Genomic DNA, 57,671 nt, shown 5'->3' with positions numbered 1-57,671 from the left:
CGCCTCGGATTTTCCGATCGTCCGGCACGTGCTGCTGGCGCTGCTGCTCGGCTGGGTGCTCGGCTACGAGCGCTATTCGCACGGCCGCGCAGCCGGCACCCAGGTCTACTGCCTGGTGTGCATCGCCGCGTGCGCGCTGACTTCCGTTTCCGCGCAGATGCCGAACTTCGTCGGCAGCATCCTGACCGGCATCGGCTTTCTCGGCGCCGGCATCATCGTCAAGAGCGGCACCAGCATCCGCGGACTCACCACCGCCGCCTCGGTCTGGTCTTCGGCCGCGGTCGGCATCCTGGTCGGCCTGTGCCACTACTTCGCGGCCGTCTGCGTCACCGCGCTGCTGATCGCCTGCATGGTGGTCGTGCCGCGGCTGGAAAGCCGCTTCCGCGTGCAGATCGCGCTGGAGGTCGCGCTGCGCTACCGCCAGGGGCACCGGCCCGAGGAAAGCGCGGTGCACGCGTTCCTGCACGGCCACAGCCTGTCGATGCTCACCGACAGCCTGTCGGTGACCTACGAAGACAGCGCCTACCAGTTCCGCTTCCTGGTGATCACCAATTCGATGACGCGTGCGCAGTTCATTTCGCGCGTGGCGGGAGACCTGCCCGGCATTCCGCACGTCGAGAGCTTCTCGATCGACCAGACCAGCCGTGCCTGAGGCCGCGACGAGGCTCGCGCGGGCGCCGGGCGCTCCCGTCACGCCGCTGAATTCCCGTTCGAAACCACACCCTCCGGCAGAGGGTCACCAGGAGATCCGAGCATGTCCTTCGCCTCATCGGTCAAACGCATCGCGGTCGTCGGCACCGGCGTCATCGGTTCGAGCTGGGCCGCGTTCTACCTCGCGCGCGGTTTCGACGTGATCGCGATCGATCCCGCTCCGAACGCGGAAGACGCGCTGCGCCGGTACGTCGAACGGGAATGGCCTCTCCTGCAGCAGATCGGCCTGTCCGCCGGCGCCAGCCGCGATCGACTCGCGTTCACCGCCGACCTGAAGCAAGGGCTCGACGGTGTCGACTTCGTGCAGGAGAACGGTCCGGAGCGGCCCGACTTCAAGGCCCGATTCTTCGCCCAGATCGACGCGTACACGCCGAAGACGGCGATCCTCGCGTCGAGCTCGTCGGGCCTGACGATGGACGTGATCCAGGCCGAGTGCGCCAACCCGGAGCGCTGCGTGATCGGCCATCCGTTCAATCCGCCGCACGTCATTCCGCTGGTCGAAGTAGTCGGCGGCGCGAAGACCTCCGGGCAGACCATCGAGAACGCCATGCAGTTCTACGACGCGATCGGCAAGAAGGCGATCCGCCTGCACAAGGCGCTGCCCGGACACGTCGCCAACCGGCTGCAGGCGGCGCTCTACAAGGAAATGCTCTACCTGGTGCAGCAGGGCGTGCTCAGCGTCGAGGACTGCGACGCCGCGGTCAGCTACGGCCCCGGCATGCGCTGGGGCTGCATGGGCCAGAGCCTGCAATGGCACCTCGGCGGCGGCACCGGCGGCATCCACCACTTCATGGAACACCTGATGGACCCGCTGGCGGGAATGATGCAGGCGCTCGGCACGCCGGACGTCGACGACGCACTCAAGCGGGCCATCGTCGACGGCGTGCTGAAGCAGGCCGGCGACCGTCCGGTCGCCGAGCTGGCCGACGAAGAGAACCGCGTGCTGATCGGCCTGCTGGCGCTGCGCAAAGCGCACGGGCTGGCCTGATCCGAACCGAACGCAGGAGGACGAAGAGATGAATTCGCAACTCGGCGACGAATCGACGGCGCGCACGACGCAGCGTCTGTTCTTCCTGGACCTGGGCGGCGGCCGGATCCTGTCGGCGAACACCGATGGCTCGGATCTGCAGACCCTGGTCAGCGAGGGCCGCAAGCTGCCCGACGGACTGACCGTCGACGCGGCCAGGGGCCATCTGTACTGGACCAACATGGGCGCCGACCCGAAGGCCAACGACGGCTCCATCTACCGCGCCGATTTCGACGGCGGCAACGTCACGGTCGTCGTTGCGCAGGGCGGCACGTTCACGCCGAAGCAGGTGGTCTTCGAACCGGCGAGCCGCAAGCTGTACTGGTCGGACCGCGAAGGCATGCGCGTGATGCGCTGCAATGCCGACGGCTCGCAGCTCGAGACGCTGGTGCAGACCGGCTCCGGCGACAGCGACCGGCTCGACGCGCGCAACTGGTGCGTCGGCATCGCCGTCGACCCGGAAGGCGGCAAGTTCTACTGGACGCAGAAGGGCGACGACGACGCCGGCCAGGGGCGCATCTTCCGCGCCGGCATCCAGATGCCGTCGGGACGGACGGCCGTCGCGCGCGACGACGTCGAACTGCTGTTCGACGACCTGCCCGAACCGATCGACCTGGACCTCGATCCGGCCAGCCGGATGCTGTACTGGACCGACCGCGGCGACCCGCCGCGCGGCAATACGGTCAACCGTGCGCCGATGGATCCGGTTCCCGGCAGGAAGATCGAGCCGGAGATCCTCGTCACGCACCTGATGGAAGCGATCGGGCTGGCGCTGGACCTCAAGCACGGGCGGATGTTCATCACCGATCTCGCCGGCTCGCTCTACGTCGCCAATCTCGACGGCTCCGGCCGCAAGACCCTGCTCGCCGCGCAGGGAAACCTGACCGGCATCGTGTACGTGGAAACGCCGCTTCGCGCGTAGGCGCGGCTCCCGCTGCGCCGCCGCGTCTGGCTCCTCTGCGTCGACCGAAGGACTTCATCCATGAACTCGCCCGCCTCTTCCGCAAACCCGCCCACCGACCGGCTGTCGGAAACGCTGCGCACGAAACTGTCCCGGCCGGCGACGGATCCGGCCTTCGACCTGCACCGCGGCGTCGACGACGTGCTCGCCGACGTCGGCATGCGCGTGGCCGACCTCGGCGGCAAGCTCAGCTTCTACGGCGCCGATCCGATCCTGCCCAGTCCGATCCGCTTCGGCACGATGTCGGCGATCGGCCTGGCGGCGAAGACCGTCGCTGCCGCCACGCTGTTCAAGGAGCGCACCGGAATCGAGCAGGACGTGCACGTCGACGTGCGCAAGGCGCTGCGCCGCTTCTGCTGCTTCTTCGAGGGCAAATGGGAGTTGATCAACGACCGTCCGCCGGCGATGGGTGCGGACGAATACAACCCGTTCATGAAGCTGCCGCTGTTCCACGAAACCCGTGACGGCCGCCACGTGCTGCCGCTGAACTTCTATCCGGCGCTGCGCCATCGCGCGCTGAACTTCCTGCGCTGCAGCGACAGTACCGAGTCGGTGCGCAACGCCATCCTGCAATGGAACGCGCTGGAACTGGAAAACGCCGCCGCCGAGCAGGGGCTCGTGCTCGGCATGGTGCGCACCAACGAGGAATTCCGGCGCGAGCGGCAGTACACCGAGGTGCTGTCGACGCTGCCGCTGATCCAGGTCGAGAAGATCGGCGACTCCGAGCCGATGCCGTTCTCCAAGGACGCAAAGAAACCGCTCGACGGCATCCGCGCGATGGGCTTCGGCCACGTCATCGCCGGCGCCGCGATCGGCCGCGACCTCGCCCTGTACGGCGCCGACGTGCTCAACCTCTGGCGCCCCAACGACACCGAGATCGAGGGCTTCTTCTGGACCACCCAGGTCGGCATGCGCTCGACGGTGCTCGGCGACGCGCCGGAGGACCGCCAGCGCTTCGGCGAACTGCTGCAGGGCGCCGACGTGTTCTTCGCCAACAAGCGCCCCGGCTTCCTGCGCCGCCACGGCATGGATGCCGAATCGCTCGCCGCCGAACGTCCCGGCCTGGTGCACGTCAGCGTGGTGCTGCATGGTGAACACGGCCCGTGGTCGAACCGGCCCGGCTTCGACGAGATCGGCGCCGCCGTCGCCGGCCTGTTCGCGCACGAAGGCTCGCCGGGTCAGCCCAGGCAGCCGCCGATCGTGCCGATCTGCGACTACGTGGTCGGCTGGCTCGGCACCGTCGGCGTGCTGTCCGCGCTGCGCCGCCGCGCCGTGGAGGGCGGCAGCTGGCGCGTGGTGGTGTCGCTGACGCGCACCGTGCTGTGGCAGCTCGCGCTCGGCGTGTTCGACAAGCGCTACGCCGCTGAAACGGCCGGCTCCGGCGACGAGCACACCTACGCCGCGCCGGACACCTTCGTCGCGCAGACGCCGCTCGGCACCTACCAGGGCATCACCGACCAGGTCGTGCTGTCCAGGACGCCCTGGCATTTCGACCGCACCGTGCTGGTTCCGCGCGGTTCGTCCAGGCCGGAATGGCTGGCGCGATGAGGATGGCACACGCCTGCGCCCCCGCGGCGACGCCGGCACGACGCCACGCGCCGCGACGCACGCGGTCGCTTAGCATAGGGAACGCGACGACGGGGAGGGGCGGGAGCGATGAAGCGTCCTGAGCGGGAACCGTGCGGCGGCCGCCGCCGGCACGCGCGCACCTTCGCCACGGCAGCACTGCTGCTCGCCGCGCTGTGTCTTTCCGGCTGCCGCATGGCGCCGTCGATCGTGCTGTTCGGCGCCGGCTTTCCCGACTGGCTGTTCTGCATGGCCGGCGGCGTGATCGCCACCGTGCTGGTGCACCTCGTGCTCGGCGCGAGCCGGCGCGTCGCCGTGCTGGAGCCGTTGCCGCTGAGCTACCCCGCGCTGACGGCGATCTTCGCCGTGCTGATCTGGCTGCTCGTCTTCCATCAATGACCGGAACGGCCCCATGAATACGCCCGCTTCCAAGAAGAGCAAGCTCCCCGCGCTGCTGATCGCGCTGGTCGCGCTCGTGCTGCTGATCGCGGCCTTGTGGATGGTCGACCGCTCGCCGAAGACCGACGACGCCTACGCCTTCGCCGACACGATCAACGTGGTGCCGGAAGTCGCCGGCCGCATCGTCGAGATGCCGGTGCGCGACAACCAGAAGGTGCGCAAGGGCGACCTGCTGTTCCGCCTCGATCCGCGCCCGTTCGAGGCGACGCTGGCGCAGGCCAGGGCGCAGCTTGACGCGCTCGACAAGCAGATCGAGCTGACCCAGCGCACGGTCGATGCGCAGCAGTACAACGCGCAGTCGGTGGCGGCCTCGGTCGCCGCGGCGCGCGCCAACGCCAGACAGGCCGCCGACACGCTGCGCCGCCTCGAACCGCTGCTCGGCCAGGGCTACGCCTCGCCGGAGGACATCGACAAGGCGCGTACCGCGCAGCGCGCCACGCAGGCGCAGCTCGACGCGGTGCTGCTGCAGTCGCGACAGGCCGCCGCCGCGGTCAGCGGCGTCGACGCGCTGGTGGCGCAGAAGGCGGCCGCGCAGGCGCAGGTCACCGAAGCGGAACTGCGCCTGGAGTACGCCACGGTGCGCGCGCCGTTCAACGGCCGCATCGTCGCGCTCGACACGCAGGCCGGACAGTACGCCTCGCCGGCCAAGCCGGTGTTCACCCTGATCGCCACCGACGAATGGTTCGTCGTTGCCAACTTCCGCGAGACCGATCTGAAAAACGTCCAACCCGGCACGCGCTGCACCGTGTACCTGATGAGCGACAGCGGCCGGCGCTTCGAGGGCGAGGTCGAGTCGGTCGGCTACGGCGTCACCCCGACCGACGGCGGCACCTGGCTGGACGGCCTGCCGCGCGTGGCGAGGACGATCAACTGGGTACACGTGTCGCAGCGCTTCCCGGTCAAGATCCGGGTGGAAAAGCCGGACGAATCGCTGTTCCGCGTCGGCGCCTCGGCGGTGGCGATCGTGCATCGCGGCGAAACGCGTTCGACCGGACCGGCGGCGCAGGGCGGGCGCTGAGGTGAGCGAAGCAGCCGCAAGCGGCTGGGCGGCGGCGATGCCGTCGCTGGTAGCGGAGCTGCGCGCCTATCCCGGGCGCTGGAACGTCGCGCTGCGCTGCCTGCTGTCGTGCGCGATCGTGATCGTGGTGTCGCAGGCGCTGCAGGTGCCGTTCCTGGCGGTGTCGCTGTTCATCGTCTTCTTCGCCACGCAGGCGAACCTCGTGCTGACGCGACTGGTCGGGCTGCTGATGTTCCTCGGCATCACGCTGGCGGTCGCCGCCGCCATCGTGCTGGCGAAGTTCACCTTCGGCGATCCGGCCTGGCGCATCGTGGCGGTGGCCGCGCTGCTGTTCGGCTGCCTGTTCCTGATGCGCGCTTCCCGGCTCGGCCCGGTGTTCTACATCGTGGCGGTGGTGATCACCGCGGTGCAGGGCTATTTCGACCTGATCGACAGCCCCGAACTGGTGGTGCGCGCGATCCTGTGGGCGTGGATCGCCGCGATCTATCCGCTGACGGTCTGCGTGCTGATCAACGCGCTGCTGCTGCCGGCCGAGCCGCTGCAGCAGCTGAAAGCCGAGGTGCAGCGCCAGCTGGCGCAGGTCGACGCGGCGCTCGCGTACGCCGCCGGCGAGCGCAGCGACGCGCCCGCGCTCGCCGCGGAAGAGCTGTCGCACGGCGTGCTCGCCGTGCAGAAGCTGCTGCGCTTCGCCTGGATGCGCGACAAGGCGTTCCAGGGCGGGCAGGCACGCCACCTCGTGCTCGCCGCGGCGTTGGCGTCGCTGCGCGAGCAGGCGCTGCATCTGCAGCCGGCCGGCAACGCGGCGGCCGGCTCGATCGCCGCGCTGCGCGCCGCCGTACACCGGCTCGACGCGTGCATCCGGACCGAAACGCCGTTCGACCTGCACGGCCTCGCCATCCCGGACGACGACGACGCATCGCACGCGCCGCCGGCGCAGATGTGGCGCACGCTGCGTGCCCTGTCCGAGCGCGGCGAGCAGCCCGCTGACGCAGCAGCCGCGACGAAGGGCGGCCTGCTCGCCGCGGACGCGCGCAGCAATCGGGTCTACGTGCAGTTCGCGCTGAAGACCCTCCTGGCGATGATGGCGTGCTACGTCTTCTACGTCGGCGCGGACTGGACCGGCATCCACACCGTGATGATGACCTGCCTGATCGTCGCGCAGCCCTCGCTCGGCGCCTCCAGCCGCAAGATCCGGCTGCGCGTGATCGGCGCGCTGATCGGCGGCGGACTGGCGCTGTTCCTCACCGTGTTCGTGATCCCGCAGCTGGACACCCTCGTCGGCCTGCTGCTGATCACGCTGCCGGTGCTGGCGGCATCGGCCTATCTGTCGGCCGGCTCCGAACGCGTCAGCTACGCCGGCATGCAGATCATGTTCACCTTCTCGCTGGCGATCCTCGGCGACTTCTCCGCCAGCACCGACCTCACCGGCATCCGCGACCGCCTGGTCGGCATCGGCCTCGGCATCACGGCGTCCTACCTCGTCCACACCCTGCTCTGGCCGGAATCGGAAGGCAAACCGCTGGTGCAGCAGATCGGCGCGCTGCTCAGGAGCATCGCCGCGCTGATCGGCGAGCGCGCCGGCGCCGGCACACTGGCCGCATCGGCCTCCTCGTCCCGCGCCTGGGCCGCGCTCGGTGCCTGCGAGGAAACGCTGTCGCGCGTGGCGTTCGAGCCGGACTGGCAGCAGGCCGAAGGCGAACGCGAGGGGACCACCTTGCGCCTGCAGAACCTCCTCGCGCAGGCGCGGGAGATCCTGCTCGACGCCGGTGCGCTGCGCCGCGCGCTCGACGCCCACGTCGACCGCTTCGACGCCTCGCGCCGCGACGCGCTGGCCGATGCGCAGGCCGGCGTCGCCGCTCGCCTGCAGCGCTACGCCGACGAACTGATCGCCAGCGGCGACATGTTCCCCGCGTTGCCGCCGGACGCGGCCCTGCCGGTGCCGCCGGCCGCCGGCGCAGACGACGCCTACGCCGCCGCGCGGCGCCAGCTGTATCGGCTCGCCGCGCGCGTGCAGTACCTCACGACCTCGTCCGCGCGGGCGGACGAGTCCTTCTCCCACCGGGAAGCTGCGTACACATGACCGGCCGCACAGCCCCGTTCGACCCTTCGCGGCGAAGCCGCATGCGCTGGATGCGCAGCGGCTTCCTCGTCCTGCTCGGCGCGCTGTCGTCGTGCGCGCTGATCCGCGAAGACAGCGCGCCGAAGCCGATGATCGCGCCGGAACGCATCGACCTGGCCACGGACATCCGCCTCGCCCGCGACGGCTGGCCGCCGGCGCGCTGGTGGACGCGCTACGACGACGCACAGCTGAACACGCTGATCGAACGCGGCCTGGCCGATTCGCCCGGCGTGCGCGTCGCGCGCGAGCGCGTCGAGCAGGCACGCGCGGACGTACGCCGTGCGCGCGCGGCGACGCAGTTCAAGGCCGCCGCGTTCACCCGCGTGTACCGGCAATGGTCCGATGCCGACGGCCGCGTCGGGCCGTTCTCGATCACCGACCCGGTGCCCGGCCTGGACGACGGCGGCTACAACTCCGGCGCGCGCGACGGCACCGTGTCCTCGGCCGGCATCGCCGGCAGCTACGTGTTCGACCTGTGGGGCCTGCAGCGCTCGGCGGTCGACGCCACCATCGGCGCGCAGAACGCGCAGCTGGCCGAAGCGGCCGCGGTGGAACTGGAAATCGCCACCACCGTCGCGCAGACCTATTTCAGCCTGCAGACGACCCTGCGCAAGATCGCGCTGCTCGAGCGGACGCGCGACATCCTCGCCGAGTCCGTCGCCGCGATGAAGGCGCGCAAGGAACGCGGCCTGATCACGCAGACCGTGGTCGCCAAGGCCAACGAACAGCTACTGCAGACCGAACAGCTGCTGTCGCTGGCGCACACGCAGGTGATCGGATTGCGCGAAGTGCTGCGCGCCCTGGTCGGCGCCGGCGCGGACGACTTCGCCGCGATCCAGGCGGTGCCCCTGCCGCAGCCACAGCCCCAGCTGCCGGCGACGCTGTCCTACGCGTTGCTCTCGCACCGGCCCGATCTCGTCGTGCTGCGCTGGTACGTGCAGTCCTCGTTCGACCAGATCGACGCGGCCAGGGCCGCGTTCTATCCGAGCTTCGACATCAAGGCCCTGCTCGGCTTCAACGCGATCCGCATCGATGACGTGCTGCACATCAACAGCCGCCAGTTCCGCCTGGTGCCGGGCCTGACCCTGCCGTTGTTCGACGGCGGCCAGCTCAACGCCAACCTGCGCAAGGCGCGCACCGCCAGCAACACGCTGATCGAGCAGTACAACCAGGCGGTGCTGAACGCGGTACGTGACGTCGCCGTCGCCGCCACCCAGATGCAGGGCATGGAGGAGCAGGCGCGGCTCGAGCAGGAGAAGTACCTGCAGGTACGCCAGGGCGCCGACGACGCCCAGGCGCACCGGGACCGCGGCCTGGTTTCGCGCGTCGCCGCGCTGGAGGCGCAGATTCCGCTGCTGAGCGAGGAAGCCCAGCTCGCCGACACGCAGGGCAAGCGCCTGGCTGCGGAAATTTCGCTGATCAAGGCGCTCGGCGGCGGTTACGACCTGCCCGATTCGCCGCACGGCGACTCCGCCGGGCAACGCGGCCGGCGTTGACCGCGCGCGCCGCGCGAACGGCTTGCGCTACTTCCTGCCCAGCGCCTGCGCCGCCATCTTGCGATAGAACGGATCAGCTGCGGCGATCTGCAGGATCTGCGTGGCATAGGTCCGGACCGGCACGTCGTTGCGCGGATCGGCCGCCGCGCGGCCCAGCAGCTGCCGCCGGCACAGGTTCGCCATCAGCGCGGCGCCGGCGATCGCGCCCGTCGCCTTCGGCGTATCGCGCTCGAGACGGGCGCGGAACGCTTCCAGATCCGCCAGCGCCGGCCCGGCGCAACGCTCCTGCAGGTAATCCAGCTGCGCGAGCAGTGCGCGCACCTGCACCATCCTGACGTCGTCGACCGGCAGCGTACCGGGCGCGAACGCCGCCGCCGCGCGGGCGCGTTCGCGCGCGATCTCGACGTGGCCCACGTCGCGCTCGGCCTTCGTCAGCTCGAGCAGGGAGGTGAGCGAATCGAGGTTGCGCTCGCCGCGGCTCGCATCGAGGGTATCGATGGCGCGGCGAAGATGCGGCACCGCTTCCGCGGGACGGCCGGCGCCGCGCAGGACCTGGCCGAGCCGGATCGAGGCGAACGACACCATCAGCGGCATGCTCAGGCGCTTGGTGCGGGCGAGGACGTCGCGCGCCATCGCTTCGGCTTTGGCGTATTCGCCGATGCGCAGCTGGATGTCGACGAGGGTCAGGCCCGCGTCGAGCGTGCGCACGTTGTCCTCGCCGTACTTGGCCATGCCCGTCTCGAGCGCGCGCTCGGCGTAGGGCAGCGCCGCCGCCGGGTCGCCCTGCTGCTGCTTCACGAACGCCAGGCGGCGCAGGCACAGCACGACCACGTCGCCCGTCTTGTCGACGCCTTCGGCGATCGCCAGCGCCTGCGCGAACAGCGCTTCGGCTTCGTCGAACTTCTGCTCGCGCGACAGCACGTCCGCCAGCGTGACCAGGCTCACGACGTACTGCGGATGCCGCTCTCCGAGAACGCGCTTCTGCGTTTCGACGACCTCGCGCAGGATCGCCTCGCCTTCGCCGAGCCGGCCGTTGACGGCGAGCGCGGCGGCCAGGTTCAGTTGCAGGTTGGCGCGATCCGGATCGTCCGCCGGCAGCGTGCGGCTGGCGATCGCCAGTGCTTCGCGCAGCAGGTCGACCGAGCTGGACGATTGCCGGCCCAGGCTCACCGCGTTGGACAGCGCCAGCAGGGCCTCCCTCAACGGGCGTTGCCCGGCCTCGCCCTCGGCACGCGCCAGATCGACCGCCTCGCGCAGCACTTTCTCGGCGCGCGCGTACTGGCTGCGGTCGACTTCGAGCAGACCCAGCTTCGTCAATGCCGGCACCAGCAGCGTGCGCTGCGCCGCGGGCAGCTCCCGCTGCGTGGCGACGATGCGCTCGAGCAGCGGCCGTACCTGATCGGAATTGCGGTGCGCCATGTAGGTCGCGTACGCGATGTCCACGTCCAGCTGCATCGTCGCCACGGAGGTGTCGCCGGACTCGATCCCGGAAATGCCGCGCGCCTGGCCGAGCGTGGACAGCGCCGAGTCGTACCTGCCCAGGTTGACGTAGATGTTGCCGACCGTGCGCAGCAGCTGGGCCTGCAGCTCCGGCTGCGCGTCGAGCTGGCTTTGCGCGCTCTTCTTGCCGATCTCGACGAGTTCGACCGCACTGGGAACGTTGCCGAGCGTGCGTTCGGGCGAGGCCGCCTTGAACAGGTCGAGCAGGAAGTCGCGCGTGGCCACGGCGGTGCGCGATTGCCGGTCCGCGCGCTCGGCCTGCGTGCGCAGCCGGGCACCCAGCCAGGCCATGCCGACCAGGGCGGCGAGCAGGAGCAGCAGGGCGGTCGAGGCGAGGCCGACCGCGAGCCGGTGCTGCGCGACGAACTTGCGCAGGCGGTAGGCGCGCGCGCCGTCGACGGCGAGCACCGGTTCACCGGCGAGATGGCGGCGCAGGTCGTCACTGAACCCGGCGACGGTGCGGTAGCGCGCCTGCGGCTCCTTGCGCAGCGCCTTGGCGACGATGTAGTGCAGGTCGCCGCGCAGCAGGCGCTGCAGCGCGCGTTCGCCGAGGCCGCGTTCGGCGGCGATGTCGCGCGCGGCGGGAACCTCCGACGACATCAGCCGCGCGCTCATCGACGGCGCGTCGCGCTCGAGTATCTCGCGCAGCAGGTCGAACTGCGCGACCGTCTCGCCGCCGTATGCGCGCCGCCCGCAGAGCAGCTCGTACAGAAGCAGGCCGAGCGCGTGCACGTCCGTCGCCGTCGTCACCTTCTCGCCGCGGATCTGCTCGGGCGCGGCATACACGGGCGTGAGCAGGCGCGCCTTCGTGTCCGTCGCGGGCACCTCGGAGTCGTCCTCGTCGAGCTGCTTGGCGATGCCGAAGTCGAACAGCTTGGCGATACCGTGGCGATCGACGAGCACGTTGCTCGACTTGATGTCGCGATGGACGATCGAGTTCCGATGCGCGTACTCGACGGCGTCGCACAGGTCCAGCAGCAGGCGCAGGCGCTCGGCGATGCCGAGCCGGCGCGCATCGCACCAGCCGATGAGCGGCTCGCCGTCGATGTATTCCATCGCGATCCACGGATGGCCGTGCTCGTCCAGGCCGCCGTCGATCAGGCGTGCGATGTTCGGATGGGACAGGCGCTCGAGAATGCGGCGTTCGCGCGCGAACCGCACCTGCGCATCGCCGTGCAGCTTCTCGTGGCGCAGCAGCTTCAGCGCGACCGGCCGCTCCGGCGCCGCGTCCGCGCGTTCGGCCAGATAGACCACGCCCATGCCGCCGCTGCCGAGCAGCGCCGTGAGACGGAACGGCCCGACACGCTGGCCGACCAGGTCCTGTGATCCTTCGCTCTCGTCGCTGCGCAGCTGCAGACCCCGGGCGAGCGCGCCCAGAGGCCGGTCGAGGATGCCGCCTCGCTGCGCATCGCGGCGCAGCAGTTCGCGCACTTCGGCGGCGAGCCGGGAATCGCCCGCACAGGCCGCGTCGATCCATGCTTCGCGCACCGCCTCGGGCAGGCCCAGCGCCTCGCGCAGCAACGCCGCGACGGCGGGATCCAAGGCCTACTCCGCCATGTCGCGGTACAGCAGCGCGCGGGCGGCGCGCCACTCCCGCTCGATCGTGCTCAGCGACACGCGGCGCAACGCGGCGATTTCGGAGAAGCCCAGGCCGGCGAAGAAGTGCAGGTCCACGACCTGCGCCAGCGACGCATCGTGCGTGCGCAGCGCCTCGAGCGCGTCGTCCAGCCGTATCGTCTCGCCGGCGGTCACGACGCTTTCCTCGTTGACGTGGTCGCCCAGGGTCACGACGACTTCGGCGCTGCGCTTGCGTGCATTCAGATAGCGCGCGTGGTCGACGATGACCTGGCGCATCGCCATCGAGGCGGCGTTGAAGAAATGCAGGGTGTTGCCGGCGGCTCGGGGCGACCGGCCGAACTTCAGATAGGCCTCGTGGACCAGCGCGGTGGTGTTCAGCGAACTGGTCTGGTGGCTGGCCAGCAGCTTGCGCGCCCGCCGGCGCAGGTCCGCATAGACCTGGTTGAACGTCGTCTGCGTGACCGCATCGGGGGACAGCGCGACATCGGGCTGGATCTGAGTCATAGGCTCACGCCGGAAGCAGCATCGATCGGACCCGGCGTCTGGAGGCATGCCCCGCAATGCCTTCAGGCGCGCATCAATCCTACGTGGATTCGCCCCTCGGGAATCGAACGGTGAAGGGTATTACGAATTTTCACGTATGCGCACGACGTGCAATGCGATCCGCCGGCCGGGACCGGTGAACGTTGTTCAACGCTCCCTTGAATCGCGTCGAAGGGACGATCGGTGCGTTCGTGAGGGAGGGCCTTTCGCGACGGCGTGATCACGCCCCGCCGCACCGGCGGAGGCCGGGGACGCAGAAACGCCGGCACCGTGCGGAATACGCCGACGGCGGCCACCCTGGCGAAGTCGCGCGGCGCGGAGGGCGGCAGTCCACGCCGCCCGCCGGACACGCAATGCCTCGGCGGTGGCCCCCGGGGCGTGACGCTCCCGGGGGCTTCCTCGCGGCGGACTAGCGCCGCCTGCGCACGTACGGAACGCCGGCCAGCATCAGCAGCACACTCATCAGCATCAGCATCCAGCGCGCGTCGACCGGCACCGGCCTGGCTTCGGGCGTGCCGCCCACCGGCGTCGACACCGTGCTGGTGTTGTTCTCCGGCACCGGGTCCGGCACCGTCGGCGACTGCGCAGTGGCGACATTGGCGATCGTGCCGCTGTAGCCCGGCTGCACGGTGTAGGTGACCGTGAAGCTCACGCTCGCACCGTTCGCCAGCGGCGGCAGGGCGCACGGGAACCCGCCGGCGCACGGCGCGTTGGACGAGACGTACGTCAGGCCCGCCGGGGTCGGATCGTCGAGCACCGCGTCGGCCACGGCGTCGGGACCGTGATTGACGACCTGGATCGCGTAGCTGATCGTCTGCCCCGCGGTCGCGCTGCCCGGACCGGTCTTGGTCACGACGAGGTCCGCTCCCGGCGTGCCGGCCAGCGGCGTCGTGGCCGTGTCGCTGTTGTTGGACGCGTCCGGATCCGGCGTATCGCTGGTCGCGTTCGCCGTGTTCACGATCGGATCCGGACCGGCGTAGGCGGCGGGCACCGCATAGGTCGTCGTGATGGTCGCGCTGGCGCCGCTGGCCAGGCTGCCGATCGCGCACGGGTACGCCGTCGTGCAGGCGCCCGCGTTCGACACGAACACCAGTCCGCTCGGCGTCGGATCGCCCACCACCACGTTGACGGCCGGATCGGGACCGTGGTTGGTCACCACGATCGTGTAGATCGCATCGCTTCCCGCGGCGACGTTCGCCGGACCGGTCTTGACGACGGCGAGGTCGGCGGCGGTCGCCGTCTCGACCACGTCGGTGTCGACCGAGTCCTCGTTGTCGCTGGGATCGGGATCCGTCGTGCCCGGCGGCGGCTCCACGCCGGCCGTGTTGGTCAGCCCGGTCGCGTTCGCCGGCGCCGTGCCGCCGAGGGTGAAGGTCACCGATCCGCCGGCCGGCAGCGTGGTGATCGTGCTCGTCACCGTGTTGCCGACGACGTCGACCGGACCGCAGGCGGCGCCGCCGGTCGGGCTGCCGCACGCCGCGGTCACGCCGGTGATGCCGGCCGGAACCGGATCGCTGAACAGCGCGCCGTCGGCGTCACCCGGCCCCGCGTTGCTGACGACGACCGTGTAGCCGATCGCACCGCCCGTGCCGACGACCGCCGGACCGGTCTTCACCGCCGCCAGGTTCGCCTGCGGCGCGAGCGGCGTCGTCACGCTGTCGTCGTTGTTGCTCGGGTCCGGATCGGGCGTGTCGCTGCCGGCATTGGCGGTGTTCACGATATCGCCGGTGACACCCGCGTCGACGGCGAACGTGACCGTGATGGTCGTGATCGCACCGTCGGCGAGCGTGCCCAGATCGCAGGGGAAGCCGGCCGCGCACGGCGGCGTCGCCGAGACGAAGCTCAGGCCCGGCGGCGTCGGGTCGTCCAGCGTCGCGTTGATCGCATCGTCCGGGCCGTTGTTGGTCACCGTCAGCGTGTAGGTCACCTCGGTGCCCGGTGTCGCGCTGGCCGGACCGGTCTTCTGCACGGCCAGGTCCGCCGTCGGTGCACCCACCGCGGTGTCGACGTCGTCCTGGTTGTCGCTCGGATCCGGATCGTTGACGCCCGGCGGCGGCGTCACCGTCGCCGCATTGCTGAGCGTCAGCGGCCCCTGCGGCGCGGTGCCGTTGATCGTGACGAGCACGCTGCCGCTCGACGGCAGGGTGCCGACGGTGCCGGCCACCGTGTTGCCGGTGACGGTCGGCTGCGTCACGCAGGCCGCGCCGCCGAGTTCACCGCCGCAGCTCGCCGTGATGCCGGTGATGCCGGCCGGCACCGCGTCGCTGTAGCTGGCGCCGTTGGCGGGGCTCGGGCCGTTGTTGGTGATCAGCAGCGTGTAGCTGATCGCAGCGTTCGAGGCGACCGCGGCCGGACCGGTCTTGACGATCGAGAGATCGGCGTTGCCCGGCCCCACGCCCGTCTGTGCCGAACCCTGGTTGTTGGTCGGGTCCGGATCGGGCGTGTCGCTGCTCACCGTGGCCGTGTTCACGATCGGGTTGGCGCCGCTGTAGTTCGCCGGCACGCTGTACGTCGTCGTGATCGTCGCGCTGGCGCCGTTCGCCAGCGTGCCGATCGAGCACGGGTAGGCCGTCGTGCAGGCACCGGCGTTGCTCACGAAGACCAGCCCCGCCGGGGTCGCATCGGCGACGACGACGTTGGTCGCCTCGCTCGGGCCCTGGTTGGTGACCACGATCGTGTAGACGACGTCGTCGCCCGGCGTCACCGTGGCCGGACCGCTCTTGGTCACGAGCAGGTCGGCCAGCGGATTGCCGTTCAACGAGGCGCTGTCGCTGTTGTTGGCCGGGTTCGGATCGGGCTGGTCCGCTCCCGTCACCGTGGCCGTGTTGGTCGTCGCGCCGGCATCGACGACGGTCGCCGTGATCGTCAGCGTGGCGGTCGAGGTCGGTCCGGCCGCGGTCAGCGTGCCGATCGTCCACAGGCCGCCGGCCGGGTCGTAGCTGCCCTGCGACGGCGCGGCCGAGACGAACGACAACGTCGCCGGCAGCTGGTCGGTCAGCACGACATTGGTTGCATCCGACGGCCCGTTGTTGTGGATCGTGATCGTGAAGGTGACCTGCTCGCCGACGGTGGGCGCCGCGTTGTCGACCGTCTTGGTCACCGCCAGGTCGGCCGACTGTCCGTTGATCGTCGTGCCGGAGCTGTTGTTGGTCGGGTTCGGATCGAACTGATCCTGGTGCGTGACCGTCGCGGTATTGGTGATCGGGCCGGCCTGGTCGACGTGGACCGTGATCGTCAGCGTCGCACTGGCGCCGTTGGCGAGAGCGCCGACGATCCACACGCCGCTGCCGCTGTCGTACGAACCCTGCGACGGCACCGCGCTGGCGAAGCTCACGCCGGCCGGCAGGTTGTCGGTGATCTCCACGCCGGTCGCGTCATTCGGGCCGTGGTTGGTCACCGTCAGCGTGTAGGTCACGTCGCTGCCGACGTTCGGCGCCGCGTCGTCCACCGTCTTCAGGATGCCGATGTCCGCACTGGGCTCCGCGTTGACGGCCGCCGCCGCACTGTTGTTGCTGGTGTCGGGATCCGTCTGGTCGGAGGCGCTGACCACCGCATGGTTGGTCAGCGTGCCGGCCACGTCGATGGAGACCGTCAGGGTCAGCGTCTGGCTGGCGCCGTCGGGCAGGTTGCCGATCGTCCACAGTCCGCTGGCCGCGTCGAACGTGCCGGCCGACGGCGTGGCCGACACCAGGGTCATGCCGAACGGCAGGCTGTCGGTGATGGCCACGCCCGTCGCGTCGTTGGGCCCGAGGTTGGTGGCCGTGATCGTGAAGGTGACCTGCTCGCCGACGTTCGGCGTCGCGTTGTCGACCGTCTTGAGCACCGCGATGTCGGCCACCGGCGTCACCGGCACCACGACGGTGCCGACGCAGCGCGTCGCCGCGGGACAGCCCGGATCGCCGCCGCCGCTCGCGGTCGCCGTGTTGTCGCCGTTCGCGGCGCTCGCGGCGACGTCGACGTTCAAGGTCAAGGTCGTGCTCGCGCCCGCCGCCAGCGTGCCGCTGAAGGTGCAGCTCAGCGCCGTCGTGCCGGTGCACGTCCAGCCCGCGCCGCCGGAGGTCGTCAGCGTGATGCCGGCCGGCAACGTGTCGGCGATGGTGATCGGCGCACTGGTCGGCGCGCCGCCGGAGTTCGTCACGACGATCGCGTAGCTCGCCGGCTGGCCGACCACGAACGGATTGGGCGTCGCGCTCTTGGCCACGGTCAGCTGCGGACCCTGCGCATCGGTGTCCGTCGCGCTGTTGTTGCCGGGCACCGGATCGGGCGTGTCGGCCGGCGACGCCACCGTCGCGGTGTTGGTCAGGGGCCCGGTCGCGTTCGCGTCGACCGTGCCGGTCAGCGTGAACGTCGCCGTGCCGCCCGCGGGGATGGTCACCGTCGCGTTGATGCTGCCGGTTCCGCCCGGCGGCCCCGAGGCGCCGGCCGAGTAGACCGCGGTCCACGTCGCGCCGGTGATTCCCGGCGGGATCGTGTCGACCACGGTCGCGCCGACCGCGATGCTCGGTCCCGCGTTGCTGGCCACGATCGTGTACGTGATCGGGCTGCCGGGCGTGTAGATCGTGCTGCCGTCGGTCTTGGTGATGCCGAGGTCGGCGATCGCCGAAACCGGCACGACCACCGTACCGGTGCAGCGCCCGGCGGCCGGACAGCCCGGATCGCCGCCGCCGCTTGCGGTCGCGCTGTTGTCCGCGTTGGTCGCACCGGCATTGACCGTGACGTCGATCGTCAGTGTCGTGGTGGCGCCCGCGGCGAGGGTCCCTGCGAAGGTGCAGCTCAGTGCTGGCGCACCCGTGCAGCTCCAGCCGGCGCCCGCCGCGCTGACGAAGGTGACGCCCGACGGCAGCGTGTCGGCAACCGTGATCGGTGCCGTGGTCGGGCCCGTACCCGCGTTCTGCACGGTGATGACGTAGCTGCCCGATTGACCGACGACGAACGGATTGGGCGTGGCGGTCTTGGAAACGGTCAACTGCGGCGGCTGGGGCGCGACGGTGGCGTCGGCCGTGTCGTTGGCAGGATTGGGATCCTGTTCGTTGCCCGTGACCGTCGCGGTATTGGTGAGGGCGGCGGTGAACGGGTTGGGCGCGTTGCCGGTGATCGTGATCGTGAACGTGTCGCCGCTGGCGAGAGCGCCTCCCACGCAGGTGACGGTGTTGCCCGCGACGGTGCACCCCGGGGTCGGCGAGGCGACACCGGTGACGCCCGCCGGCACGACGTCGCTGACCGTGAAGCCGGAACTCGCGCCGGGACCGTGGTTGGTGACGAGGAGATTCCACGACAGCGCGCCTCCGGGCGCCGCTGTGGCAGGACCGGTCTTGACGATGCCCAGGTCGACCGGCGGTGCGATGCAGGCGGTTCCGTCGTTGTTGCTCGACGAAGGGCCGGGCGAGGCGGACACCAGCGTCAGCGTCGGCGTGCCCGCGGGATTGGTCACGGCGATCTGGTAGATCACGCCGCTGACGTTGTTGCTGAGGCCGAGGTTGCCGTTGCCGAAGGTCCAGATCGCGCCGTACGTGCCCGCCGGAATGAACGGCACCGGGAACTGCGCGATGTTGCCGGTGGCCGGATCGATGCGCACCAGCGTCTGCACGCTGTTGGTCACGCCCCACAGGAAGCCGTCGGCGTAGGTGAAATCGCTGACGTTGATCGCCTGCGACGGCACCAGGTTGACCGGCGTCGCCACACGGGTGGTGAGATCGAGGCGGTAGATGGCGGTGCCGGCGCTGATGGCGATCCAGTAGTTGTCGGACGCGTCGAACGCTCCGATGTTCGCGCCGCTGGTCGCCAGCGGGCCGGTGATCGCGCCCAGATCCGCGGCCAGGCCGGTGGTCGGGTCGATTCTCAGCAGGTGCCCGGCCGGGTTCGCGGCGTTCCTGGCCTGGGTGATCGCGTAGATGAAGCGATCGGCGTCACGGTAGGCCACGGCGTTGTAGATCCAGTCGGATGCAGGCCCGATCGGATTGAACGTGGCGGTGCCGCCGGAGCCGTAGACCGCCGCATTCAGCTGGGTGGGACTGCCCTGGCCGACGAAGATCGTCGAGACGTCGCAGACGAAGGGCGAACCCGCGGCGGTGTCGGTGTCGGTCGCCGAGTCGTTGCCGGGCACCGGATCGCTCATGCCGCCCGGCACCGCGACCGTCGCCGTGTTGACGAGATTGCCGCTCGCGCTCGCGCTGACCGTGCCGGCGACGACGAAGGTCGCCGTGCCGCCGACGGGGAGGTTCACGCTCGCGTTGATGTCGCCGACGCCGGAGGCGGGGCAGCTCGCGCCACCGGCTCCGGTGCACGTCCAGGTCGGACTCACGATGCTCGGCGGAATCGTGTCGGCGACGGTCGCGCCGATCGCGTCGGCCGGACCTGCGTTGCTCGCCACGATCGTGTAGGTGATCGGACTGCCCGCGATGTAGGTCGCACTGCCGTCGGTCTTGGTGATCGCCAGATCCGTGCTGAGGCCGGTGTTCGTGTAGGTGCACACGATCGAGGTGTCGGCAGCGCCGACGGTCAGCGTGTCGCCGACGAGCGGATTGGCGTTTCCGGTACAGGCCAGCGCGCTGGCGTAGTCGGCGGCGGCACCCGCGGTGAACGTCTCGGAGAAATCGACCACGTCGCCGCCGTACACGGTGATCGGCGTGGCGTCGGTGGTCGTCTGGTTCGGGCTCGCGACGAGCGAGTCCATGCTGTCGATGAGGTTGCCGTCGATGCTGGCCTGCACCGAGACGGCGTCGCCGACCTGCGCACCGACCCAGGTTTTCTGCAGCGTCAGCACCGCCGGATGGCACACGCTGTCGCCCGCGTCCTGGGCGGACGTCGCGCCGTAGAACGGCAGCCCCGTGTTGACGACGAGGGTGGCCGGCAGCACGTCGGTGGAGGCCGTGGTGGGAATGGATTCCACGCGGTACAGCTCGCCCGCGGAGCCGATCAGGTAGAGGTCGCCGCCGGACATGGCGGCACCGTAGGTGGAGCCGACCGTGCCGACCTGGAAGATCGAAAGATCGGGCGGTATGCGGTACACCGCGACCGAGCCGTCGAGCTGGGCGCCCAGGGCCAGGATGTCTCCGTCCGGCAGCGTCACGAAGTCGCCGGCGGACACCACGTCCGTCGGGAAGCCGGCGCCGAGCCGGGTGCTCACTCCCGTCGCCGGGTCCACGATGTAGATGTTGCTGGTCAGGTACGAGCCGGCCAGCAGATTGCCGTCGCCGCGCACGCTCAGTCCGTTGATGGCGGTGACGTCGTCGGTGGCCATGTCTCCGGTGACTTCGAAGCTGCCTATCACCGCGCCGGTGCTCGGATCGATCCGGTCGATCGTCCGGCCCTCCGGCAGGGCTTCGCTGAAATGCGCGCCGTAGACGACGCTGCCGTCCGCCGTGATCGCGATGTCGCCGTAGGAGGCGCTCAGCGGCACCGAGCCCAGCTCGGTGCCGTCGGTCGGATCCCAGACCTGCAGCAGCAGCGCACCTTCGCCGGTGTTCGTGTAGATCGGCACCTTCGGGCAACCGGTTCCCAGCGTCGACATCGCGATGAGCGTGGCGTTCGCCGGCGGATTGAGCCCGGTCGACGAGGTGATGTTGGCCGGCCCGTTGGTGTACGAGCCGACGGCGCTGGCGATCACCGGCACGGTGACGGCGCAGGAGGCCACCCCGGAGGCCAGCGAGCCGCCGGCAAGGGCGACGCTGGTGCTGCCGGCCGCGGCCGTCACCGTACCGCCGCAGCTGTTGCCCGGCGCCGGCGTGGCGGCGACCGTCAGGCCCGCCGGCAGCGCGTCGGTGAAGGAGAACCCGCTCTTGGCGGCGAGCTCGTCGGTATTGGTGACCGTCAGGGTCAGCGTCGCCGTGTCGCCGACGGCGATGACCGACGGCGCAAACGTCTTGTCCAGCTGCGGCGTCGCGTCGTAGATGCGGATGTTGTCGAAGGCGGCGTCGTTGCCGCCGCCGCTTGCCTGCGCATTGCGCATCAGGACGCCGAGCGAGGTGCCCGTGAACGGATAGGACTGATTGGTCGTGAAGCGCGCCGCGTTGATGATGGTCGCCGCGCTTCCACCGATCGCCTCGACCGGCTGGGTCGGCGTGCCTGCGGCGCACGGATCCAGCGTGCTGCCGACCGGAATCGGCGCGCCCACGCCGCTGAAGATCGCGAACTGGAACGCCGGATGCGCGGCGAAGCAGCTGATGGCGGCGGCATCGACGCTGAACGTGACGAAGCGCGTCGAGGGTGCCAGAAAGGGCACCTCCACCGAGGTTCGGAACTGCGTCAGGTTCGCGCCCGGATTGGCTTGCGTGAACGCGGCCACGGCGAGGTTCTGCCGTGCCTGCGCCTGCGTCATGCCGTCGACCTGGCCCAGCGCCTGCGCCAGCTGGCGCACGCCGTCCCAGCCGCCGGCGCCGCATTCGGCGGGCGTGGCGCCGCCGGAATTGAACGACAGCACCATGCCGTTGCACGCCGTGAGCCACGGCGCGTCGGCGGTGTAGCTTTCGCCGGCGGGCTTGGGCGGAAGGTTCGGCGTGCTGCCGGTGCCCGGGATGTCCGGCGCATACGTCGTCAACCGCACCCAGGTCGCCGGATCGGCATTCTGGAAGTTCTCGATGAACAGGGGGGTGGCCGACTGCGGCGTGCCCGGCGTTCCGGGCGTCGTGGCATGCGCGGGGCATGCGAGCAGCGCGGCCATGCAAGCGCCGGCGAGGATGCCGTCGCGCAGCCGGATCAGGTGCCGGCTGGACGCGTATTTCCCGAATTTCGAACGCATGAACCCCCCTCGCCCGTTGAGGCGTCGTTGATTTCGGCGGGACATCCGAGTTTGTCTGCGAGTGCGGGAGCGGCCCTTGTCTCGCCCACTCCCTGCGCTCACCCCTGCGAGCGCGCCGGAATCCTACCGACCCTTGGTGTCGTGACTTCGTGAATAATGTATTTCTGCAATTCGGCAGCGAATTCCGGGGGCGGCCGCTGCGGAAATTTCCCGCTCTTGCGGCGTCCCGGCCTCATGGTTCGCTCGTCCGTTCATCCCTGGTCGTCGTGCCTATCTCGCAAAAGCGCGGCGAATCCGGACACGACCACCGGCGGCGGCGAAAAAATTTTCCGGCGGCTGTGGACTGCGGCCGTGCGCAGCTGCGAACCGGCCTTGCGCGATGCGGTCGGCACGGCGTCGATCGGATGCACTGCGAGTCGCTACAATGAGCAGAAGTGCAACTTTGGAACACTGCATGTCCGGAGCCGCCGATTCAGCCGACGACGTCGTCCTCGACCGGTTGCGGGAGACATTGGACAGCGCCATACGCGACCCGTCCCACAGCCTCGCCTCGATGATGACGCAGGCCTACCGCAACCTGCTGCGCGCGGCGCACGCGCAGCGCCACGCCTTCGGCGCGAGTCCCACGCTGTCGACGACGGCACTGGTCCACGAGGTCTACCTCAAGCTGCAGGAATCGCCGGACCTGGTGGTCACGGACATCAACCACTTCTACTACCTGGCCACGCGCGCGATGCGCTTCGTGCTCACCGACCATGCGCGCAGGAAGCTGGCGCGCAAGCGCGGCAGCGCCGCGCCCACGGAAGCCCTCGACGAACACGCCGCCCCTGACATCGACGGACGTCACGCCGAACAGGTGCTGGAGATCAACGAAGTCATCGACCAGCTCGGACAGATATTTCCGCGCATGGCCCAGATCGTCTCGTTGAGGTTCTACGTGGGACTGGGCGACGCGGAAATCGGCGCCGCGCTGGGCATCGACGAGCGGACCGTGCGCCGCGACTGGATCAAGGCCAGGGGCTGGATGATCGGCCGCTTGCGCGAGGCCGATTGACGCAACGCGTTGACGCGGCGCGGGCGCATCCCGCGTTGCCGGCGACTACAGGGGGGACTCGACGGATGCGAGGGCTCGGTGCCCTTGGCGGAAGAACACGGCCTGCGGCGAGCGTCGTATCGGCGAACCGGGCCGTACGCGGTGGAAAGCCCGCCCGGCCCCCGGGACGCCCCGGACGCCGCTTCATCCACGAGCAATGCCCGCCTTTCGCCCCGAATTCCGATTTTTCCCCGGTCCATCCCGATCCGCTACCGACTTCCCTCATGTCGACGCCCAACTCCGCCCTCGACTGGCCATTGCTCGAACGGCAACTCGACGCGATCCTGGATCTGCCGCTGGAGCAGCGCGCGACGCGCCTGGCCGAACTGCTCGACACCGCCGAATCCGCGCATGCCCGCGCCCTGCGCCAATGGCTGGCCGACATCGAGCGGGCGGAACAGGATCCGCTGGCGCATACCCACGACGGCGAGCGCGTCGGTCCCTGGCGCGCCCTGCACCGGCTGGGCCGCGGCGGCATGGGCGACGTATGGATGGCCGAACGCAGCGACGGCACCTACGAAAAGCGCGTGGCGATCAAGTTCCTGTACGGCGACACGCCGCAACTGCGCGCGCGGCTGGAGATGGAGCGCCACCTGCTCGCGCAGCTGCAGCACCCCAACATCCCCCGCCTCATCGACGGCGGCGTGACGGCGGGCGGGCAGCCCTATCTCGTCACCGATTTCGTCGAGGGCCTGCCGCTGGATGCGTGGAGCCGGACCGCCCAGGCGGCGGACTTCGACGCGCGCATCGGCGTCTTCCGCCAGGTGGCCGCCGCCGTGGCCCATGCGCACGCGCATTCGGTCGCGCATCGCGACATCAAGCCGAACAATGTCCTGGTCGATCGCGACGGCCATGCGCACCTGCTCGACTTCGGCATCGCGCGCCTGCTCAACGAGGAACGCCGGGCGGACACCATGCAGCCGCTGACGCTCGAATACGCCTCGCCCGAGCAGGTCCGCAACGGCCAGGCCAGCGTGCGCACCGACCTCTACGGCCTCGGCGCGCTGCTCTACTTCCTCATCGCGAGGAAGCCGCCGTTCGACTTCCACAACCTGTCGATCGCCACGTGCGTGAAACGCATCGGCGAAGACCTGCCGGTACCGCCGAGCACGGCCGGCGAGACCCCGGATCTGCCGCGCGAGCTGATCGCCGATCTCGACGCCATCGCGCTGAAGGCCCTGGCGAAATCCCCGGACGACCGCTACGCCAACGTCGAGGACATGCTGCGGGATCTGGACGATGCGTTCGCGCACCGCCCCATCCAGGCGCGCACGCTGGACGGCGGCGTGTATCGCGTGCGGCGCTTCGTCCGCCGCAACGCACTGGCGCTGGGCGTTTCCGCGGCCATCGGACTGAGCCTGGCGGCGGGGATCGTAGTGGCGCTGTGGCAGGCGCGCCTGGCATCCGAGCAGCGCGACGCCGCGCAGGCAGCGCGCGCGGTGGCGGAAACCGAGCAGGCCAATGCGCAGGCGCAGGCCGCGCGTTCGGACATGACCGTCGACTTTCTGCTCTCGGTGCTCGGATCGGCGGCGCCGAACAACGAGGCGATCAAGATCGACGACCTGCTCGCGCTGGCAGCGCAGCGCGTCACCCAGGCCGCCGAGAGCCACCCCGAACTCTATCCCCGGCTGTTCGACACGCTCATGCAAGCCTACGAGCAGCGCGGCAACGCGCGTGCGCTCGAACCCGTTCTGCTGTCCCTGCTCACCGATCCGAAGAAGAACCTGCCGCCTTCCGTCAGCGCCGAACTGTCCTGTTCGCTCGCCGATCTGGAATGGACCAGTCAAAAGTGGGACGAAGCGCGCCGCTGGGCCGAGACCGGCCTGCAGCAGGCCGCAACGCTCGCACCGGAGCAGGCTCGCGACATTCAGGCGGGCTGCCGGCGCATATTGGCCGAGTCCGAGTTGCTGTCGGGCAAGCTCGACCAGACGTTGAAGTTCTATCGCGAGGCGGTCGTCGCCTTGGGCAGCCCGCCGCGCGACACGCGCAAGAACGCGATGCTCCTCGGCACCTACGCGGTGAAGCTCGCAATGGCCGACGACCTGGTCGAGGCGCGTGCCCAATTCCGCAACGCGATCGACATGTACACCCGCCTCGGACGCGAGAACAGCGCCGATGCCCTGGCGACGCTGGGCCAGATGGCGTACTGCACCGCCCGCGTCGGCCTGGTGGTGCAGGGGCTCGACGAAATGCAGCGCAGCGTCGAACTCAACCTGAAAGCCACCGGCCCCACCGCCGACATCGCCATGATGATGTACGGCCAGGCGCAGATCACGGTGGACCTGGCGCGCCCCCAGGAGGCAGCGACCGTGCTGGAGCGGTCGCAAGCCATGGTCCGCGAATTCGCGCCCGACCAGATGAAGCGTTTTCGCGTCCAATGGGCCGCTCTCGGCGGCCGTATCGCGACGCTTTCCGGCGACGAAACCCTGCGGACCGCGAAGATCGCCGAAACGCATCAGGCGCTCGACGATCTCAAGGTGCCGCCGCAATCGCGCCTGCGGGCCGCGTTGCGGGAAGCGGAAATCGCCAGCGCAACCCTCCTGAAAGCGGCCGGCCCGCAGGAGGCCTTCGCCCGATTCGAGCACGCGGAGGAAGAACTGCGCGCGATGGGCAGCGGATCGAAATCAGCCCTGGCCCGGATGCTGCTGGGCGCAGCGGAGGCCGCGCTGGACGTCGGCCGGAACGATCTGGCCGAAGAGAAGATTGCGGAGGCGAAGGGAATCTTCGGGAACTCGGTCGATCCCGAGAGCTGGCAACTGGGCGTGTGCGACGCCGTCGCCGCCCTCACCGACTGGCAAGGCGGCAAGGACCGGCCACGGGCGCGCGCCGATCTGGAACGCGCCGTGACGCGCATGCAGGCGGCGCTCGGCGCCGGGCATCCCCGCGTCGTTCAGTGGCAGGCCCGCTTGAGTCGACTCGATGCGGCGTGACGAGGAACCAGCCACACGCGAGGATCGCCGTCTTGCGGCAAGGCCCCGTTCGCGACGGGCGAGGCACAGCGCCGCCGCAGCGGCCCGGGTCGTTTCTCGGAATGATCACGGCGCAAGCCTGCACGAGGCATCCATCGTCCGGGATGTCGAGGGAGAACGCCTTCGTATCACGAGCCGATCGTCACTCCCCCAGTGGCGGCTCGTCGAACGAAGAATCGCCGGGCAGTCCGGAGGTTGCCCGACCATTCCCGAATCGAGAGTGTCGTCCATTGCCTGGAATCAAAGCGGACGATGCGCCTGAGCGATGCGGCCAGACCCAGGTTCGGGAGCCCGCTGTCGGCCAGCAGCGGACATTGAAATACGAACGACCCAAGTCTGACTTGGTTAGTCGAATTCACGCGAGCATGCATTGCTCGGGACCGGGCGGAGTTGTTCCGCCAATGTGCGCGTCTTTTCGTTCACGACCGTGCCGGTGTGAAGCGTCGATTTTCGCTCGATGAGCATGATCAGGCACTCGTCCGGTGCGCTGGGGTTGTGTCGCGTACCGGCGGGCACGACGAACAGATCGCCTTCATTGAGGACCACCGGCCCCGCTTCCATGTCGATGCGCAAGCAGCCTTTCAGGACAACGAAAAGCTCGTCTTCGCTCTCGTGGCTATGCCAGCCGATCGTGCCCTGGACTTTGGCGACCTTGACGTAGCTCTGGTCGAGTTCGGCAATGACGCGCGGCGACCAATGTTCGGTCAGCGATGCGGCGATGCCGCGTGGCGACAAGGCTTCAGGCATGACCGGCTTCCGGTTGCAGTGGCTTGAGCGTATCGACACGCCATGCCGCGCCGCCGATGAGACGATTCCTTCGCTTGGCCCAGTACAGCATGGCAGCGACGGTGACCGCGAGCATGACGATCGTGACGATGGAGCTTTCTGGACCGAACAAACCTCCTGTCAGCCAGACCGGGCCGCGATACTCGCCAACCATCGGTGCCATGCGACGCCAGTCTTCAATGCCTGACAGGGGCAATCCGGAGAGGATGATCGTGAAGTTCCACGCAGCGTGATTCGCTGCGGCGGCCCAGAGGTTGCGCGAAAGCACGAACACGAGGGTCCAGAGTGCACCGGTCAAGGTTACCGACACGATCATCGTGACCAGTTCCTGCATGCTGGCGCGGCCCTCGATATTTTCGAGATGACCGAACGCGAAAATCACGGACTGCAGACACAATGCCGGGACGGTGCCCCAGACGGTTTCTAGGATGCGGAAAAGGATGCAGCGGTAGGCGATTTCTTCCAGGGTCGCGGCAATCACGATCAGACCGCCGATGCCGAGCAGGCCGTGCTGCAGTCCATGGTAGGCGGTGATCTCATACGCCCCGAGCGCAAGCACCAACAGCATCGAAATCGCTATCAGCAGACCACCGGATGCGCCGCCGAGCATGACCGCGAGTGTCGCGGGGCGCAGTTCACTGGCATTGCGGTCTTCGACGATGCGGACGTAGGCCCAGTAAGCCAGCACGGCGGAAACGATAGTGCCGGTCCGCCGCACCAGGCTCGTGACGGAGTCGTCGGGATGGAATATGGCCTGTAGCCCCGGTAGCAACAGCATGCGGACAAACAGCACGGCACCGAACAGGGCGGCGAACGCCAAGAGCAGTTTCTTGGCAACGGCTATCACGAGCCGCAAATGGTGCACGGTGAGCTCCTGCGTCTGTCCCATGGATGACCGGGATATCGCGACGCGGGATAGCCCGAGTCGCAACCCGTGTCCCGCATGCTAGGTCAGTCAATAGTGCACGCAAATAGACATATCGGCATGGCGATCATGCATAATTGCATGCGAACAATCACACCACGTCGGCAGCCGATTTCGCATGGAATGGAGCGATTTACGCATCTTTCTGGCCATTGCCCGGGAAGGAACGCTGGGTGCCGCCGCCCGGAAACTGGCGCAAACGCAGCCAACCATGGGTCGACGATTGCGCGTCCTGGAAGACGCGCTCGGACACAAGCTTTTCCAGCGGACCAAGGACGGTTTCGTCCTAACCAACGAAGGCTCCACCCTGCTGGGTCATGCCGAACGCATGGAAGGGGAAGCGCTCGCAATTGAGCGTCGGCTTGTGGGGCAAACGCAGCAACTCGAAGGCCTGCTGCGAATCACCTCGTCGGATTGGTTCGGCGCACATATCCTCACGCCGGTGCTTGCGGAGTTTTCTATCCTGCATCCCCAGGTCAAGATCGAGTTGCTGACAGATGCGCGCTTCCTGAGCCTTTCCCGTCGCGAGGCCGATGTGGCGTTCCGCATCAGGCCATTCGATGAGCCTGACGTCGTCTCACGAAAGTTGTTGCACATGCGCTATGGCGCCTACCTGCGCCGGGGAATCGCCCATCCGATGGCGGGCGATGGCACCGGCAGTGCGTTGCTGGCGCTGGACGCCGCGTTCGCAGGGGTACCCGACGACAGCTGGCTGCAAACGATGTTGCCGAAAGCGCGCACGGTTTTCCGCAGCAACAGCCGCGACGTGCAGGCCAAGATGTGCGCTCACGGCGTGGGTATTGCGGTACTGCCGATTCCGTTGGCTGATGCCACCGCTGGCATCGAACGGATCGACTTGGGCACCGAGCCGCCAGGCCGTGATACATGGGTCGGTTATCACCGGGATCTGCGTCGACTGGCTCGCCTTCGGACATTGCTCGATCTGGTGATCGCGCGGCTTGCGAACTGATCATCGGGCAGGTAGAGAACCGCGCATGTCTGCTTTGGGCCTTGCACTCTCCAGCCGCAGCGCGGCGACGACATCGCGCCGCCCCGGGCAGCAGGCAAAGAAGCAGCGGATACCCACGCACGTGTCAAAATGAGCGGTCGCTCACCCCGCCTTCCCATGAAACCCAATACCTACGACTTTCGCCAGTTCCAGGAGGAACTCGCGGCACTGGATCGCAAGAACGCCAGCCCGGACAAGGTGGAGCGCACGCCGATGAAGGAATCCGGGCGAGCCCGTCTGCTTCGAGCGCGGGCGGAATTCCTCGCATTGCGCGAGCGCTACGGATTGAGCGTCGCCGACGTGGTCGCCTTCTTCCCGGAAGAGGAAGGGATAACGTACCTGCAGGGTCTCATCGCCGAACAAGACGCGAAGTCCAGGCGCCGATCGAAGAGCTCGAAGTAACTCCGCCTTCTACGGCGTGGCTGAGCGAAGGGCCGTGGGCCGCTTCCCGTCGTTGGCAAATGCCGCGGATCGCGAGCGAGCTTTCTTCGGCTCGGCTCCGGTGGCGATCGGCAGCCCGCCTGGCGAGGCCGGGCGATTCCATTCTTTCCACACCGGCGCGATCCGGCCGGAAAACTGGTGGGCCCACCAGGACTCGAACCTGGAACCAAGGGATTCGCGTGATCCGGTCGTTTCCGGCCGGCGCGGACTATCTCTTCACCCGCAGCTCGCGCTGGTGGGGTGCGGGACGCTCTAGCCTGTGATCAAGGGCGCTGCAGCCCTCAGGTAGTCTCTGCACCTTCCGGCGGTGTACCGCCGGCTCGGCTCAGGGTTGCCATCGGCCGAACCGTGAAGGGTTCCCTGAATTCATCCCGTTCTCGTCCGCAGCTTTCGCCGCGGCGACACCTTTTCGATGAGTCCCCTGCTCTAACCATTGAGCTATAGGCCCGTGCGCCGATCATAGGCGAGGCATGGCACGCTCGCCAGCCTTCCACCCTGCTGACAGTCCGTTGTCAGCAGCCCTCGCCTACGCTGCCGCTCCCCTCGCAAGGAGTGTGCAGATGAACACTGAAGCCATCGCCCGACGCCTCGTCGAACTGTGTCGTCAGGGCAAGTACGAACAGGCGCAGGACGAGCTCTACGCCGACGACGCCGTCAGCATCGAAATGGACGGCCTGCCGCCGGACATGGCGCGCGACACACGCGGCCTGGAGGCGATTCGCGAAAAGGGCCGCCAGTTCAACGCGACCATCGAAGCGATGCACGGCGGCAGCGTCGGCGACCCGATCGTGACCGGCAACTGGTTCTCGCTGGTGATGACGATGGACGCCACGTTCAAGGGACGCGGCCGCGTCGACATGCGCGAGATCTGCGTGTACCAGGTGCGCGACGGCAAGATCGTGCGCGAGCAGTTCTTCTACGACGTCGACTGAGCGCGGGTCCGTCGCCCAAGAAAAAAGGGCGGGCCAAGGCCCGCCCTTCCATGCGTGTCTACCTTCGACCGGTCACTCCAGATCGAGGAACGAACGCAGCTGCTCGGAGCGGCTCGGGTGGCGCAGCTTGCGCAGCGCCTTGGCCTCGATCTGGCGGATGCGCTCGCGCGTGACGTCGAACTGCTTGCCGACCTCCTCCAGCGTGTGGTCGGTGTTCATGTCGATGCCGAAGCGCATGCGCAGCACCTTCGCCTCGCGCGGCGTCAGGCCGGCGAGCACGTCGCGCACGGTTTCCATCAGGCCGATGTTGGTGGAGGAATCCACCGGCGAGACGATCGCCGAGTCTTCGATGAAGTCGCCCAGGTGCGAATCCTCGTCGTCGCCGATCGGCGTCTCCATCGAGATCGGTTCCTTGGCGATCTTGAGCACCTTGCGGATCTTGTCCTCGGGCATCTCCATCTTCACGGCCAGCTCGTCCGGCGTCGGCTCGCGGCCCATTTCCTGCAGCATCTGGCGGCTGATGCGGTTGAGCTTGTTGATCGTCTCGATCATGTGCACCGGGATGCGGATGGTGCGCGCCTGGTCGGCGATCGAGCGCGTGATGGCCTGGCGGATCCACCACGTGGCGTAGGTCGAGAACTTGTAGCCGCGGCGGTATTCGAACTTGTCGACCGCCTTCATCAGGCCGATGTTGCCTTCCTGGATCAGGTCGAGGAACTGCAGGCCGCGGTTGGTGTACTTCTTGGCGATCGAGATCACCAGGCGCAGGTTCGCCTCGACCATTTCCTTCTTCGCGCGGCGCGCCTTGGCCTCGCCGATCGACATCGCGCGGTTGATTTCCTTGATGTCGGCCACGCCCAGGTACAGCGCGGCCTCGATCGCGATCAGCTTCTCCTGCTCGGCGACGATCGCGTCGCGCTGCGCCTTGACCGCCGGCGACCACTTCTGACGCTTGCGCGCCAGTTCGTCGGCCCAGTCGACGTTGGTCTCGTTGGACGGGAACAGCTTGAGGAAATCCTTGCGCGGCATGCGCGCGTGCTTGATGCACAGGTCGCCGATGACCCGCTCGTGATGGCGGATGTTGTTGACGACGTCGCGCAGCTTCTTGACGAAGCTGTCGATCATGATCGCCGGCAGCTTCAGCTTGAGGAACGCCTCAGCCATCTCGTCGCGCAGCTTCTGCGACTTGCGGTCGGCCGCGCCGTACTTGTCGGCGGCCTTCTGGAACTTGCCGTAGATCGTGCGCAGCTCGTCCATGCGGCGCGCGACCTCGGCCAGGTCCAGGCCGGTGTCGGCGGGATCGGACTCGTCGCTGCCGTCGGCCTCGTCCTCGTCTTCCTCCGCATCGGCCTCGCTCGCCGCCTCGGCGATGACCACTTCCGGCTGCTCCTGGTCGGCGAAGCCGGCGAGCACCTCCGACAGGCGCTTCTTGCCCTCGGTGTGCTGGTCATACTCCTCGATCAGCAGCTGGATCGACCACGGGAAGCTGGCCAGCGCCGACTGCACCTGGTTCAGGCCTTCCTCGATGCGCTTGGCGATGGCGATCTCGCCCTCGCGCGTGAGCAGCTCGACCGTGCCCATCTCGCGCATGTACATGCGCACCGGGTCGGTGGTGCGGCCGACTTCGGCGTCGACCGCGCTGAGCACGGCCACGGCTTCCTCGGTGGCGGTGTCGTCGTCGGTGGCGACCGGCGTTTCCGGCATCAGCGTCTCGGTATCGGGCGCAACCTCGTGCACCTCGATGCCCATGTCGTTGATCATGCCGATGATGTCTTCGATCTGCTCCGGATCGACGATGTCGTCGGGCAGGTGGTCGTTGACTTCGGCGTAGGTCAGGTAGCCCTGCTCCTTGCCCTTGATGATCAGGGTCTTGATCTCGGACTGCTGCTCCTGGTTGTGTTCGGCGGCCATGTGAGGTTCCGGTAGCTCTGTACGGCAAAGGAAAGAAAGTATAGGAGCCGCGTCAAGGGCGGTCCGGCGGGCGGCTCCAGCGGGCCCGGCCGGTGCCCGGTCAGGCGGGCGGACGGCCTCGGCGGCGCGTGCTTCCCGCCGCGCCCGACACGAATTCTTGCATTCGCGACCATCCCTCGCGGATCGGGCGGCCTTCATGCCGCGGTCGTCCGCTCAGTTCGCCTCGAGGCGGAACGTCACCGGTCCGTCGTTGACGAGATGCACCTGCATATGGGCACCGAAGCGGCCGGTTTCCACCCCCGGATGGCGCGCCCGGGCGAGTTCGACCAAGCGGTTGAACCAGCGTTCGGCTTCGGCCGGGACGGCGGCGGTCGAGAATCCCGGGCGCATGCCCGAGCGCGTATCCGCGGCGAGGGTGAACTGCGAGACCAGCAGCAGGCCGCCGCCGACCTCGGCCAGCGAGCGGTTCATGCGTCCCTGCGCGTCGGCGAAGACGCGATAGCCGAGCACGCGCTCGAGCAGGCGCTGCGTCTGCGCCTGCCCGTCGCCGGGCTGCACGCCGATCAGCGCCAGCAGGCCGCAGCCGATCGCGCCGACCGTGGCGCCGTCGACGTCGACGCGCGCCTGGCTGACGCGCTGGATCAGGGCGATCATGGCGGACTCCGCGGCCGGGCGGGACATCGTCCCCGACGTCCCGCGATGCGGTCAATGCGTCCGGTACGGTCGCTACAATCGCCGCCGCCATGAAATCGCCCCCTCTCGCCTGGCCGGTCGCGCTGCTCTACGGCAGCCTGCGTCTCGGCGCCCGCCTGCCGCTGTCGCTGCTGCACGCGTTCGGTGCGCTGCTCGGTCGCCTGCTCTGGCGGATTCCGGGGCGCACGCGTCGCATCATCGACCGCAACCTGTCCCTGGTACTAACGCAGGACGGCACCCAAACCAGACACGCGCGCTGCCGCGAGGCGGCGATCGAGACCGGCAAGTCGTTCTGCGAGATCGCCAAGATCTGGGGCAGCGACCCGGCCGACGCGCTGGCCCTGATCCGCGAGACGCGCGGCGAGGCGCTGTTCCACGAGGCGCTCGCCGCCGGGCGCGGCCTGATCGTGGCCGCCCCGCACCTGGGCTGCTGGGAACTGCTGAACTACTGGCTCGCCAGCCGCACCCCGCTGGCCATCCTGTACCGCGCGCCGCGCCACGACTTCGTCGAACCGCTGCTGCTGAAGGTGCGCGGCGCGCTGCCGGTCGAGCAGGTGCGCGCCGAGGGCGCCGGCGTGCGCACGCTGTACAAGCGCCTGAGTGCCGGCGGCGTCGTCGGCATCCTGCCGGACCAGCAGCCGCGCGCCGGCGAAGGCGTGGCGGCGCCGTTCTTCGGCGTGCCGGCGGCGACGATGGTGCTGCTGCCGCGGCTGGCCCAGCGCACCGGCGCCTGCGTGCTGTACAGCTTCGTCGAACGCCTGCCGCGCGGCGCGGGCTTCCGCCTGCATTTCCTGCCGGCGCCGGCGGAGCTGATGGATCCCGACCTCGAGCGCGCCTGCGCCGCGCTGAACCGCGGCGTCGAGGACTGCGTGCAGCTCGCCTTCGCGCAGTACCAGTGGTCGTACAAGCGCTGGCCGACCCAACTGGTGGACGAACTGCTGGCCGCCCGCGGACGCGGCTAGGCCGACCCGCCCGACTCGCCGGCGGCCTTCAGCCGCTTCAGGAACACGCCCATCTCCTTCGCCGCCTGCACGTCGCCGCGCCGCTGCGCGACGTCGATGCCGCGCTCGAAGGCCGCCGCCGCCGCGACCGGGGCACCGCTGTCGGCCAGCGCGCGGCCGAGCAGCTTCCACGCCGCCGAATACTCCGCATCGAACGCGACCGCCTCGCGCAGTGCGACCGCGGCGCCGGCGGCGTCGCCGTTGCCGAGCAGGGCCTGGCCGAGCGAGAAGCGCAGCAGCGCGCCGTCGCGCGGACCGCCGATCTGGGCGCGCAGGCGCGCGATGAAGTCGGTCGTCATGGCGCCATCATCGCGCGCTTGCCGGCGCGGCGCAGCCTGCTACCGCTTGCGCCGCTTCGCCGCGACGAGGCGGTGCACGTCGTGCGTGACCGCGCCGACGCCCGGATCGGGCCTGGCGAAGAATTCCGGGTGCTCGAGCGTCTGCTGCATGTCGGCCAGCCCCGCCGCCCAGTGCTCCTGCATCGTGCCGTAGCCGAACGCGTAGTCCTTGAACTGCTCCTCGTACGGCTTGGCCTGGTAGATCAGGTGCACGATATTGAACACGCGATCGCAGATCCACGGCTCCAGCGCGTCCATCAGTTCCGGCGCGCGGCGCTCCTTGGGCACCTCGCGCAGCAGTTCGCCGATCGCGTTGCGCAGTCTCTGCAGGCGCGCGACCGCGTCGGTGCCGAAGCGGGTGCGGCTGGAGAACTGCACGTCCTTCTGCCGTTCGAGCACGTCCATCAGCGTCCTGGGCAGATCGCCGCGCGCGCTCCACAGGTCGACCTGGAACACCAGGCTGTCGCGGCGCGGCGTGCTGGTCAGCACGTGGTCCAGCGGCGTGTTGGAGACCAGGCCGCCGTCCCAGTACGCCTCGCCGTCGACCTCCACCGCCGGGAACGCCGGCGGCAGCGCGCCGGAGGCCATCACGTGCTCGGGCCGGATGCGATCGCGGGTCGAGTCGAAGTAGCGGAAGTTGCCGTTGGCGACATTGGTCGCGCCGATCGACAGGCGCACGCCGTCGTCGTCGTTGATGCGGTCGAAGTCGACGAAGCGCTCCAGCGATGCCTTCAGCGGCGCGGTGTCGTAGAAGCTGGTCGCCTTCGCGCTGCCGTCGCGGAACAGGAACGGCGGCTGCGCGCGCGGACTGAAGAAGCCGCGCTGGCCGTAGGTGAGCGCACCGAACGCGCCGACCGTATTGGCCCAGGCCGCCAGCGCATGGCTGGCCGGCAGCCACGCCAGCGCGCTGCGCACCACCGCGGCGGCGGGCCCGTAAGAGCCGACCGGTTCGCAGATCGTGTTCCAGAACTCGCGCAGGCGTTCGACGCGATGCTCCGGCGCGTTGCCGGCGAGAATCGCCGCGTTGATCGCGCCGATCGAGGTGCCGGCGAACCAGTTCGGGCGGACGCCGGCCGCGTGCATGCCCTCGTAGACGCCGCACTGGTACGAACCCAGCGCGCCGCCGCCCTGCAGCACGAGGGCGACGATCTGGTAGTCCTGTGCGCCGGCGGCCGGACTGCCGGCCGGCTTGGTCTTCGTGCGCCGCGGCGGGGCGGCTGTCTCGCGTACCGCGCGCCCTCCGGCGGTCCGGCGCGTCGCCGCGCCGCGCGCGCGTCGCCCGCTCATTGCATGAACCAGCCGTGGCTGACGACGAGGCTCTGCCCGGTCAGCGCGTTGGTTTCGAAGCCGGCGAAGAACAGCGCCGCGGCGGCGACGTCGTCGACCGTCGTGAATTCGCCGTCGACCGTCTCCTTCAGCATGACGTTCTTGACCACTTCGGCCTCGGAGATGCCCAATTCCTTGGCCTGCTCGGGAATCTGCTTCTCCACCAGCGGCGTGCGCACGAAGCCCGGGCAGATCACGTTCGCACGCACGCCGTGCTCGGCGCCTTCCTTGGCGACGACCTTGGCCAGGCCGATCAGTGCGTGCTTGGCGGCGACGTAGGGCGCCTTCAGCTTCGACGCTTCCTTGGAATGCACCGACCCCATGTAGATGATCGCGCCGCCCTTGCCGCGCTCGTACATCGCGCGCAGGCAGGCGCGGGTGGTCAGGAACGCGCCGTCGACGTGGATCGCCATCAGCTTCTTCCAGTCCGCGTAGGCGAACTTGTCGACCGGATTGACGATCTGGATGCCGGCGTTGGAAACCAGGATGTCGACCTGGCCGAACTGCTTGACCACCGCGGCGACGCCGTCGTCGACTTCCTGCTCGCTGGTCACGTCCATCTTCACGCCGAACGCGCGGGCGCCTTTCGCCGCCAGTTCCTGCGCGGTCGCGTTGGCCGCCTCCAGGTTGATGTCGGCGATGGCGACGGCCGCACCGGCGTCCGCATAGACCTCGGCGATGCGCTTGCCGATGCCGCTGGCCGCGCCGGTCACGATCGCCACTTTTCCGTCGAGTCGCATGGTTTCATCCTTTTCTGATTGGCGCGGCACGACGCCGCGAATGGGAAATACGGCAGCCGCGCGAAACCACAAGCGCCGATGAACCGATGTTCATGCCCTGCAAGAACCAGCGGTGATCCACGCCTCTGCTCCATTTGAAAAGTGCGGCCACGGATGGCCGCGTCGAACCGTCCGCAGCAGGGATCCATTTTCCTTCATCACGTCCCTTCCCGCCCGACCGGCGCCACCGGCATCTACCCCGAACCCAAAGCATGCGAAGGCGAATGCTTCACTTGAAAAGTGCGGCCAAGGACGGCCGCGTTGGACCATCCGCAGCTCGGATCCACTTTCCTTGGTCGCGACTCTTCCCGACCGAGGCGATCAGGGACGATCGCAAAAAAAAAGCGCCGCGCGTTGCCGCAACGGCGCCAATTGGAGTGTGAATGAAACTGATGGATATGACCGGTCGATGACGCGGAAGTTCCGCGCCGCAGCAAACGCCAGCTGAACGAGTGCCCGAATGGCCGTCTTCACGGCTCGGTCGAAAGCTCGTCCAGACGCGCGCGGTAGACGCCGCTCAGGCAGGCGGCCGCCGCATCCGGGCAGGCGCCGTCGCGCCGCTGCAGCCAGCGGCGCTGCGCCGCCCGGATCTTCTGCTTGTCCGCCTCGCCCTCGATCGCGTCGAGGCGGAGGCCGTAGGCCTGCGCGACTTCGCGATCGAGCCGCGCCAGCGCCGGATCGGCGCAGACCGCGCGCTCGACCGGCGTCGCCGCCTTGCCGCAGTCGAACGAGGCCACTGCCGCACGACGGTCGGCGCGCAGCACGCCGTCGAGCGCCGCCAGCGGGACGCGCACCTCCTGCGGCCCGGCCGCGTACGCGGCGACCTGGTACGGCGGGAACTGGATCTTCAGCGCATCGGGCAGCAGCAGGAAATTCTCGAAATTGATCCAGTCCGGCCCGGCGCCGCGGCGGATCCACTGCGCGTCACTCAGGCCGTCCGGGCCACCCAGCTGCTTGTCGAGGTCGGCCACCGCCAGCGTACTGAGCCGGGCCAGACCCTTGCGGCCGTCGAGGATCTGCGCGAGGTCGACGCGCCGCCCGTCCGGCAACAGGTAGTTGAATGTCCGGAACGTGTGGTTGCCGTGCGCGCCGCCGGTGTAGGTGGATTCGGTAAACGACAGCGCCAGCACCTCGGCGTCGTTGCGCTCGACCGTGTAGGTGATGTCCAGCGTCCACGCCCCCAGCGGGGAACCCGGCTCCGGCGCGGCCTGCTTCTTGAACTGCGCCACTTCCGCGTCGATCCAGGCCTTGATCTCCGCGTCGATCGGCGCGATGGCGGTGGCCGGGTAGTCCGCGGCGATCTCGTAGGCGGTCGATTTCGCCTCGACCTTGCGCTCCTCGATCTTCAGCGCTTGTGCCGCGTGCGCGTGCGCCTGCGCCTGCGCCGCGAGGATCGTCGCTGCGGCCAGCACGGCTTTCATCCTTCCGAACGTCCAACGCGCCATCGTGTCGTTCTCCTTCTACTCCCGCGCGCCGCCGCGCGGGTCGATGTCCAGATCCTTCAGCTTGCGGTACAGGTGCGTGCGCTCCATGCCGACCGCCTTGGCCAGCTTGCCGACGCTGCCGCCGGCGGCGTCGAGCTGGTACAGCAGGTAGGCGCGCTCGAACTGCTCGCGCGCCTCGCGCAGCGGCAGGCTGAAATCGATCGCCGGTGCGCTGCCCGCCGCCGCTGCCGGCACGGTGGCAGTGGCGACCTGGCCGAGTGCGAGCTCCACCTCGTCGAGCCCGACGTCGCCGCCGCTGCCCAGCACCAGCAGGCGCTGCACAAGGTTGCGCAGCTCGCGCAGGTTGCCGGGCCAGACGTAGTGGCGCAGGCGGTTCTGCACCGCGACCGGGAAGTGCCGGTACGGCAGCTTGTCGCGGTTGGCGAACCAGTCGGCGTGGTAGCGCAGCAACTCGGGAATGTCGTCGCTGCGCTCGCGCAGCGGCGGCACCGTCAGCGGCACCACCTTCAACTGGTAGTACAGCTCCTCGCGGAAGCGTCCGGCCGCGACCAGCGCCTCCAGGTCGTGCGCGGTCGCCGCAATCACGCGCGCGCCGATCGCGACCGGCTCGTGGCCGCCGCAGCGGATCAGCGCGCGGCGCTCGATCACGCTGGACAGGCGCAGCTGCAGTTCCGGATCGAGATCGGCGACCTCGTCGAGGAACAGGGTGCCACCGTTGGCCTGCTCGATCAGTCCCTGCTGCAGGCCGTTGGCGTCCTCCGCGCCGAACAGCGCGATCGCCGCGTGCTCGCGCGCGATCGCGCCGGCGGCCACGGTGACGAACGGGCCGGCGCGGCGCGTGCTGCGCTCGTGCAGGGCGCGCGCGAGCGTTTCCTTGCCGGTGCCCGGCTCGCCCTGCACCAGCACGCCGGTGTCGTGCGCGGCGAGCTTGTCGATCTGCGCGCGCAGCGCCTGCGTCGCGCGACCGGAGCCGACCAGCTCGGCCGGCGCCGGCAGCTGGCGGCGCAGCCCTTCGTTCTCGCGCTTGAGCCGCCCGGCTTCGAGCGCGTGCCCGACCACCAGCAGCAGCTTGGTCAGCGAAATCGGCTTCTCGATGAAGTCCCAGGCGCCCAGGCGCGTCGCCTCGACCGCCGTCTCGACCGTGCCGTGGCCGCTGATCATGACCACCGGACACGGCAGGCCGCCGCGCTCGTTCCATTCGCGCAGCAGGCTGATGCCGTCCAGGTCGGGCATCCAGATGTCCAGCAGCACCACGTCCGGCTGGCGGCTGCGGCGCGCCTCGCGCGCGGCGGCGGCCGATTCGGCCAGGTCGACGGCGTAGCCCTCGTCCTCGAGGATGTCCCCGATCGTGGCCCGGATGTCCGGTTCGTCGTCGACGACGAGGATGCGCGCGGCCGCCATGCAGTCTCCACCGGATGTTGCGAAAACGAGACACGCAGCATAGCGCATGCGCTCGCCCGCCGGTCACCTCAGAAGCGCTTCACCCGCGAGCGGATCTGCCATTTGCGCCAGAGGTTGGCCGGCTTGCGCGCGAGCGGACCCAGGCGCCCGTCGAGCAGGTCGGCGACCGCGTCGAGCACGCGTCCGCTCGCGCCGCCGTCGCGCCACGGATGGATCGAATCGGCGTAGGCGGCCAGCTCCGCGCGCAGCGCGGGCGACGGCGCGAAGGCCTGCGCCAGCGCGGCGCCGAGCTGCTCCGGCGCCTGGATGTCGATCATGTGCGGCTTCGGCGCGCGATTGCGCAAGGTCACCACCGGCTTGCCCTGCACGACGAACTCGGACACCACCGAGGAGGTGTCCGAGACCAGCACGTCGGCCGCACGCAGCGCCGGAATCAGATCGTCGGCCTCGACGAACCGCGCGTTCGGACCGGCCAGCGTGCGGTACTGCGCGACCCACTGCGGATCGGACTTCGGATGCAGGGTCAGCAGCCAGTAGCGCTCCCCGCTGGCGACCTCGCGCGCGATCTCCTCGCGCAGCAGCGGGGCGGAACTGAGGCTCTCGGTGAACGTCGAGGCGTAGAGCACGACCGGACGTCCGTCGGACGGACGCAGCGCCGCCGCCTCGCCGCCGTCCGGCGCGAACAGCGGATCGAGCTTCGGCCAGCCGGTCTCGACCACGGCGAAATGGCCGTGCTCGCGCGCCAGCTCGCGAAAGGGGACGGTGGTGGCCGGCCCCTGCGTGCAGTACAGGTCGAACAGGCCGCGGATGCGGAAATGGCCGCGCTCGTCGGCACGCTTCTCGACGTTGAAGCCGTGGAACAGCTGCACCTTGGCGCCGGGAAAGAAATGCGGCGCCCAGTTGCTCGCCGCGAGCACCGCGGCCGGCGCCCAGGCCGCGACCTCGCCCGCGTCGGCCAGGCGCCGCTCGCCGTCGCGCAGGTGGGTGGCCGCGGCCTTCGGCAGGAACCAGGCCGCTTCGCCGCCGCGCGCGCGGATCGCCGCCTGGAGCGGGCGCAGGATCGGCAGGGCGTACAGTTCGGTTGCAAACAGCAGGTAGCGAGACACGCGTGGTTCCTTGCACAAGCCTGTCGCCATACTCGGATGGCGTACCGGATCCGCCCCCGTCTCCGCCCGCCTAGCATGTAGGCACGACGGCGAGAACAAAAGCCCCCGCGTGCGGGTGTCATCGCCGTTCGCTACCCTAGCCGCCCTCCCACCCGCGCGCGCTCATGTCCGCCAGACCCGGCCTCTCCGCCTGCATCATCACGCTCAACGAAGCGGACCGGATCGACGACTGCCTCGATTCGCTCGCGTTCTGCGACGAGATCGTCGTCGTCGACTCCGGCTCGACCGACGGCACGCGCGAACGCGCCGTCGCCAAGGGCGCGCGCGTGATCGAGCGCGCGTTCGACGGCTACCGCTCGCAGAAGGATTTCGCGGTCAAGGCCGCCGCGCACGACTGGGTGCTCTGCCTCGACGCCGACGAGCGCGTCACGCCGCGGCTGAGCGAATCGATCGAACGCGCGCGCGCGACCGGCTTCGCCGACTGCGCCGGCTACCGCTTCGCGCGCCTGAGCGACTACTTCGGCGCGCCGCTGCGCCACGGCAACGCCTATCCGGACCGCGTGATGCGCCTGTTCGACCGCCGCCGCGGCGGCTGGCGCGGCGGCCGCGAGATCCACGAGCACGCCAGCGTCGACGGCCGCGTCGCGACCCTGGACGGCGACCTGCAGCACCTGTCGTACCGCTCGATGTCCGACCAGCTCGCCCGGCTCGAGCGCTACGCGCGCATGATGGCCGAGCACATGCACGCGAACGGCCGCCGCGCGAGCATCGCCAACATCGTCGTCAATCCGTTCTGGCGCTTCTTCCGCGGCTACGTGCTGCGCCTGGGCTTCCTCGACGGCTGGCGCGGACTGGTCTACGCCTACGTGAAGACGAACTACGTGCGGCAGAAATTCATCAAGCTGTGGCTGCTCGGCCGCGGCGGCAGGATCTAGCCCCGCTGCGCGACGAAACGCCATCCGAACACGTCTTCGCTCCCATCCCGCCCTCCGGAACCCGAGCGTGCGCGTCAGCCTGATCGTACTGACCTACAACTGGCCGCAGGCGCTGGCCCTGACGCTGGCGAGCATCGCCCGGCAGACCCGCCTGCCGGACCAAGTCGTCGTCACCGACGACGGCTCGACCGCGCAGACGCGCGAGCTGGTCGAGCGCGAAGCCGGCCGGTTCCCGGTCCCGCTCGTGCACGTGTGGCAGGAGGACGACGGCTTCCGCGCCGCGCGGGCGCGCAATCGCGGCATCGCCGCCTCGCGCGGCGACTACGTCGTCATCGTCGACGGCGACATGCTGCTGCATCCGCGCTTCCTCGCCGATCACCTGGACTTCGCATTGCCCGACCGTTTCCTCGCCGGCGGCCGGCTGCGCGCCACCGCGCGCGAGACCGCGCGCCTGCTCGGCGGCGGCGAACCGGTGTTCCGGCCGTGGATGGACGGCCAGTTCGACGCGCCGCACGACTTCCGCCGCTATCATGCGCTGCGCTGGCCGTGGCTCGCGCGGCGCAAGGCCAGCGGCCGGCGCGGACGCATCATGAGCTGCAACATGAGCTTCTGGCGCGCCGATCTCGAACGCGTCAACGGCTTCGACGAGGCGATGGAAGGCTACGGCAGCGAGGACCTCGAACTCGGCGCGCGGCTGGAGAACGCCGGCGTGCCGCGCCGGCAGCTGAAGTTCGCCGGACTGGCCGTGCACCTGCATCACGATTCGCGCGCACCCGACGACCCGAACGACCTGTCGATGCCCAACAACCGCATCCTGCACCAGACGCGCCGCAGCGGCCGCACGCGCTGCACGCTCGGCCTCGACCAGCACCTGCGCGAATTCGCACCGCCGCGCGACGTCGCCGCGCCGGTCGAACGCTCCGCATGAGCCGCATCCACATCGCCGCGCGCGACAACGGCGCCGGGCTGTCGCGCGACCTGCGCATCCTCGCCGGCGCGCTCGGCGACGCCGGCTTCGACGTCACCGTCAGCGCGATCGGCCAGGGCGGACCGCGGCGCCAGCTGCGCCATCTGCAGCTGCGCGCCCGGCTCGCGCTCGAGCGCTGGCGCGGCGGCGCGGCGCGCGGACGCTTCGACGTCAACATCATGCTCGAGCGGGTCTGGCGCAAGTATCCGCCGCTGGCCTGGCGCAACGCGCTGGTACCGAACCCGGAATGGTTCAAGCCCGAATACGCGCCGTACTTCGGCGCCGTCGACCGCGTGTTCGCCAAGACGCGGCACGCCGCCGCCATCTTCGAGGCGCTCGGCCGCCGTTCCGACTACGTCGGCTTCACCAGCAGCGACCGCCTGCTCGCCGCGGTGCCGCGCGAAGCGTCGTTCTTCCATCTCGCCGGCCGCAGCGGCAACAAGGGTACGCAGCCGCTGCTGGACGCGTGGCTGCGCCATCCGCAATGGCCGATGCTGACGATCGTGCAGCGCGAGAAGCTGCCCTCGCCGCTGCCGGGCGCGGCGAACCTGCGCTACGTCACGCGCTATCTGCCGGACGCCGAGCTGCGCCAGCTGCAGAACCGTCACCTGTTCCACCTGTGCCCTTCGGAGACGGAAGGCTTCGGACATCACCTGGTCGAGGCGACCAGCGTCGGCGCGATCGTGCTCACCACCGACGCACCGCCGATGAACGAGCTGATCCGTCCCGACCGCGGCCTGCTGGTGCCCTATTCGCACACCGGCACGCAGCGCCTGGCGACGACCTACTTCGTCGATTCCGGCGCGCTGGAGAACGGCGTCGAACGCCTGCTCGCGCTCGACGCCGGCGAACGCAAGGCACTGAGCGAACGCGCACGCGCCTGGTACGAGAGCAACGACGCCGATTTCCGCCGCCGCCTGGTCGCCGCCGTCGACGATCTCGCGCGGACGGGCTGAGGCGCGGGCGCCGGACTATCGCGCCGCCGCGCCGCGCCCGCCGTCCAGCGGCAGGCGCAGCACGAATTCGGCGCCGCCCTGCGCGCGGTTGCCGGCGTGCACGCTGCCGCCGTGCTCCTCGACGATCTTCTTCACCACGGCCAGGCCCAGGCCGGTGCCCTTCGCCTTGCTCGTGGTGTACGGCTCGAACCAGCGGTCGCCGAAGTCGGCCGGCAGGCCCGGACCGTTGTCGGCGACGACCAGCTCGACCCAGTCCTGCTCGTCCGCGTGCGCCAGCCGCGTGGTCACGTGAATCTGCGGCTTGCGCGATTCGCCGATCGCCTCCAGCGCGTTCTTCAGCAGGTTGTGCAGGGCCTGGCGCAGGCGCACCGCGTCCACGCGCACCTGCGGCTCGCCGGCGGCGAAGCGGCGCGTCAGGCTGATGCGCTGGTCGTTCTCGTACAGGTCCAGCACCTCGCCGAGCAGCGCATGCAGGGAGACCGGCCGCGTCGCCAGCTGCGGCGGGCGCGCGTAGTCGCCGAATGCGTTGACCATCGTCTTCAGCGCCTCGACCTGCGACACGATCGTATGCGTGGCGCGGTCGATCAGCTCGCCCTCCTCCGGCGGCAGGCGGCCGAGGAAGCGCCGGCGCAGGCGTTCGGCGGCCAGCTGGATCGGCGTCAGCGGATTCTTCACCTCGTGCGCCAGCCGCCGCGCGACCTCGCCCCAGGCCGCGTCGCGCTGCGCGCGGTTGAGCACGGTGAGGTCGTCGAACACGGCGACGTAGCCGGCCTGCTCGGGCAGCGCGGCGCCGCGCAGCATCAGCATGCGGCGGCCGGCCACGGTGTCCACGACCACTTCCTCGCGCCACTCGCGCAGGTTCTCGCGCAGATGCCGCGTGAGCGGATCGACGAAGCTGGCCAGATCGGCGCGCTCGCTCTTCACCTCGAGGAGGGTGCGGCCGAGATGGCGCGACAGCGTCACGCCGAGAATCGCATCGGCCGCACGGTTGGCCACGCGCAGGCGGCCGTCGCGATCGAAGCCGAGCACGCCCGCCGACAGGCGCTCGAGCACGGCTTCGAGCCAGGCCCGCTGCTGCTCGGTCTCGCGCGCGCTCTTCTGCGCGCGTGCGCCGGCGAATTCCAGCTCGCGCGTCATTTCCGCGAACGAGCGCACCAGGAACCCGAGCTCGTCGTCGCTGGCCGGCGGCAGCGGCGTGTCGTAGCGGCCGGCGCCGACCGCGCGCGTCGCCGCGGCGAGGCGGCCGACCGGCGCCACCAGCCGTCGCGCCACGCCGAACGCAGCCAGCACGACGACCAGCACCGACAGCAGCAGCACGAAGGTGAGGATCAGCGCGAAGGTCAGCTTGAGCGAGCCGCGCAGGAACTTCAGGCGCTGGAAATCGAAGCTCGCCATCTCCACGCCGCGCGTCAGCGGCTGCAGTCGATCGGGCAGCGGGAAGAACCCCTGCAGCAGGCGGCCCTGGCCGCGGCGCACCTCGCCGTTCACGGCGATCGGCAGGACCACGCGCAGCACCAGCGCGTCGCCGAGCGGCTCGGCCGCGGCATAGCGGCGCTCGCCCTGCACGCGCATCAGCAGCGCACTGTCGGGCAGCGGCGGATCGAGGTGGCGCGGATCGGAACTCGCGGTCGCCTGCACGCGGCCGTCGTCGCCGAACACCGTCAGCTGGGTCGCGCCGAGGCGGTCGATCTCCGCGTCGAGCAGGTTCTGCGCCGATGCCGCCGGCTCGTCGGCGAGCTGCGCGGCGAGCTGCGCGCTGGCCGTCTCGGCCACGCGCAGGCGCTCGTCGACGACGATGCGCCCGATCTCCAGCGCGTTGTCCAGGCCCTGCTCCAGGCGCACGCTGAACCAGTTCTCGACCGTCGCGTCGAGGAAGCGCAACGCGAATCCGTACACCACCACGATCGACGGCACCGCGAGCAGGATCAGCATGCTCAGCAGGCGCCGGTTGAGCCGCGCGCCGGGCGTGTCGCGGCGGATGTCCGAGCGCAGCCGCCACAGCCGCTGGCCGATCGCCAGCACCAGGATCGCCAGGGCGACGATCGCCGCACCGAGCACCCAGCGGTAGTGCGCGGCGAAGCGCACGCTGTCGCTGGCGGCGTCCTCGGCCAGCTTCAGCGACGCCAGCAGCAGCGCGAAGACGGCGAGCGCCGGCAGCGCGCGACGGAAGAAGAAATTCAGCGCGCCGCGGGCGTCCACGCGTAGTCCGCGGCGACCAGCCGCCAGGCGGGTTCGAACAGGGCCGGCAGGCGCAGCGCACCTGGCAGGGCCGCCGGATCCAGGCGTGCGGAAACCTGCAGCGGGGTCGTCGCCGGCAGCTCGGCGAAACTCGACGGCAGGTCGAAGCGCAGGGCGCCGAGCGCGGCGACGAGATACGCCGGCGTGGCATAGCTGCGCGGTTCGGCGCTGCCGGTTTCGCGCAGCTGGTAGCGGCGCGAGAGCGGGAAATAGCGCAGCTCCACGCGGCGCGTCTGCGTCTGCGCGCGCGGCCAGCGTCCGGCCTTGAGGTCGATCTGCAGGGTGATCGGGATGCCGTGCTCGAGCGCGTCCTGCACCGGCCCGCTGAAGCGGCAGTCCAGGCCGAGTTCCAGCGTCGGTGCGCCCGCGCCGGCGACGAGCCGCGCGTTGCGCACGACGAGGCTTCCGGGCTTCTGCTGACGGATCGCGTCGCAGCCGGCCAGCGCGAACACGGCGAGCGCCGCGAGCAGCACGGCGCTACGCATTCTTCTCCAGCACCGCATAGTAGAAACCGTCCATGCCGCCCTCGCCCGGCAGGTTCTGGCGCCCCGCCCCGGCGACGTGGCCGAACGCCTGCGGCAGCGGCAACGCACGCGCATCGCCGTGGGCGGCGAGGAACTGCGCCACCACCGCTTCGTTCTCGGCGCGCAGCAGCGAACAGGTCGCATAGACTAGCCGCCCGCCCGGCGCCAGCAAAGGCCACAGCGCGCGCAGCAGGCGCTGCTGCGTGGCCGCCAGCGGCGCGACGTCGGCACCGCGGCGATGCAGCTTGATGTCGGGCTGGCGGCGGATGATGCCGGTCGCCGAGCACGGCGCGTCGAGCAGGATGCGGTCGAACGCGCGACCGTCCCACCAGGTCGAGGCCAGCGTCGCGTCGGCGCAGCGCAGTTCGGCGCGCAGGCCGAGGCGGTCGAGGTTCTCGCCGACGCGCGCCAGCCGCGCCTCGTCGGAATCGAGCGCGAGCAGCGCCACGTCGGCGCGCTCGAGCGCGTGCGCGGCCTTGCCGCCGGGCGCGGCGCAGGCGTCGAGCACGCGCTGGCCGTCGGCGAGATCGAGCAGATCCGCCACCCGCTGCGCGGCGCCGTCCTGCACCGAGAAGGCGCCTTCGGCGTAGCCGGGCAGGCGCGTCACGTCGGCGCTCGCGGCGAGCACGATCGCGTCGCTCAGGTCCTCGGGAGCGACCGCCTCGATCTGCGCCGCATGCAGCCGCTGCAGCAGTTCCTCGCGCCGCGCGCGGCGCCGGTTCACGCGCAGGGTCAGGGACGCCTCGCGGTTGTTCGCCGCGAGGATCGCTTCGGCCTGTTCGGGCCAGTCGTGGCGGATCGCCTCGATCAGCCAGCGCGGATGGGCGCTCGCGCTGACCACGTCGGCGTCGAGCCGCGTCTCGAGTGCGGCGCGCTCGCGCACCCAGCGGCGCAGCAATGCGTTGACGAGCCCGGCGTACTGCGGCTGTCCGAGTGCTCGCGCGGCCTCGACGCACGAGGCGACGACGGCGTAGTCGGCCAGGCCGAGCGCAGCGAGCTGGGCCAGCCCGACCGCGAGCAGCGCACGCACCTCGCGCGCGCGCGGCGGCAGCGGCTTCTCGGTCAGCGACGCCACCGCCGCGTCGTAGCGCAGCCACCAGCGCGAAGCCTCGAACAGCGAGGCGGCGAGCAGGGCGCGGTCGCGCGGATCGCCGATGCGCGGATTCGCGTCGGCCAGCGCCTTGCGCAGCGAGACACCGTCGAACACCACGCGCGACAGCGCGCGCGCCGCCTCCACGCGCACGGCCGCGCCGGGAACCGGCGACACGGGACGCGCGGGATTCTTGCGACGCACGCCGCTCATCCGCGGGCCATGTCGCGGCGGGCGTTGAGCCAGTCGCGCACGGCGACGCGGCGGCCGCCGTCGCGCTGCAGCTCATGGATGCGCAGCAGGCCATCGCCGGTGGCGACGTCGATCGCGTCGCGATGCGTAGCGACCAGGCTCCCCGGAGCCGCCTGGACGGCTGATGCGACCGGCTCGGCCGACCAGATGCGCATGCGCTCGCCGTGGATCTCCGCCTCGGCGACCGGCCACGGATCGAACGCGCGCACCTTGCGTGCGAGCGCGATCGCCGATTCGGTCCAGTCCAGCCGCGCCTCGGCCTTGTCGAGCTTGTGCGCGTAGGTCACGCCTTCCTGCGGCTGCGGCGTCGCCGCCAGGGCCTCGCCGCGCAGGACGCGCGCGAGGCCCTCGGCCAGCACGTCGGCACCGAGTTCGGCGAGGCGGTCGTGCAGCGTGCCGCCGGTGTCGTCGTCGGCAATCGGCGTGCGGCGCTCGAGCAGGACCGGGCCGGTGTCGAGCCCGGCCTCCATCTGCATCAGGTCGACGCCTGTCTCGGCGTCGCCGGCCAGGATCGCGCGCTGGATCGGCGCCGCGCCGCGCCAGCGCGGCAGCCGCGAAGCATGCACGTTCCAGCAGCCCAGCCGCGGCAGCGCGAGCACGGATTTGGGCAGGATCAGGCCGTAGGCGACGACGACGATCAGGTCCGGCGCATGCGCCGCCAGCTGCGCGCGTGCCGCCGCGTCGCGCAGCGTTTCCGGCTGCTCCACCGCCACGCCGGCGGCCTGCGCCGCCTGCTTGACCGGACTGGGCGCGAGCTTGCGCCCGCGCCCGGCCGGACGGTCGGGCTGCGTGTAGACCGCGACGACGTCGGCACCGCTGGCCAGGCAGGCGCGCAGCGAGGGAACGGCGAAATCGGGGGTGCCGGCGAAGACGAGACGCAGGGTCATGGGCATTCGGAAGCGATCGAAGCGGTGAAGCGTCTCATCTTGGCCGCTTCGGCGAAAGCCGGCCTCCTCACGGATCGAAGGGATCGAAGAACACCGTATCCACGGAGTAGGCGGCGAGACCGCTCGGCGTAAAGCTGCCGACGTAGACCGTTTCCCGCGTGTCTATCGCGAGGGGGCCCACCAAGCCGCCTGAAGGCGAGATGTTCCAGGTCGGATCTTCCGCTCCGGTGTCCGCTGAGTACCTCTTCAGCTGCCGCTCGCCTGTGGAATACCACATGGTGGCGTAGACGGAATCGGCCGTGGTCGCGGCGAACCCCAAGGATCCTGCCGGTCCCGACGAATTCCAGACGGGATCCGCCGCGCCGGTGTCGATCGACAATTTCTGAATCGGCCAAGCCGTTGGGGCGACATACAACGCCGTCCCCGTTGCGATCAATGTCATCAGGGGCGAGTCCGTTGTACCGGTCCAATCGTGAAGGACATTGCCGCTCTCGGGAGCGATCTTCGCCAGCCGCCAGTGCGTCTGGCCGCCCACCTCCCGGAACGCGCCGCCTGCATAGATGACGCCGGATGCATCGACCGCCAGGGCGCAGACCTCGCCATCCGGCTGCGGGTTCCAGTTCGGATAGGCGAGGCCAGTCACGCCTGAAAGTTTGGCAATGCTCGCACGCGCCTGGCCTCCGACGGCCGTGAACACCCCGCCGACATAGACCGAATCATCATCTGCACCGAAAGCCATGGCCTCGACGAAGCCGTCGGCATCGGGATTCCAAACCGGATCGAGCTCACCGGTACGCCCGACGAACTTCGCAATGTTTCGTCGCGTTTGAAGATTCGCACGGTCGAAGGAACCGCCGACGTAGACCTTTCCGTCCGGTCGAGCCGACACCACAGCGACCTGGACGTAGCCTTCCAGTGCCGGCGCCCAGTCCGGGTCCAGAGTGCCATTCGCGCGGAGACGCAGCAGGCCGTGGCGCGGCAGCGACCCGGCTTTCGCAAAGAACCCGCCGACGACGACACCCCCGCTCGGATCGGCAGCGATGGCAGTGACCTGTGCCGGGGCCTCGGCATCGATCGCAGAGCCCGCCTCGCCCGTCGCCACGTCCAATGCAGCGAAACCCAGCCGGGTCTGCGTACCGACTCGCTTGAAGCTTCCGGCGACCGTAATGCGCCCTTGCAGGCCGGTCGCGAGCTCCCTGACTCCGCAGCAGACACCCTCGGGAACCCAGTCGTCCACGAGGTGACCGTCAAGACGCGAGAGCTTGGCGAGATTCTTTCGCGGCTGACCGGCGATCGTTTCGAAACGGCCACCGAGATAGACCGAGCATTGCGCATCGGCTGCGATGGCATCGACGCCGACGACGTCGCCCGGATCCCAATTCGGATCGACCTGTCCGTCGCTCGCCGAGATCTTCACCACGCGATTGCGCGGCGCACCGTCGCCGACGGCAGAGTTACCGGCGACGTAGACCGACCCGCAAGCGTCGATCGTCAACGGCTGCAGCCAACCGCTCAGCGTGGGAGTCACTGCCGGGTTCCAGCTGGTGTCCCGCACGCCCGTGTCGGCGGAGAACCTCGCGACGGTCGGGCGCGGCGGATCGCCATGATCCAGAACAACGGCATAAATCGCGCCCTGGTGATCAAGCGTCAGCGATGTTGCGGCGTACGGCGCGCTCCATAACGTCGCTCCCGTTTCCGTCGAGACCTTGCGAAATCCATCCAATTTGCCGACATAGACACCGGTCGCATCCGCAACCAGGGAGAGGAAGGGAAAGCTTCCTGCGCTCGATCGCCAGTCGGTGACCACTTCGCCTGTGGATGCGGAAAGCTTCACGAGCCCCAGGTACGAGCCACTGGTCGAATTCACGATTCCAGCGGCATACGCCGCTCCAGATCCATCTACCGCAACGACGGGGCGATTGAATCCTTGAGGGTAGTGCTGATACCGCACACGCCCCCAGCTCGAATCGACCGATCCGTCCGGGCGCAGGCGTGCAATACCCGAATGCACCTCGCCGTTGATCGAGGAAAAATTGCCGATCAGAACTGCGCCGCCGTCAGGGTGTCGCGCCGACGCGTACACCGTGCTGCCGTCCACGAGCCTGAAATTGGGGTTCGCCAAAGGCTTGGGCGCTTGCGCGAAGGCCGTACCCGCAACGACGAGCGCCAGCGACCACGTGGCGCGGCGAAGAATCCGCTTCATTGCCCCCTCCCCCGAAAAAAATCAGCCGATGTGCCGGCCGGGCGTGCTACGCGCTCTGCTTGCGCTTCTTCTCCATCCGCTTGAGCAGCAGCGAGCGCTTCAGCGGCGAGAGGTAGTCGACGAACAGCTTGCCGACGAGATGATCCATCTCGTGCTGGATGCACACCGCCAGCGGGCCTTCGACGTCGAGCGTGAATTCCCTGCCGTCGACGTCCTGCGCGGCGACCTTGATGTGCAGCGCGCGGTCGACGTCGGCGTAGATGCCGGGGAACGAGAGGCAGCCTTCCTGGTAGACCTGCTCGCCGTCCTTCTCGAGGATGCGCGGATTGGCCAGCACCAGCGGCTGGTCGCCGTTCTCGGACATGTCGGCGACGAGCAGCTGCCGGTGCACGTTGACCTGGGTCGCGGCCAGACCGACGCCGGGCGCGGCGTACATGGTCTCGAACATGTCGGCGACGAGCTGCTTGAGGGCGGCGTCGAACACGGTGACCGGCTGCGCGACGGTGCGCAGGCGCGGATCGGGAAACTCGAGGATGGTCAGCTTGGACATGGTCTGGAATGTGGGGGCGGAAAGGCCCGCTGTCTTGGTTCCCGCGCCCGCAACCGGGCGCACCGGCACAGATGCGGGTTGCCGCAGCCGCTCGCAAGGCAGGTCGGAGGCGCAATTCTAGCGCCGGGCGGCGCCGATCGCGCCGGCGCAACGGCGGGATTTGCGATGTCCGTCGTTTTTCCTGCTTAACCTTTCATATACACTCGCCAAGCCATTGGGGGAACAGGGGTTTGGCCTCATGCTCAAAAAACTGCTCGCGGTTTCCGCCGGACTGCTGCTGACCCTGACCGTCTATGCGGCGACCACCGAGTGGGCCGATCGCCACCCGGACCGCTACGTCGTCAAGAAGGGCGACACCCTGTGGGGCATCTCCGCGCGCTTCCTGAAGAAGCCGTGGCACTGGCCGGAGATCTGGCAGGACAACCCGCAGGTGCGCAATCCGCACCTGATCTACCCGGGCGACGAACTGGTGCTCAACGGCGGTCGCGTCGGCCACGGCGCAGGCTCCATCGGGCCGCATGCCCGCGTCAGCCAGGACGAGGACGCGATCCCGGCGATCCCGCTGTCCGCGCTCAAGCAGTGGCTCAAGCACACGCGCATCGTCGGCGAGAACGAGTACGAGAGCGCGCCGCACGTCGTCGGCATCGAGGAAAACCAGCTGCGCGGCACCGCCGGCCAGCTCGTCTACATCCGCGGCCTGGCCGCGCAGCCGGGCCAGCGGCTCGCGCTGGTGCGCCCGATGGGGCGCTACTACGACATGCCGCCGGTGGACGAAGGCCGCCCGCGCGAGGTCTACCGGCAGACGCCGGACGAACGCGACGGCCGCCCGGCCATGCTGTGGCGCCACGGCCCGATCGAACGCACCCTGGCCGGCAACGTGCGCTTCCTCGGCTACGAGATGCTCGATTTCGGCGTCGTCGAGGTCACCCGCAGCGGCGACGTGTCCTCGGCCCTGGTCACCTATTCGGACTTCGAGGTCCGCCCCGGCGACTACGTGCTGCCGATCGACGAGAAGCCCTACGACGACCAGTACGCCCCGCACGCGCCGGCCAGCGTGCCGGAAAACATGCGCGTGATCGCCTTCAGCGACGCGCTCAACGCGATCGGCCCGCTCCAGGTCGTGGCGCTGTCGCGCGGCAGCGAGGACGGCATCGACAACGGCACCACGTTCAGCATCTACCACCCCGGTGAGCAGGTGGTCGACCGCACCGACTACACCGAGGGCAGCTTCCGCAAGTTCTTCAACCCGCGCGACTCCAAGGTGACCCTGCCGCCGGAATTCATCGGCCACGTGATGGTGTTCCGCACCTTCCCGCGCGTCAGCTACGGGCTAGTCATGGACGCGGTCAAGCCGGTCCATCTCGGCGATTTCCTGCACGATCCGGACAAGACGCCGTAAAAGCCGGGATTGGGGATTCGTGATTGGGGATTCGGCAGGGCATGCCCCGCCGACAGGGCAGACAAGCCGCCCGACGGCATCACCAAACCCAATCACCGCCTTTTTCCTACACGACATCGCGGCGCGCTGCCGCCGCGCCCGGCCCCGCCGTGCCGCTAGACTGCGGCCATGGACGTCGAAGCGAACCGCGCCGGGCTCGAGGCCTGGCTGATCCTTTTGCGCACGCCGGGCATCGGTCCGGCGACGCTGCGCGAGCTGCTCGCACGGTATCGCAGCATCGAATCCGCGCTGGCGGCCGCCCGGCGCGCTGAACTGCCGCGGCCGCTCGACGAGGACGGCCGCGCCTGGCTGCGCACGCCGGATCCGGCCGCGATCGCCGCAGACCTGGACTGGCTGGCCGCGCCCGGACATGCCCTGCTGACCTGCGACGGCGAGGATTTTCCGTCCCTGCTGAACGAGCCGCCAGCCGCTCCGGCCGCCTTGTTCGTCGCCGGCGATTCCAGCCTGCTGTGGCGGCCCCAGGTGGCGATTGTCGGCAGCCGCAACGCCAGCCACGGCGGCGTGGCCACCGCGACGGCGTTCGCACGCGCGCTGGCCGCGGCCGGCTTCGTCGTCACCAGCGGCCTGGCCGAGGGCATCGACGGCGCCGCGCATGCCGCCGCGCTCGACACCGGCGGCGCCACCATCGCCGTGCTCGGCACCGGACCGGACCTGGTCTATCCACCCCGGCACCGTGAACTCGCCGCGCGCATCCGCACGCTGGGCGCGCTGGTCAGCGAATTCCCGCCCGGCACCCCGGGCCATCCGGCGCATTTCCCGCGCCGCAACCGCATCATCGCCGGGCTCGCGCTGGGCACGCTGGTGGTCGAGGCGAGCCTGCGCTCGGGCGCGCTGATCACCGCGCGCAACGCCACGGAGGCCGGACGGGAGGTGTTCGCGATTCCGGGATCGATCCACAACCCGCTCGCGCGCGGCTGCCATCGCCTGATCCGCGACGGCGCCAAACTGGTGGAAACGGTCGAGGAGGTGGCCGCCGAGCTCGCTCCGCTGGCGCAGAGCCTGGGCGCGCGCCTGCGTGAGCGGCTGGCAGCCCCTGACGCGCCCGCACCGTCTGCGCCGCCGCACCCGCGCCCGCGCGACCCGGACTACGCCCGGTTGCTCGACGCGCTCGGCCACGACGCGCTCGGCATCGACCAGCTGGCCGCGCGCACCGGCCTGGCGGTACCGGCGCTGTCATCGATGCTGCTGATGCTCGAACTCGAGGGCGAGGTCGCCGCCGCCGGCGGGGGCGCCTATGCGCGCCGTACCGGCGGATGAGCCAAGGAGCTAACAAAATCATTTTAAAACAGTATGTTGTGCAATCAACACCACCCCGAACCGGCTTCGCCCCGCCCCTGGCTTCGCTTGACAGCCCGACCGGCGGCATGTTTCCACTAGAAAGAGAACGACGAGGAACGCGACACGCTCGTCACCTGGTTTTTACCGCTTGCGCGCATGATCCGCGCGCGCGTCCGGCCGCCGCAGGCCCGATGCCGATCAAGGACTCTCGATGGCAAAGAATCTCCTGATCGTCGAATCGCCAGCGAAGGCGAAGACGATCAACAAGTATCTGGGCAAGGACTTCCACGTGCTGGCCTCCTACGGCCACGTGCGCGATCTCGTGCCGAAGGAGGGCGCGGTCGATCCCGACCGCCACTTCGCGATGAACTACGAGGTGATCGACCGCAACGAGAAGCACGTCGACGCGATCGCCAAGGCGGCGAAGACGGCCGAGGCGCTCTATCTGGCGACCGACTTGGATCGCGAAGGCGAGGCGATCTCCTGGCACATCGCCGAGATCCTGAAGGCGCGCGGCCTGCTCGACGGCCGCGACCTGCACCGCGTGGTGTTCAGCGAGATCACGCCGCGCGCGATCAAGGAAGCGGTCGCGCACCCGCGCAAGCTGTCGATGGACCTGGTCAACGCGCAGCAGGCGCGGCGCGCGCTCGACTACCTGGTCGGCTTCAACCTGTCGCCGGTGCTGTGGCGCAAGGTGCAGCGCGGCCTCTCCGCCGGCCGCGTGCAGTCGCCGGCGCTGCGCATGATCGTCGAGCGCGAGGAAGAGATCGAGGCGTTCAAGGCGCGCGAGTACTGGACGATCGAAGCCGACTGCGCGCATCCGGACCAGGCCTTCAAGGCGCGCCTGACCCGGCTGCGCGGCAAGAAGTTCGAGCAGTTCGACCTGACCAACGAGACCGACGCGCACGCCGCGCGCGAGGCGCTGCTGCGCTCGGCGCAGGGGCGCCTGGTCGTCGCCAACGTCGAGTCGAAGGAGCGCAAGCGCCGTCCGTCGCCGCCGTTCACCACCTCGACGCTGCAGCAGGAAGCCGCGCGCAAGCTCGGCTTCTCGACCAGCCGCACGATGAAGATCGCGCAGGGCCTGTACGAAGGCGTCGCCCTCGGCGACGAGGGCGTGGTCGGCCTGATCACTTACATGCGTACCGACGCGGTCTCGCTGTCGATGGACGCGATCGCCGAGCTACGCGACGTCATCGGCCGCGATTACGGCGCACGCGCGCTGCCCGAGCAGCCGCATTTCTACCGCAACAAGTCCAAGAACGCGCAGGAAGCGCACGAGGCGATCCGTCCGACCTCGGCGCTGCACCGGCCCAAGGACATCGCCCACTACCTCAGCGACGAGCAGCGCAAGCTGTACGAGCTGATCTGGAAGCGCGCGCTGGCCAGCCAGATGCAGCACGCGACGCTGAACACGGTGTCGGTCGATCTCGACGCCGGCGGCGATTCGATGTTCCGCGCCAGCGGCACGACGGTGGTCGATCCGGGCTTCCTCGCCGTCTACGAGGAAGGCCGCGACGCGAAGAACGCCGAAGACGAGGACGAGGGGCGCAAGCTGCCGGCGATGACGATCGGCGAGGCCGTGCCGCTCGCCGCGATCGAGGCCGACCAGCACTTCACCGAGCCGCCGCCGCGCTATTCGGAAGCCTCGCTGGTCAAGGCGCTCGAGGAATACGGCATCGGCCGCCCGTCGACCTACGCCAGCATCATCCAGGTGCTGCTCAATCGCGAATACGTGATCCTCGAGTCGCGCCGCTTCCGACCGACCGACGTCGGCCGCGCGGTCGGCAAGTTCCTGTCCGGGCACTTCGCCCAGTACGTCGACTACGACTTCACCGCCAAGCTCGAGGACGAACTCGACGCGGTCAGCCGCGGCGAAGAGGACTGGGTGCCGCTGCTGGAGAAGTTCTGGAAGCCGTTCAAGGCGACCGTCGACGACAAGAACGAGACCGTCGACCGCTCCGAGGCGACCGGCGCGCGCGAGCTGGGCATCGATCCGAAGTCCGGCAAGCCGGTGCAGGTGCGCCTGGGCCGCTACGGGCCGTTCGCGCAGATCGGCACCAAGGACGACGAGGACAAGCCGAAGTTCGCCTCGCTGCGTCCCGGCCAGAGCATGCACACGATCACGCTCGAGGAAGCGCTGGAGCTGTTCAAGCTGCCGCGCAACCTCGGCAAGGCCGACGACGGCGAGGAGATCACGGTCGGCGTCGGCCGCTTCGGTCCGTTCGTCAAGCACGGCTCGATGTACGCCTCGCTGCAGGCCGAAGACGATCCGTACACGATCGAGCTGCCGCGCGCGCTGGAGCTGATCCGCGCCAAGATCGAAGCCGCCGCCAACCGCGTCATCCAGGATTTCGGCAACGGCATCCAGGTGCTGAACGGCCGCTATGGCCCGTACATCACCGACGGCGAGAAGAACGCGCGCATCCCCAAGGACAAGGAGCCGCGCGAGTTGACCGAAGCCGAATGCGCGGCCCTGCTGGCGGCCGCTCCGAACCGCCCCAAGCGCGGCGGTGGCCGCTTCGGCAAGGGCAAGGCGGCCAAGACGACGGCGGCGTCGGCGGAAAAGGCCCCGAAGAAGGCGGCCGCCAAGAAGGCGCCGGCCAAGAAAGCCGCGGCGAAAAAGGCCCCCGCCAAGAAGGCTCCAGCGAAGAAGGCAACGGTCAAGTCCGTGAAGACGGCCGCCGAGAAGTAGCCCAACGGCGATGAAATCCGTCCACCTGCTGGCTGTTGCAGTGGGCTCCGGCGTCGCGCAAAAGGTTTTGCGCTGGTGGCAAGGCTACAGCGTGGACGTGGACGCCGGCCTCGGATTGCTCGCCCCTCTGGTGTATCTGCCGGTTGCGGCGGTTCCCACCCTGATCGCAGGCGTGGCGATCGTTCGAGTACTTGTGCGGCGCCCGCCGGTCTCCGAACAGCTGATCTTGCTGTCAATTTCGCTGCTCGTCGTATTGCTCCAAGTTGCAACGCCCTCGCCCACGATGGCGGGCTTTGAAATGCGCATGAACCGATTCGGCGAGCCGGAATTCCAGGCTCTGGCCAGCTCCATCCGCTCGATGCGGGGGAGCGAACGATTTGCCGGTGATCGGTTCGGCCAAAAACTTGCCAAGGCGCTCCGCAACGATCACGCCATACTGCGGGTGTCGTCCTGGCAGCCGAAGATTTTCGTCAGCTCATTATCGGTTCGAGTGCTCTGGGGCAGCGGACTTACCGGCGCGCTCGCGGTGGAAATCCAAGACGCAGCCATGGAACCCTCCGTCTCCGTGGACGTCTTGAATTCGGAGAAACTTTATCCTCGGGTGCAACTCCTGCAGATCTTCTAGCCCGCGAACCGCCCGAAACATACTGGCCATGCAGCCCTTCGCTGCCGAGGTCGGCCAATTCCTCCTCGAACGAACGATTCTGCCGACACCCGCCGTGGACGACACCGCACGAAATCTTGCAAAAGCCGTCGATGCTCTGCGAAACGGCGGCATCGTGGCTTACCCGACCGAAGCGGTCTTCGGCCTCGGCTGCGACCCCGCCGACCACGACGCCTTCCAGCGGCTGTTCGCCCTGAAGCAGCGCCCACCAACCCAGGGCGTGCTGCTGATCGGCGCCGACTTCGACCAGGTCGCGCCCTACGTCGACCTCGCCGCGACGCCGGCCGCGGCGATCGAGCGCGCCCGGGCGAGCTGGCCCGGCCCCGCCACCTGGGTGTTTCCGCGTGCGGCCACCGTGCCGTCCTGGATCGCCGGCGCGCACGCCGGCATCGCGCTGCGCGTCACCGCACACGCGCCGGCCGCCGCGCTGTGCCGCGCATTCGGTCACGCGCTGGTCTCCACCAGCGCCAATCGCCACGGCGAACCGCCGGCGCGCACGGTCGAAGACGTGCGCCGGGCCTTCGGCGAGGACCTCCCGATCCTGAACGGAAACGTCGGGGGACTTGAGCGGCCGACGCCAATCCGCGACGCTATCAGCGGGGCGATGCTGCGAAACTGATCGTTGCGGGGACTTATGGTTGCGGTCATCAAGCATGCGGGGCGCGAGCCGCGCGTGCTGTCATTGCTCAATTTCACGAAGGCGCGGCGCGCGCTGGCCTGGCGCGACGGCCGCCCGATCGACACGGCGGAATTCCTCGCCGACGTCGCGAAAGTCGCCGCGCTGCTGCCGCCGGCACGCAGCGCGGTCAATCTGTGCGTCGACCGCTACGCCTTCCTGGTCGCATTCTGCGCCGTGCTCACCCGCGGCCAGACCAATCTCCTGCCGCCGTCACGCGCGCCGCAGGCGATCGAGGAGACGCTCGCCGCCAATCCCGGCAGTTACGTGCTCGGCGAATGCGCACCGGCGGCGGCGATGCCGCGCTTCGTCGCGCTGCCGCTGCTCGGCGGCGAGGCGACCGACGCGCAGCCGGCGATCGCCGCCGAGCAGGTCGCGGCGATCGGCTACACCTCCGGCAGCACCGGCCAGCCCAAGCCCAATCCCAAGC

At 69.5% G+C, this 57,671-nt stretch carries 42 protein-coding genes (2 of these 42 cut by a window edge); 23 read left to right on the top strand and 19 right to left on the bottom strand.

Annotation, left to right across the window (positions count from 1 at the left end; translation table 11 throughout):
* From ACFO6Q_RS07665 to ACFO6Q_RS07630, 8 genes are all read left to right on the top strand, one after another.
* Positions 1-652 carry the 3' portion of an MgtC/SapB family protein gene (locus tag ACFO6Q_RS07665; protein WP_380020028.1) on the top strand. The gene continues 11 nt to the left of window position 1, outside the view, so only the last 652 of its 663 coding nucleotides appear in the window; its start codon lies off the left edge, out of view; the stop codon is at positions 650-652.
* Between the two features lie 102 nt (positions 653-754).
* Positions 755-1,699: a 3-hydroxyacyl-CoA dehydrogenase NAD-binding domain-containing protein gene (locus ACFO6Q_RS07660; RefSeq protein WP_380020027.1), complete on the top strand. Its 945-nt coding sequence runs from the start codon at positions 755-757 to the stop codon at positions 1,697-1,699.
* Positions 1,700-1,727: 28 nt separating this feature from the next.
* The gene (locus tag ACFO6Q_RS07655) at positions 1,728-2,660 is read left to right on the top strand and encodes an SMP-30/gluconolactonase/LRE family protein (protein ID WP_380020026.1); all 933 of its coding nucleotides are present in this window, start codon (positions 1,728-1,730) and stop codon (positions 2,658-2,660) included.
* A 60-nt stretch (positions 2,661-2,720) separates the two neighbouring features.
* Positions 2,721-4,247, top strand: coding sequence for a CoA transferase (locus ACFO6Q_RS07650; protein WP_380020025.1), 1,527 nt, complete (start codon positions 2,721-2,723; stop codon positions 4,245-4,247).
* 108 nt (positions 4,248-4,355) lie between these two features.
* Positions 4,356-4,664, top strand: coding sequence for a YtcA family lipoprotein (locus tag ACFO6Q_RS07645; protein ID WP_380020024.1), 309 nt, complete (start codon positions 4,356-4,358; stop codon positions 4,662-4,664).
* A 13-nt stretch (positions 4,665-4,677) separates the two neighbouring features.
* Positions 4,678-5,742, top strand: coding sequence for a multidrug transporter subunit MdtN (gene mdtN, locus ACFO6Q_RS07640; protein WP_380020023.1), 1,065 nt, complete (start codon positions 4,678-4,680; stop codon positions 5,740-5,742).
* Position 5,743: 1 nt separating this feature from the next.
* Positions 5,744-7,822 carry an FUSC family protein gene (locus ACFO6Q_RS07635; RefSeq protein WP_380020022.1) on the top strand — a complete coding sequence of 693 codons (2,079 nt, stop codon included), beginning with the start codon at positions 5,744-5,746 and terminating at the stop codon, positions 7,820-7,822.
* Positions 7,823-7,863: 41 nt separating this feature from the next.
* Positions 7,864-9,357, top strand: a complete 1,494-nt coding sequence (locus ACFO6Q_RS07630; RefSeq protein ID WP_380020021.1) for an efflux transporter outer membrane subunit — start codon at positions 7,864-7,866, stop codon at positions 9,355-9,357.
* 27 nt (positions 9,358-9,384) lie between these two features.
* Here ACFO6Q_RS07630 and ACFO6Q_RS07625 read toward each other — a convergent pair whose 3' ends face one another.
* The 3 genes from ACFO6Q_RS07625 to ACFO6Q_RS07615 form a co-directional block, all read right to left on the bottom strand.
* Positions 9,385-12,399, bottom strand: a complete 3,015-nt coding sequence (locus ACFO6Q_RS07625) for a serine/threonine-protein kinase (protein WP_380020020.1) — start codon at positions 12,397-12,399, stop codon at positions 9,385-9,387.
* 3 nt (positions 12,400-12,402) lie between these two features.
* Complete coding sequence (locus ACFO6Q_RS07620; RefSeq protein WP_380020019.1) at positions 12,403-12,939, bottom strand: ECF-type sigma factor; 537 nt, start codon at positions 12,937-12,939, stop codon at positions 12,403-12,405.
* Positions 12,940-13,387: 448 nt separating this feature from the next.
* Complete coding sequence (locus ACFO6Q_RS07615; RefSeq protein WP_380020018.1) at positions 13,388-21,715, bottom strand: DUF6923 family protein; 8,328 nt, start codon at positions 21,713-21,715, stop codon at positions 13,388-13,390.
* A 454-nt stretch (positions 21,716-22,169) separates the two neighbouring features.
* On the opposite strand from ACFO6Q_RS07615, the gene ACFO6Q_RS07610 reads away from it, so the two are divergent.
* Both ACFO6Q_RS07610 and ACFO6Q_RS07605 read left to right on the top strand, forming a co-directional pair.
* Complete coding sequence (locus ACFO6Q_RS07610) at positions 22,170-22,769, top strand: ECF-type sigma factor (protein WP_380020017.1); 600 nt, start codon at positions 22,170-22,172, stop codon at positions 22,767-22,769.
* Positions 22,770-23,032: 263 nt separating this feature from the next.
* Positions 23,033-25,738: a serine/threonine protein kinase gene (locus tag ACFO6Q_RS07605; protein WP_380020016.1), complete on the top strand. Its 2,706-nt coding sequence runs from the start codon at positions 23,033-23,035 to the stop codon at positions 25,736-25,738.
* Between the two features lie 384 nt (positions 25,739-26,122).
* Here ACFO6Q_RS07605 and ACFO6Q_RS07600 read toward each other — a convergent pair whose 3' ends face one another.
* Positions 26,123-26,524, bottom strand: a complete 402-nt coding sequence (locus ACFO6Q_RS07600) for a cupin domain-containing protein (RefSeq protein WP_380020015.1) — start codon at positions 26,522-26,524, stop codon at positions 26,123-26,125.
* The gene (locus tag ACFO6Q_RS07595; protein ID WP_380020013.1) at positions 26,517-27,452 is read right to left on the bottom strand and encodes a CPBP family intramembrane glutamic endopeptidase; all 936 of its coding nucleotides are present in this window, start codon (positions 27,450-27,452) and stop codon (positions 26,517-26,519) included. The genes ACFO6Q_RS07600 and ACFO6Q_RS07595 overlap by 8 nt, the downstream gene beginning before the upstream one ends.
* Before the next feature lie 154 nt (positions 27,453-27,606).
* Between ACFO6Q_RS07595 and ACFO6Q_RS07590 the strand changes: the two genes are divergently transcribed.
* The 3 genes from ACFO6Q_RS07590 (at position 27,607) to ACFO6Q_RS07580 (ending at position 29,870) form a co-directional block, all read left to right on the top strand.
* On the top strand, positions 27,607-28,458 hold the full coding sequence (locus ACFO6Q_RS07590) for a LysR family transcriptional regulator (RefSeq protein ID WP_380020012.1): 852 nt from the start codon (positions 27,607-27,609) through the stop codon (positions 28,456-28,458).
* A gap of 156 nt (positions 28,459-28,614) precedes the next feature.
* Positions 28,615-28,899 carry a 2-hydroxyacyl-CoA dehydratase gene (locus tag ACFO6Q_RS07585; protein ID WP_380020011.1) on the top strand — a complete coding sequence of 95 codons (285 nt, stop codon included), beginning with the start codon at positions 28,615-28,617 and terminating at the stop codon, positions 28,897-28,899.
* A 599-nt stretch (positions 28,900-29,498) separates the two neighbouring features.
* Positions 29,499-29,870, top strand: a complete 372-nt coding sequence (locus tag ACFO6Q_RS07580) for a SnoaL-like domain-containing protein (RefSeq protein WP_380020010.1) — start codon at positions 29,499-29,501, stop codon at positions 29,868-29,870.
* A 72-nt stretch (positions 29,871-29,942) separates the two neighbouring features.
* On the opposite strand, the gene rpoD is transcribed toward ACFO6Q_RS07580, so the two are convergent.
* Both rpoD and dtd read right to left on the bottom strand, forming a co-directional pair.
* On the bottom strand, positions 29,943-31,781 hold the full coding sequence (gene rpoD / locus ACFO6Q_RS07575) for an RNA polymerase sigma factor RpoD (RefSeq protein WP_380020009.1): 1,839 nt from the start codon (positions 31,779-31,781) through the stop codon (positions 29,943-29,945).
* A gap of 213 nt (positions 31,782-31,994) precedes the next feature.
* Positions 31,995-32,435, bottom strand: coding sequence for a D-aminoacyl-tRNA deacylase (dtd, locus tag ACFO6Q_RS07570; protein ID WP_380020008.1), 441 nt, complete (start codon positions 32,433-32,435; stop codon positions 31,995-31,997).
* Between the two features lie 89 nt (positions 32,436-32,524).
* Here dtd and ACFO6Q_RS07565 point away from each other — a divergent pair, with 89 nt between their 5' ends.
* The gene (locus tag ACFO6Q_RS07565; protein WP_380020007.1) at positions 32,525-33,436 is read left to right on the top strand and encodes an LpxL/LpxP family acyltransferase; all 912 of its coding nucleotides are present in this window, start codon (positions 32,525-32,527) and stop codon (positions 33,434-33,436) included.
* Here ACFO6Q_RS07565 and ACFO6Q_RS07560 read toward each other — a convergent pair.
* The 6 genes from ACFO6Q_RS07560 to ACFO6Q_RS07535 all read right to left on the bottom strand — a co-directional run bounded on the left by ACFO6Q_RS07560 (position 33,433) and on the right by ACFO6Q_RS07535 (position 39,900).
* A complete protein-coding gene (locus ACFO6Q_RS07560) occupies positions 33,433-33,774 on the bottom strand; it encodes a tetratricopeptide repeat protein (RefSeq protein WP_380020006.1) in 342 nt (113 codons plus the stop codon). The genes ACFO6Q_RS07565 and ACFO6Q_RS07560 overlap by 4 nt on opposite strands.
* A 39-nt stretch (positions 33,775-33,813) precedes the next feature.
* Positions 33,814-35,100: a DUF3734 domain-containing protein gene (locus ACFO6Q_RS07555; protein WP_380020005.1), complete on the bottom strand. Its 1,287-nt coding sequence runs from the start codon at positions 35,098-35,100 to the stop codon at positions 33,814-33,816.
* Positions 35,097-35,879, bottom strand: a complete 783-nt coding sequence (locus ACFO6Q_RS07550; protein WP_380020004.1) for a 3-hydroxybutyrate dehydrogenase — start codon at positions 35,877-35,879, stop codon at positions 35,097-35,099. Before ACFO6Q_RS07550 ends, ACFO6Q_RS07555 begins: the two co-directional genes overlap by 4 nt.
* A gap of 509 nt (positions 35,880-36,388) precedes the next feature.
* A complete protein-coding gene (locus tag ACFO6Q_RS07545) occupies positions 36,389-37,339 on the bottom strand; it encodes a DUF3298 domain-containing protein (RefSeq protein ID WP_380020003.1) in 951 nt (316 codons plus the stop codon).
* A 39-nt stretch (positions 37,340-37,378) separates the two neighbouring features.
* Positions 37,379-38,764, bottom strand: coding sequence for a sigma-54-dependent transcriptional regulator (locus ACFO6Q_RS07540; RefSeq protein WP_380020002.1), 1,386 nt, complete (start codon positions 38,762-38,764; stop codon positions 37,379-37,381).
* Positions 38,765-38,832: 68 nt separating this feature from the next.
* The gene (locus ACFO6Q_RS07535; protein WP_380020001.1) at positions 38,833-39,900 is read right to left on the bottom strand and encodes a CDP-glycerol glycerophosphotransferase family protein; all 1,068 of its coding nucleotides are present in this window, start codon (positions 39,898-39,900) and stop codon (positions 38,833-38,835) included.
* A gap of 134 nt (positions 39,901-40,034) precedes the next feature.
* Between ACFO6Q_RS07535 and ACFO6Q_RS07530 the strand changes: the two genes are divergently transcribed.
* The 3 genes from ACFO6Q_RS07530 to ACFO6Q_RS07520 all read left to right on the top strand — a co-directional run bounded on the left by ACFO6Q_RS07530 (position 40,035) and on the right by ACFO6Q_RS07520 (position 42,728).
* Positions 40,035-40,805, top strand: coding sequence for a glycosyltransferase family 2 protein (locus tag ACFO6Q_RS07530; protein WP_380020000.1), 771 nt, complete (start codon positions 40,035-40,037; stop codon positions 40,803-40,805).
* 67 nt (positions 40,806-40,872) lie between these two features.
* Complete coding sequence (locus tag ACFO6Q_RS07525) at positions 40,873-41,733, top strand: glycosyltransferase family 2 protein (RefSeq protein ID WP_380019999.1); 861 nt, start codon at positions 40,873-40,875, stop codon at positions 41,731-41,733.
* Positions 41,730-42,728 (top strand): glycosyltransferase, encoded by a 999-nt coding sequence (locus tag ACFO6Q_RS07520; RefSeq protein WP_380019998.1) that lies wholly within the window; start codon positions 41,730-41,732, stop codon positions 42,726-42,728. The genes ACFO6Q_RS07525 and ACFO6Q_RS07520 overlap by 4 nt, the downstream gene beginning before the upstream one ends.
* A 15-nt stretch (positions 42,729-42,743) precedes the next feature.
* Here the strand turns inward: ACFO6Q_RS07520 and ACFO6Q_RS07515 are convergent, their stop codons facing one another.
* The 6 genes from ACFO6Q_RS07515 to def all read right to left on the bottom strand — a co-directional run bounded on the left by ACFO6Q_RS07515 (position 42,744) and on the right by def (position 50,472).
* Positions 42,744-44,927, bottom strand: coding sequence for a sensor histidine kinase (locus tag ACFO6Q_RS07515; protein WP_380019997.1), 2,184 nt, complete (start codon positions 44,925-44,927; stop codon positions 42,744-42,746).
* Positions 44,906-45,451, bottom strand: a complete 546-nt coding sequence (locus ACFO6Q_RS07510) for a DUF4390 domain-containing protein (protein WP_380019996.1) — start codon at positions 45,449-45,451, stop codon at positions 44,906-44,908. Before ACFO6Q_RS07510 ends, ACFO6Q_RS07515 begins: the two co-directional genes overlap by 22 nt.
* Positions 45,444-46,793: a 16S rRNA (cytosine(967)-C(5))-methyltransferase RsmB gene (rsmB, locus tag ACFO6Q_RS07505; protein WP_380019995.1), complete on the bottom strand. Its 1,350-nt coding sequence runs from the start codon at positions 46,791-46,793 to the stop codon at positions 45,444-45,446. Before rsmB ends, ACFO6Q_RS07510 begins: the two co-directional genes overlap by 8 nt.
* A complete protein-coding gene (gene fmt, locus ACFO6Q_RS07500; RefSeq protein ID WP_380019994.1) occupies positions 46,790-47,725 on the bottom strand; it encodes a methionyl-tRNA formyltransferase in 936 nt (311 codons plus the stop codon). Before fmt ends, rsmB begins: the two co-directional genes overlap by 4 nt.
* Before the next feature lie 61 nt (positions 47,726-47,786).
* Positions 47,787-49,922 carry a hypothetical protein gene (locus tag ACFO6Q_RS07495; RefSeq protein ID WP_380019993.1) on the bottom strand — a complete coding sequence of 712 codons (2,136 nt, stop codon included), beginning with the start codon at positions 49,920-49,922 and terminating at the stop codon, positions 47,787-47,789.
* Between the two features lie 46 nt (positions 49,923-49,968).
* A complete protein-coding gene (gene def, locus ACFO6Q_RS07490) occupies positions 49,969-50,472 on the bottom strand; it encodes a peptide deformylase (RefSeq protein ID WP_380019992.1) in 504 nt (167 codons plus the stop codon).
* 238 nt (positions 50,473-50,710) lie between these two features.
* Between def and ACFO6Q_RS07485 the strand changes: the two genes are divergently transcribed.
* The 6 genes from ACFO6Q_RS07485 to ACFO6Q_RS07460 all read left to right on the top strand — a co-directional run.
* Entirely contained in the window at positions 50,711-51,871 is a 1,161-nt protein-coding gene (locus ACFO6Q_RS07485; RefSeq protein ID WP_380019991.1) for a LysM peptidoglycan-binding domain-containing protein, read from the top strand.
* Positions 51,872-52,039: 168 nt separating this feature from the next.
* Complete coding sequence (dprA, locus tag ACFO6Q_RS07480) at positions 52,040-53,188, top strand: DNA-processing protein DprA (RefSeq protein WP_380019990.1); 1,149 nt, start codon at positions 52,040-52,042, stop codon at positions 53,186-53,188.
* A gap of 232 nt (positions 53,189-53,420) precedes the next feature.
* A complete protein-coding gene (locus ACFO6Q_RS07475; RefSeq protein ID WP_380019989.1) occupies positions 53,421-55,901 on the top strand; it encodes a DNA topoisomerase I in 2,481 nt (826 codons plus the stop codon).
* Between the two features lie 10 nt (positions 55,902-55,911).
* Positions 55,912-56,526: a hypothetical protein gene (locus ACFO6Q_RS07470; RefSeq protein ID WP_380019988.1), complete on the top strand. Its 615-nt coding sequence runs from the start codon at positions 55,912-55,914 to the stop codon at positions 56,524-56,526.
* Between the two features lie 28 nt (positions 56,527-56,554).
* Positions 56,555-57,184, top strand: a complete 630-nt coding sequence (gene tsaC / locus ACFO6Q_RS07465; protein WP_380019987.1) for an L-threonylcarbamoyladenylate synthase type 1 TsaC — start codon at positions 56,555-56,557, stop codon at positions 57,182-57,184.
* A 15-nt stretch (positions 57,185-57,199) separates the two neighbouring features.
* A protein-coding gene (locus ACFO6Q_RS07460) for an AMP-binding protein (RefSeq protein ID WP_380019985.1) crosses the window boundary here: on the top strand, positions 57,200-57,671 show its start. It continues 893 nt past the right edge of the window; only the first 472 of its 1,365 coding nucleotides appear in the window; its start codon is at positions 57,200-57,202; its stop codon lies off the right edge, out of view.

This window comes from Dokdonella ginsengisoli (assembly GCF_042652785.1).
Lineage (GTDB): Bacteria > Pseudomonadota > Gammaproteobacteria > Xanthomonadales > Rhodanobacteraceae > Dokdonella_A > Dokdonella_A ginsengisoli.
The sequence above is the reverse complement of the archived record's forward strand: the minus strand, read 5'-3'. Positions and strand labels throughout refer to the sequence as shown.

What these genes read in the sequence shown, in the direction of transcription:
- mdtN (WP_380020023.1), top strand. Translation starts at nt 4,678, where the DNA reads ATGAATACGCCCGCTTCCAAGAAGAGCAAGCTCCCCGCGCTGCTGATC.
- ACFO6Q_RS07540 (WP_380020002.1), bottom strand. Translation starts at nt 38,764, where the DNA reads ATGGCGGCCGCGCGCATCCTCGTCGTCGACGACGAACCGGACATCCGG.
- ACFO6Q_RS07485 (WP_380019991.1), top strand. Translation starts at nt 50,711, where the DNA reads ATGCTCAAAAAACTGCTCGCGGTTTCCGCCGGACTGCTGCTGACCCTG.
- ACFO6Q_RS07470 (WP_380019988.1), top strand. Translation starts at nt 55,912, where the DNA reads ATGAAATCCGTCCACCTGCTGGCTGTTGCAGTGGGCTCCGGCGTCGCG.
- ACFO6Q_RS07545 (WP_380020003.1), bottom strand. Translation starts at nt 37,339, where the DNA reads ATGAAAGCCGTGCTGGCCGCAGCGACGATCCTCGCGGCGCAGGCGCAG.
- ACFO6Q_RS07655 (WP_380020026.1), top strand. Translation starts at nt 1,728, where the DNA reads ATGAATTCGCAACTCGGCGACGAATCGACGGCGCGCACGACGCAGCGT.
- ACFO6Q_RS07565 (WP_380020007.1), top strand. Translation starts at nt 32,525, where the DNA reads ATGAAATCGCCCCCTCTCGCCTGGCCGGTCGCGCTGCTCTACGGCAGC.
- ACFO6Q_RS07605 (WP_380020016.1), top strand. Translation starts at nt 23,033, where the DNA reads ATGTCGACGCCCAACTCCGCCCTCGACTGGCCATTGCTCGAACGGCAA.
- ACFO6Q_RS07555 (WP_380020005.1), bottom strand. Translation starts at nt 35,100, where the DNA reads ATGAGCGGGCGACGCGCGCGCGGCGCGGCGACGCGCCGGACCGCCGGA.
- ACFO6Q_RS07530 (WP_380020000.1), top strand. Translation starts at nt 40,035, where the DNA reads ATGTCCGCCAGACCCGGCCTCTCCGCCTGCATCATCACGCTCAACGAA.
- ACFO6Q_RS07560 (WP_380020006.1), bottom strand. Translation starts at nt 33,774, where the DNA reads ATGACGACCGACTTCATCGCGCGCCTGCGCGCCCAGATCGGCGGTCCG.
- tsaC (WP_380019987.1), top strand. Translation starts at nt 56,555, where the DNA reads ATGCAGCCCTTCGCTGCCGAGGTCGGCCAATTCCTCCTCGAACGAACG.
- ACFO6Q_RS07650 (WP_380020025.1), top strand. Translation starts at nt 2,721, where the DNA reads ATGAACTCGCCCGCCTCTTCCGCAAACCCGCCCACCGACCGGCTGTCG.
- rsmB (WP_380019995.1), bottom strand. Translation starts at nt 46,793, where the DNA reads ATGAGCGGCGTGCGTCGCAAGAATCCCGCGCGTCCCGTGTCGCCGGTT.
- ACFO6Q_RS07615 (WP_380020018.1), bottom strand. Translation starts at nt 21,715, where the DNA reads ATGCGTTCGAAATTCGGGAAATACGCGTCCAGCCGGCACCTGATCCGG.
- fmt (WP_380019994.1), bottom strand. Translation starts at nt 47,725, where the DNA reads ATGCCCATGACCCTGCGTCTCGTCTTCGCCGGCACCCCCGATTTCGCC.
- ACFO6Q_RS07590 (WP_380020012.1), top strand. Translation starts at nt 27,607, where the DNA reads ATGGAATGGAGCGATTTACGCATCTTTCTGGCCATTGCCCGGGAAGGA.
- ACFO6Q_RS07660 (WP_380020027.1), top strand. Translation starts at nt 755, where the DNA reads ATGTCCTTCGCCTCATCGGTCAAACGCATCGCGGTCGTCGGCACCGGC.
- ACFO6Q_RS07495 (WP_380019993.1), bottom strand. Translation starts at nt 49,922, where the DNA reads ATGAAGCGGATTCTTCGCCGCGCCACGTGGTCGCTGGCGCTCGTCGTT.
- ACFO6Q_RS07595 (WP_380020013.1), bottom strand. Translation starts at nt 27,452, where the DNA reads ATGGGACAGACGCAGGAGCTCACCGTGCACCATTTGCGGCTCGTGATA.
- dtd (WP_380020008.1), bottom strand. Translation starts at nt 32,435, where the DNA reads ATGATCGCCCTGATCCAGCGCGTCAGCCAGGCGCGCGTCGACGTCGAC.
- ACFO6Q_RS07475 (WP_380019989.1), top strand. Translation starts at nt 53,421, where the DNA reads ATGGCAAAGAATCTCCTGATCGTCGAATCGCCAGCGAAGGCGAAGACG.
- ACFO6Q_RS07645 (WP_380020024.1), top strand. Translation starts at nt 4,356, where the DNA reads ATGAAGCGTCCTGAGCGGGAACCGTGCGGCGGCCGCCGCCGGCACGCG.
- ACFO6Q_RS07510 (WP_380019996.1), bottom strand. Translation starts at nt 45,451, where the DNA reads ATGCGTAGCGCCGTGCTGCTCGCGGCGCTCGCCGTGTTCGCGCTGGCC.
- ACFO6Q_RS07550 (WP_380020004.1), bottom strand. Translation starts at nt 35,879, where the DNA reads ATGCGACTCGACGGAAAAGTGGCGATCGTGACCGGCGCGGCCAGCGGC.
- ACFO6Q_RS07535 (WP_380020001.1), bottom strand. Translation starts at nt 39,900, where the DNA reads ATGGCGACAGGCTTGTGCAAGGAACCACGCGTGTCTCGCTACCTGCTG.
- ACFO6Q_RS07520 (WP_380019998.1), top strand. Translation starts at nt 41,730, where the DNA reads ATGAGCCGCATCCACATCGCCGCGCGCGACAACGGCGCCGGGCTGTCG.
- def (WP_380019992.1), bottom strand. Translation starts at nt 50,472, where the DNA reads ATGTCCAAGCTGACCATCCTCGAGTTTCCCGATCCGCGCCTGCGCACC.
- ACFO6Q_RS07620 (WP_380020019.1), bottom strand. Translation starts at nt 12,939, where the DNA reads ATGACTCAGATCCAGCCCGATGTCGCGCTGTCCCCCGATGCGGTCACG.
- dprA (WP_380019990.1), top strand. Translation starts at nt 52,040, where the DNA reads ATGGACGTCGAAGCGAACCGCGCCGGGCTCGAGGCCTGGCTGATCCTT.
- ACFO6Q_RS07610 (WP_380020017.1), top strand. Translation starts at nt 22,170, where the DNA reads ATGTCCGGAGCCGCCGATTCAGCCGACGACGTCGTCCTCGACCGGTTG.
- ACFO6Q_RS07580 (WP_380020010.1), top strand. Translation starts at nt 29,499, where the DNA reads ATGAACACTGAAGCCATCGCCCGACGCCTCGTCGAACTGTGTCGTCAG.
- ACFO6Q_RS07600 (WP_380020015.1), bottom strand. Translation starts at nt 26,524, where the DNA reads ATGCCTGAAGCCTTGTCGCCACGCGGCATCGCCGCATCGCTGACCGAA.
- rpoD (WP_380020009.1), bottom strand. Translation starts at nt 31,781, where the DNA reads ATGGCCGCCGAACACAACCAGGAGCAGCAGTCCGAGATCAAGACCCTG.
- ACFO6Q_RS07630 (WP_380020021.1), top strand. Translation starts at nt 7,864, where the DNA reads ATGCGCTGGATGCGCAGCGGCTTCCTCGTCCTGCTCGGCGCGCTGTCG.
- ACFO6Q_RS07585 (WP_380020011.1), top strand. Translation starts at nt 28,615, where the DNA reads ATGAAACCCAATACCTACGACTTTCGCCAGTTCCAGGAGGAACTCGCG.